The sequence below is a fragment of the Cerasicoccus sp. TK19100 genome (assembly GCF_027257155.1).
Lineage (GTDB): Bacteria > Verrucomicrobiota > Verrucomicrobiia > Opitutales > Cerasicoccaceae > Cerasicoccus > Cerasicoccus fimbriatus.
In genome coordinates, this window is the sequence record NZ_JAPWDU010000002.1 from 284,912 (window position 1) to 341,201 (window position 56,290).

Annotated in this window: 57 protein-coding genes (2 of these 57 cut by a window edge); 21 read left to right on the plus strand and 36 right to left on the minus strand. The window is 57.7% G+C overall.

Features of this window, described 5'->3' with window-relative positions; all coding sequences use genetic code 11:
* Window positions 1–403, minus strand: partial view of an iron-sulfur cluster assembly protein gene (locus tag O3S85_RS04675; RefSeq protein WP_269538190.1) — the 5' portion only. Its footprint begins 161 nt before the window's first position; 403 of the gene's 564 nt are visible here — the first part of the coding sequence; its start codon is at window positions 401–403; its stop codon lies beyond the left edge, outside the window.
* A gap of 247 nt (window positions 404–650) precedes the next feature.
* Here O3S85_RS04675 and O3S85_RS04680 point away from each other — a divergent pair, with 247 nt between their 5' ends.
* Window positions 651–2,006, plus strand: coding sequence for a hypothetical protein (locus O3S85_RS04680; protein ID WP_269538192.1), 1,356 nt, complete (start codon window positions 651–653; stop codon window positions 2,004–2,006).
* Between the two features lie 46 nt (window positions 2,007–2,052).
* Here O3S85_RS04680 and sppA read toward each other — a convergent pair whose 3' ends face one another.
* The 17 genes from sppA to O3S85_RS04765 all read right to left on the minus strand — a co-directional run bounded on the left by sppA (window position 2,053) and on the right by O3S85_RS04765 (window position 17,796).
* On the minus strand, window positions 2,053–3,882 hold the full coding sequence (gene sppA / locus O3S85_RS04685) for a signal peptide peptidase SppA (protein ID WP_269538194.1): 1,830 nt from the start codon (window positions 3,880–3,882) through the stop codon (window positions 2,053–2,055).
* 73 nt (window positions 3,883–3,955) lie between these two features.
* A complete protein-coding gene (locus tag O3S85_RS04690; RefSeq protein WP_269538195.1) occupies window positions 3,956–5,725 on the minus strand; it encodes an ABC transporter ATP-binding protein in 1,770 nt (589 codons plus the stop codon).
* Between the two features lie 64 nt (window positions 5,726–5,789).
* Window positions 5,790–6,698, minus strand: coding sequence for a glycosyltransferase family 9 protein (locus tag O3S85_RS04695; RefSeq protein WP_269538197.1), 909 nt, complete (start codon window positions 6,696–6,698; stop codon window positions 5,790–5,792).
* A gap of 16 nt (window positions 6,699–6,714) precedes the next feature.
* Window positions 6,715–7,872: a DNA-processing protein DprA gene (gene dprA / locus O3S85_RS04700; RefSeq protein ID WP_269538198.1), complete on the minus strand. Its 1,158-nt coding sequence runs from the start codon at window positions 7,870–7,872 to the stop codon at window positions 6,715–6,717.
* An 11-nt stretch (window positions 7,873–7,883) separates the two neighbouring features.
* The gene (locus tag O3S85_RS04705) at window positions 7,884–8,276 is read right to left on the minus strand and encodes an META domain-containing protein (RefSeq protein WP_269538200.1); all 393 of its coding nucleotides are present in this window, start codon (window positions 8,274–8,276) and stop codon (window positions 7,884–7,886) included.
* A gap of 28 nt (window positions 8,277–8,304) precedes the next feature.
* Window positions 8,305–9,852 (minus strand): NAD(P)H-hydrate dehydratase, encoded by a 1,548-nt coding sequence (locus O3S85_RS04710; RefSeq protein ID WP_269538201.1) that lies wholly within the window; start codon window positions 9,850–9,852, stop codon window positions 8,305–8,307.
* Window positions 9,849–10,268 (minus strand): holo-ACP synthase, encoded by a 420-nt coding sequence (gene acpS, locus O3S85_RS04715; RefSeq protein ID WP_269538203.1) that lies wholly within the window; start codon window positions 10,266–10,268, stop codon window positions 9,849–9,851. Before acpS ends, O3S85_RS04710 begins: the two co-directional genes overlap by 4 nt.
* A complete protein-coding gene (locus O3S85_RS04720) occupies window positions 10,268–11,032 on the minus strand; it encodes a pyridoxine 5'-phosphate synthase (RefSeq protein ID WP_269538205.1) in 765 nt (254 codons plus the stop codon). The genes acpS and O3S85_RS04720 overlap by 1 nt, the downstream gene beginning before the upstream one ends.
* Window positions 11,033–11,084: 52 nt before the next feature.
* The gene (locus O3S85_RS04725; protein WP_269538208.1) at window positions 11,085–11,840 is read right to left on the minus strand and encodes a ribonuclease HII; all 756 of its coding nucleotides are present in this window, start codon (window positions 11,838–11,840) and stop codon (window positions 11,085–11,087) included.
* A gap of 9 nt (window positions 11,841–11,849) precedes the next feature.
* Window positions 11,850–12,899: a GTP 3',8-cyclase MoaA gene (moaA, locus tag O3S85_RS04730; RefSeq protein WP_269538211.1), complete on the minus strand. Its 1,050-nt coding sequence runs from the start codon at window positions 12,897–12,899 to the stop codon at window positions 11,850–11,852.
* A complete protein-coding gene (locus tag O3S85_RS04735) occupies window positions 12,899–13,354 on the minus strand; it encodes a molybdenum cofactor biosynthesis protein MoaE (RefSeq protein ID WP_269538212.1) in 456 nt (151 codons plus the stop codon). Before O3S85_RS04735 ends, moaA begins: the two co-directional genes overlap by 1 nt.
* A gap of 4 nt (window positions 13,355–13,358) precedes the next feature.
* On the minus strand, window positions 13,359–13,601 hold the full coding sequence (locus O3S85_RS04740) for a MoaD/ThiS family protein (protein WP_269538213.1): 243 nt from the start codon (window positions 13,599–13,601) through the stop codon (window positions 13,359–13,361).
* Window positions 13,598–14,215: a molybdenum cofactor guanylyltransferase gene (mobA, locus tag O3S85_RS04745; RefSeq protein ID WP_269538215.1), complete on the minus strand. Its 618-nt coding sequence runs from the start codon at window positions 14,213–14,215 to the stop codon at window positions 13,598–13,600. The genes O3S85_RS04740 and mobA overlap by 4 nt, the downstream gene beginning before the upstream one ends.
* Window positions 14,208–14,693 carry a cyclic pyranopterin monophosphate synthase MoaC gene (gene moaC / locus O3S85_RS04750; protein ID WP_269538217.1) on the minus strand — a complete coding sequence of 162 codons (486 nt, stop codon included), beginning with the start codon at window positions 14,691–14,693 and terminating at the stop codon, window positions 14,208–14,210. Before moaC ends, mobA begins: the two co-directional genes overlap by 8 nt.
* Complete coding sequence (locus O3S85_RS04755) at window positions 14,690–15,889, minus strand: molybdopterin molybdotransferase MoeA (protein WP_269538609.1); 1,200 nt, start codon at window positions 15,887–15,889, stop codon at window positions 14,690–14,692. Before O3S85_RS04755 ends, moaC begins: the two co-directional genes overlap by 4 nt.
* Window positions 15,886–16,386, minus strand: coding sequence for an MOSC domain-containing protein (locus O3S85_RS04760; protein WP_269538611.1), 501 nt, complete (start codon window positions 16,384–16,386; stop codon window positions 15,886–15,888). Before O3S85_RS04760 ends, O3S85_RS04755 begins: the two co-directional genes overlap by 4 nt.
* A gap of 99 nt (window positions 16,387–16,485) precedes the next feature.
* Window positions 16,486–17,796, minus strand: a complete 1,311-nt coding sequence (locus O3S85_RS04765; protein ID WP_269538612.1) for an alginate export family protein — start codon at window positions 17,794–17,796, stop codon at window positions 16,486–16,488.
* Window positions 17,797–18,123: 327 nt separating this feature from the next.
* Here O3S85_RS04765 and O3S85_RS04770 point away from each other — a divergent pair, with 327 nt between their 5' ends.
* Window positions 18,124–18,891, plus strand: coding sequence for an exodeoxyribonuclease III (locus O3S85_RS04770; protein ID WP_269538613.1), 768 nt, complete (start codon window positions 18,124–18,126; stop codon window positions 18,889–18,891).
* Window positions 18,892–18,897: 6 nt separating this feature from the next.
* Here O3S85_RS04770 and O3S85_RS04775 read toward each other — a convergent pair whose 3' ends face one another.
* Genes O3S85_RS04775 through O3S85_RS04785 form a run of 3 tightly spaced genes read right to left on the minus strand, consistent with a single transcriptional unit; the run spans window position 18,898 to window position 21,397 of the window.
* On the minus strand, window positions 18,898–19,539 hold the full coding sequence (locus O3S85_RS04775) for a PqiC family protein (protein WP_269538614.1): 642 nt from the start codon (window positions 19,537–19,539) through the stop codon (window positions 18,898–18,900).
* 9 nt (window positions 19,540–19,548) lie between these two features.
* Window positions 19,549–20,553: an MlaD family protein gene (locus tag O3S85_RS04780; RefSeq protein WP_269538616.1), complete on the minus strand. Its 1,005-nt coding sequence runs from the start codon at window positions 20,551–20,553 to the stop codon at window positions 19,549–19,551.
* Window positions 20,554–20,611: 58 nt separating this feature from the next.
* The gene (locus O3S85_RS04785) at window positions 20,612–21,397 is read right to left on the minus strand and encodes an ABC transporter ATP-binding protein (RefSeq protein WP_269538618.1); all 786 of its coding nucleotides are present in this window, start codon (window positions 21,395–21,397) and stop codon (window positions 20,612–20,614) included.
* Window positions 21,398–21,476: 79 nt separating this feature from the next.
* Here O3S85_RS04785 and O3S85_RS04790 point away from each other — a divergent pair, with 79 nt between their 5' ends.
* The 6 genes from O3S85_RS04790 to lipA all read left to right on the plus strand — a co-directional run bounded on the left by O3S85_RS04790 (window position 21,477) and on the right by lipA (window position 26,640).
* Window positions 21,477–21,839 carry a lycopene cyclase domain-containing protein gene (locus tag O3S85_RS04790; protein WP_269538619.1) on the plus strand — a complete coding sequence of 121 codons (363 nt, stop codon included), beginning with the start codon at window positions 21,477–21,479 and terminating at the stop codon, window positions 21,837–21,839.
* A gap of 137 nt (window positions 21,840–21,976) precedes the next feature.
* On the plus strand, window positions 21,977–23,305 hold the full coding sequence (locus tag O3S85_RS04795) for a hypothetical protein (RefSeq protein ID WP_269538621.1): 1,329 nt from the start codon (window positions 21,977–21,979) through the stop codon (window positions 23,303–23,305).
* Window positions 23,302–24,111: a type II secretion system protein gene (locus tag O3S85_RS04800; protein WP_269538623.1), complete on the plus strand. Its 810-nt coding sequence runs from the start codon at window positions 23,302–23,304 to the stop codon at window positions 24,109–24,111. Before O3S85_RS04795 ends, O3S85_RS04800 begins: the two co-directional genes overlap by 4 nt.
* A gap of 203 nt (window positions 24,112–24,314) precedes the next feature.
* Window positions 24,315–24,734, plus strand: coding sequence for a DUF5069 domain-containing protein (locus tag O3S85_RS04805; protein ID WP_269538624.1), 420 nt, complete (start codon window positions 24,315–24,317; stop codon window positions 24,732–24,734).
* A complete protein-coding gene (lipB, locus tag O3S85_RS04810; protein ID WP_269538626.1) occupies window positions 24,731–25,372 on the plus strand; it encodes a lipoyl(octanoyl) transferase LipB in 642 nt (213 codons plus the stop codon). Before O3S85_RS04805 ends, lipB begins: the two co-directional genes overlap by 4 nt.
* A 368-nt stretch (window positions 25,373–25,740) precedes the next feature.
* Window positions 25,741–26,640, plus strand: a complete 900-nt coding sequence (gene lipA / locus O3S85_RS04815; protein ID WP_269538627.1) for a lipoyl synthase — start codon at window positions 25,741–25,743, stop codon at window positions 26,638–26,640.
* Window positions 26,641–26,772: 132 nt separating this feature from the next.
* Here lipA and O3S85_RS04820 read toward each other — a convergent pair whose 3' ends face one another.
* Both O3S85_RS04820 and O3S85_RS04825 read right to left on the minus strand, forming a co-directional pair.
* The gene (locus tag O3S85_RS04820) at window positions 26,773–27,615 is read right to left on the minus strand and encodes an aldo/keto reductase (RefSeq protein WP_269538628.1); all 843 of its coding nucleotides are present in this window, start codon (window positions 27,613–27,615) and stop codon (window positions 26,773–26,775) included.
* 54 nt (window positions 27,616–27,669) lie between these two features.
* Complete coding sequence (locus O3S85_RS04825; protein WP_269538629.1) at window positions 27,670–27,966, minus strand: ArsR/SmtB family transcription factor; 297 nt, start codon at window positions 27,964–27,966, stop codon at window positions 27,670–27,672.
* A gap of 100 nt (window positions 27,967–28,066) precedes the next feature.
* Here O3S85_RS04825 and O3S85_RS04830 point away from each other — a divergent pair, with 100 nt between their 5' ends.
* Both O3S85_RS04830 and argS read left to right on the plus strand, forming a co-directional pair.
* Entirely contained in the window at window positions 28,067–29,143 is a 1,077-nt protein-coding gene (locus tag O3S85_RS04830) for an alkene reductase (protein WP_269538630.1), read from the plus strand.
* Window positions 29,144–29,364: 221 nt separating this feature from the next.
* Window positions 29,365–31,197, plus strand: coding sequence for an arginine--tRNA ligase (gene argS / locus O3S85_RS04835; RefSeq protein WP_269538632.1), 1,833 nt, complete (start codon window positions 29,365–29,367; stop codon window positions 31,195–31,197).
* A 140-nt stretch (window positions 31,198–31,337) separates the two neighbouring features.
* Here argS and O3S85_RS04840 read toward each other — a convergent pair whose 3' ends face one another.
* Window positions 31,338–31,760 carry a diacylglycerol kinase gene (locus tag O3S85_RS04840; RefSeq protein ID WP_269538633.1) on the minus strand — a complete coding sequence of 141 codons (423 nt, stop codon included), beginning with the start codon at window positions 31,758–31,760 and terminating at the stop codon, window positions 31,338–31,340.
* A 150-nt stretch (window positions 31,761–31,910) separates the two neighbouring features.
* Between O3S85_RS04840 and O3S85_RS04845 the strand changes: the two genes are divergently transcribed.
* Window positions 31,911–33,059: a type IV pilus twitching motility protein PilT gene (locus O3S85_RS04845; RefSeq protein ID WP_269538634.1), complete on the plus strand. Its 1,149-nt coding sequence runs from the start codon at window positions 31,911–31,913 to the stop codon at window positions 33,057–33,059.
* Window positions 33,060–33,175: 116 nt separating this feature from the next.
* On the opposite strand, the gene O3S85_RS04850 is transcribed toward O3S85_RS04845, so the two are convergent.
* Complete coding sequence (locus O3S85_RS04850) at window positions 33,176–33,781, minus strand: hypothetical protein (RefSeq protein ID WP_269538635.1); 606 nt, start codon at window positions 33,779–33,781, stop codon at window positions 33,176–33,178.
* Between the two features lie 94 nt (window positions 33,782–33,875).
* On the opposite strand from O3S85_RS04850, the gene O3S85_RS04855 reads away from it, so the two are divergent.
* A complete protein-coding gene (locus tag O3S85_RS04855; RefSeq protein WP_269538636.1) occupies window positions 33,876–34,178 on the plus strand; it encodes a Dabb family protein in 303 nt (100 codons plus the stop codon).
* A 50-nt stretch (window positions 34,179–34,228) separates the two neighbouring features.
* A complete protein-coding gene (locus O3S85_RS04860; protein ID WP_269538638.1) occupies window positions 34,229–35,452 on the plus strand; it encodes a hypothetical protein in 1,224 nt (407 codons plus the stop codon).
* Window positions 35,453–35,455: 3 nt separating this feature from the next.
* Here O3S85_RS04860 and O3S85_RS04865 read toward each other — a convergent pair whose 3' ends face one another.
* The 8 genes from O3S85_RS04865 to O3S85_RS04900 all read right to left on the minus strand — a co-directional run bounded on the left by O3S85_RS04865 (window position 35,456) and on the right by O3S85_RS04900 (window position 42,638).
* A complete protein-coding gene (locus O3S85_RS04865; RefSeq protein ID WP_269538639.1) occupies window positions 35,456–35,794 on the minus strand; it encodes a P-II family nitrogen regulator in 339 nt (112 codons plus the stop codon).
* Window positions 35,795–35,930: 136 nt separating this feature from the next.
* Entirely contained in the window at window positions 35,931–37,373 is a 1,443-nt protein-coding gene (locus O3S85_RS04870) for an ammonium transporter (RefSeq protein ID WP_425499849.1), read from the minus strand.
* 35 nt (window positions 37,374–37,408) lie between these two features.
* Window positions 37,409–38,659 (minus strand): response regulator, encoded by a 1,251-nt coding sequence (locus O3S85_RS04875; protein WP_269538641.1) that lies wholly within the window; start codon window positions 38,657–38,659, stop codon window positions 37,409–37,411.
* 57 nt (window positions 38,660–38,716) lie between these two features.
* Window positions 38,717–39,247, minus strand: coding sequence for a hypothetical protein (locus O3S85_RS04880; RefSeq protein ID WP_269538642.1), 531 nt, complete (start codon window positions 39,245–39,247; stop codon window positions 38,717–38,719).
* Window positions 39,248–39,278: 31 nt separating this feature from the next.
* A complete protein-coding gene (locus O3S85_RS04885) occupies window positions 39,279–39,593 on the minus strand; it encodes a hypothetical protein (RefSeq protein WP_269538643.1) in 315 nt (104 codons plus the stop codon).
* A gap of 84 nt (window positions 39,594–39,677) precedes the next feature.
* Window positions 39,678–40,679 (minus strand): PIN/TRAM domain-containing protein, encoded by a 1,002-nt coding sequence (locus O3S85_RS04890; RefSeq protein ID WP_269538644.1) that lies wholly within the window; start codon window positions 40,677–40,679, stop codon window positions 39,678–39,680.
* An 83-nt stretch (window positions 40,680–40,762) separates the two neighbouring features.
* Window positions 40,763–40,903: a hypothetical protein gene (locus O3S85_RS04895; protein ID WP_269538645.1), complete on the minus strand. Its 141-nt coding sequence runs from the start codon at window positions 40,901–40,903 to the stop codon at window positions 40,763–40,765.
* Complete coding sequence (locus O3S85_RS04900; protein ID WP_269538646.1) at window positions 40,893–42,638, minus strand: formylglycine-generating enzyme family protein; 1,746 nt, start codon at window positions 42,636–42,638, stop codon at window positions 40,893–40,895. The genes O3S85_RS04895 and O3S85_RS04900 overlap by 11 nt, the downstream gene beginning before the upstream one ends.
* A 109-nt stretch (window positions 42,639–42,747) precedes the next feature.
* Between O3S85_RS04900 and O3S85_RS04905 the strand changes: the two genes are divergently transcribed.
* Entirely contained in the window at window positions 42,748–43,596 is an 849-nt protein-coding gene (locus O3S85_RS04905; protein ID WP_269538647.1) for a prephenate dehydrogenase, read from the plus strand.
* A gap of 89 nt (window positions 43,597–43,685) precedes the next feature.
* Here O3S85_RS04905 and aat read toward each other — a convergent pair whose 3' ends face one another.
* From aat to O3S85_RS04920, 3 genes are read right to left on the minus strand one after another with little or no spacing between them, the layout of a single operon-like run.
* Entirely contained in the window at window positions 43,686–44,351 is a 666-nt protein-coding gene (gene aat, locus O3S85_RS04910) for a leucyl/phenylalanyl-tRNA--protein transferase (RefSeq protein WP_269538648.1), read from the minus strand.
* Window positions 44,352–44,399: 48 nt separating this feature from the next.
* Window positions 44,400–45,128, minus strand: a complete 729-nt coding sequence (locus tag O3S85_RS04915) for a hypothetical protein (RefSeq protein ID WP_269538649.1) — start codon at window positions 45,126–45,128, stop codon at window positions 44,400–44,402.
* The gene (locus tag O3S85_RS04920; RefSeq protein ID WP_269538650.1) at window positions 45,125–45,937 is read right to left on the minus strand and encodes a hypothetical protein; all 813 of its coding nucleotides are present in this window, start codon (window positions 45,935–45,937) and stop codon (window positions 45,125–45,127) included. The genes O3S85_RS04915 and O3S85_RS04920 overlap by 4 nt, the downstream gene beginning before the upstream one ends.
* A 180-nt stretch (window positions 45,938–46,117) precedes the next feature.
* Between O3S85_RS04920 and O3S85_RS04925 the strand changes: the two genes are divergently transcribed.
* From O3S85_RS04925 to O3S85_RS04955, 7 genes are all read left to right on the plus strand, one after another.
* On the plus strand, window positions 46,118–46,540 hold the full coding sequence (locus O3S85_RS04925; protein ID WP_269538652.1) for a hypothetical protein: 423 nt from the start codon (window positions 46,118–46,120) through the stop codon (window positions 46,538–46,540).
* Window positions 46,541–46,599: 59 nt separating this feature from the next.
* Window positions 46,600–46,965: a tetratricopeptide repeat protein gene (locus tag O3S85_RS04930; protein WP_269538654.1), complete on the plus strand. Its 366-nt coding sequence runs from the start codon at window positions 46,600–46,602 to the stop codon at window positions 46,963–46,965.
* Between the two features lie 146 nt (window positions 46,966–47,111).
* Window positions 47,112–48,092 carry a type II secretion system F family protein gene (locus O3S85_RS04935; RefSeq protein ID WP_269538655.1) on the plus strand — a complete coding sequence of 327 codons (981 nt, stop codon included), beginning with the start codon at window positions 47,112–47,114 and terminating at the stop codon, window positions 48,090–48,092.
* 206 nt (window positions 48,093–48,298) lie between these two features.
* Window positions 48,299–49,126, plus strand: a complete 828-nt coding sequence (locus tag O3S85_RS04940; RefSeq protein ID WP_269538656.1) for a hypothetical protein — start codon at window positions 48,299–48,301, stop codon at window positions 49,124–49,126.
* Window positions 49,127–49,380: 254 nt separating this feature from the next.
* Complete coding sequence (gltB, locus tag O3S85_RS04945) at window positions 49,381–54,048, plus strand: glutamate synthase large subunit (protein ID WP_269538657.1); 4,668 nt, start codon at window positions 49,381–49,383, stop codon at window positions 54,046–54,048.
* A 96-nt stretch (window positions 54,049–54,144) separates the two neighbouring features.
* Window positions 54,145–55,635: a glutamate synthase subunit beta gene (locus O3S85_RS04950; RefSeq protein WP_269538658.1), complete on the plus strand. Its 1,491-nt coding sequence runs from the start codon at window positions 54,145–54,147 to the stop codon at window positions 55,633–55,635.
* A 232-nt stretch (window positions 55,636–55,867) separates the two neighbouring features.
* Window positions 55,868–56,290 carry the 5' portion of a nucleotidyltransferase family protein gene (locus O3S85_RS04955; protein WP_269538659.1) on the plus strand. It continues 456 nt past the right edge of the window, so 423 of the gene's 879 nt are visible here — the first part of the coding sequence; its start codon is at window positions 55,868–55,870; the stop codon falls past the right edge of the window.

Genomic DNA, 56,290 nt, shown 5'->3' on the forward strand with positions numbered 1-56,290 from the left:
CCGTAAGGGTCATTTGCGCGGATACCTGGTATTTGCCGGCATCGCCCTCTTCAATCTTGAGGTCGTAAATGAGGCCCAGATCCACGATATTGACTGGGATTTCCGGGTCGAAACAGTTGCGCAAAACGGCCCAGACGTGGTCCTCGCTAAAGGGGCCGTCGAGCTCTTCGTTGGCCGACTCACCGGTCAACTCTTTCGCCAGCCACTCTTGCGCTTCTTCGCCGAGTGCCGAGAAGTTTTCCCGGGCGATTCGGAACATGCCGTTAGGCGCGGAGACGGTCACCGAGCCGCCGAGGGCCTGGTTGACGTTTACGGGGCTGCCCTTGGCCAGCGTAACGGCATCACCCGCAGGAATGAGCGTGGCGGGGCAATCGCGGACCAGATAAAGAGTTTCGTTAACCATGCCGCCAGATTCTCGCCACACGGGGCAAATGTCAAACCTCCGACGAGTCAGATTTGCAACTAGGGCCATTGCCCGGGTTTATTTCTGAGACAAAAGGTGATACTGTTCTAAAAGTCTTGGCGCCATAGCCTTCTGGCATATATTGGACGCTTTAGTATTGAATGTAACACCGCTCGTTATGCCCATATCCAACGCTCCGTTGCGCAGTTTGGCAACCCTATCAATCTGTGCGATTTCCACCCTAAGTTTGAGCCTGGCCCCTGCCCTGCAGGCCGCTAAAAAAAATGATGAACCCGCCGCGGTAACGGATATTCCCGATGAAACGCTGGTTCGCTACCTGAGCTCCGAAGAGCTCCGGCAATGGCGCGAGCTGGAACGAGCGATTTCCCAGGCCAAAGCCGACATCGAAACTGGCAATTGGCTCGCTGAAAAAAAGGATAGCCCATTCGTCGAAAAGTCCCGCACCGAAGCCGATCGCAAACGGGGTAAAGACATGGTAAAAGATGGCGAGGCACGGCTTGCCGAGCTGGAAAAACAGCTCAACGTAATGCGCGCCGCGGCCGCTGCATCCGTCGAGAAATATCAGGCGCAGTTTGAGTCGCAGTCCGTCAGCCTGGAGGTCAAGGCGCTGCCATTGATGAAGGCGATTGAGGACCCCACCGAGGCCCTGCTCTACAAACTTTGGAACGACAACTACACCAAGATTTACTTTGGTGGTGCTTACGTGCTCAAAAATGGTGCCTACGCCAAGGCCGTCGATCTGAGCGATCAAGTTAAGAGTACCATTGCACGCTATGACGGCAATCGATACACCTTCGTCGAGGATGTTTCCGATTTCACACTGGGCGTCGAAAACGGAAAGCCGGTCATTAATTTTGAAGGTCGTGAAGATGCGGTGAAGCGCTTCAAGCCGGCCATGGTGATCATTGAGGTTATCTTCGACCCAGAGGCCGAGCACGGTATTTATGCGCTGCGTGGCATCGACCTGAAAACCGGCAAGCCCGCATCCCAGACCCTGCTCCGTTTCCCCGTGGGTCCGAACACTGCGGAACAGCTGGGCTATAAAATGGAAGAGATTCTGACCCCCGTCGAATCCGCTCCTACCGCAGAGGCGCAAACCGAAGCGCCTGCTGCCGAAGCCGCTGAAGCCACTGAAAAGCCAGCGGTGGCCAAGCAAAGCGACGTCGAGCCGACCGGCCTGACGCTAACGCTCGTTGACAACACCAACGTCCTTGGCCGACTGGGTAACGCCAAGGCGAGCTACGTATTTGACGTCATGTATGTCGGGCAAATCGACGGCTATGACGAGCGCGCTGCAATCGTGCTCAACAACGCCTTGATGCGCGCGCAAGACCTGAAAATCGATGACTTCGAATTCCTCACGCTGGCCCTGGCACCGACCGACGAAGCCGTCACACTGGAGAGCAGCGCCAACGCGACTTGGAAAGTGTCACCGACTTCCCCGGTAGATTTCGCCATCGGCGATTATGGCGTGCAAGCCATTGCGAACAACAATGGCCAGGAGGTCGCTGTGGAAATCGGTTCGCTGACGATCGAACCCGGCACCTCGGGCAAGATTCCGCCGCAAGCGGCGAAGAACTAAAACTACCCGCTTCTCGCGATAGTCGTGAACGAATCACTCTCGCCGCCTACTGAATCTCGAGTGAGAACGGTAGGCGGGCGTAGACATTGCGTGGGTCGTTGAACGAGCGCAGGGTTGCCATTTCTTCGTGCAAACGGCGCAGCGTTGCGGTAATCAAGTCCTGCTTAGGCGCTTTAACCACTGGCGGCGCGCCGGGGGCTTGGCTAAGCAGTTCGCTGATGGTCTGCGCTAGCGTGTGAGGCTCGGGGACTTGAGTCACCACCCAATCATCGCCAACGTCGGCGGCTTCAACTGCAAAGTGAATCGCATCCGTTAGTCCGCCAATCTGGTCCACCAGCCCGATCTCCAGCGCATCTTCGCCGCTCCAAACACGGCCTTGGGCGATCTCGCGCACATTCTCGATGGGCAGGTCGCGGCCCTCAGATACTTTGGAAATGAACTCGTCGTAAAGGTGATCGGTGAACTGCTGGATGAGCGCCATTTCCTCCGGTGTTTTGGGGCGGGAAACGGTAAATAGATCCGCGTAAGTGCTAGTCTTAACGCCGTCGAAAGTGATGCCGTGATCGTTGGCCAGCTCCTTGAAATTGGGCACGAGGCCAAAAACGCCAATGGACCCGGTGATCGTCGAGGAATCGGCAAAAATCTGGTCGGCATAGGCTGATATCCAGTAGCCGCCACTGGCCGCCATTGAGCCCATGGAAATGACCACTGGCTTCACCTTACGCGCCTCGCGGACCTCTCGCTGGATCAGCTCTGAGGCCACCGCACTGCCGCCCGGGCTGTTGACGCGCAACACGATTGCGGCGACTTCGTCGTCGTTGCGCAACTGGCGAATCCAGCGCGACAGGCTGTCGCCGCCAACTTGGTCCGGATACCCCTCGCCATCGACGATCTCGCCCTCGGCATACACCACGGCAATCTGCGGACTGCTGGTCCACATGGGAGCGCCCTCGGCGCGGAATCCGTGGCGCAGGATGTAGTCGCTCATTGCAATCTGGCGGAAGGTATCATTTTCGCGATCCTTGGCGTGTTTTTCGGCCAACGCGGTGATGACTTCATCGAAATAAGCGACACGGTCAATCAGGCCGATTTCCTTGGCCTGCTCCGCAATGAAAAATCCTTGTGAGTCTGTTTTTGCGGCAATATTTGCTGCATCGACGCCTCGCGTTTCCGAAATATCCGACAAGATGACGTCCCAGAGGTCATCGATCAGCACCGTTAGCTGCTCGCGGTCGGCAGCGCTCATTTTGTTGCCGGTAAAGGGCTCCACGGCCGATTTGTACTTGCCCACCTTGGTCGCCTGCACGCCGATGCCGTATTTTTTAAATGCGTCTCCCAGATACACGCCTTCCGCCGCCAGACCGTTCAGGCTGATCAACCCAAAGGGGTTCATGTAAATCTCATTGGCGACCGACATCAGGTAAAAATCCTTCATCGTCGGGTCGACCACATAGGCATAGACCGGCTTCCCCGTTGCCTTAAAGGCCTCCAGCGCCTCACGCACTTCGGAAAGCACGCCGAGGCCCGAGCCGTATCCCACCGGCAACAAGCTGCCATGTAGGAAGATGGCGTCGATCTTGTTGTCGTCCGCAGCGGCCTCGATGGCGTCGATCAGCTCCAGCAAATAGTAGTTCGGAATGTAGCTGCCGTCGATGGCCTGGCTAATGGCCTCGTTGAGCGTTTCCGTTTGCGGGGCGTCACTGATATTGGCCCACAAATCGATGACCAGGACGGATTCGTTGCTGATTTCGACCGGCTTGGTGGAGCCGCTCATCAAAATGAGGAACAAAAACGCCACCGAGCCGAAAAGCATCATGGCAACGACGATTGCCTGCGCCGCGAGGTTGCCGAGAAGGATCTTGAAAAAGTCTTTCATAAAGAAACTGCAGAATTTGTATTACCTGAAATCAGCTTTGGCAATACCATCCCCGGCCCGAATTGGCCTGCTGCTATGGGCGGCTACGCGCGAATTCCTCGTCCTCATATTCCTGAATGACGTCGACCTGGTGTAGCCAGAGATTCGCGTAGCGGCCGTCGTTGAGTAACAGTTCGTCGTGCGTGCCCTTTTCCAGGATGCCGCCGTTTTCGAGGACGACGATCTGGTCGGCCTTGCGAATGGTCGACAGGCGGTGCGCGATCACGAGCACCGTGCGCTCGCTCATCAAGTTCTCCAGCGCCTGCTGGATTTGGCGCTCTGTAATGGTGTCCACGCTGGCCGTCGCCTCATCGAGAATCACCAGCGGCGGGTTCTTGAGCAGCACGCGCGCAATGGTCAGGCGTTGCTTTTCGCCCTGGGACAGGCGGATGCCTTTTTCGCCGATGTTGGTGTCGATCTTGTCCGGCATTTTTTGGACGAATTCCCATGCCGACGAGCCCCGCAGCGCGTGCTCGATTTCCTCATCGGTGGCGTTCTCCTTGGCGAGCAGCAGGTTCTCGCGAACCGTGCCCTCGAACAAAAACGGATCCTGCGCGACGTGTCCGATTTGCTGGTGCAGGTCGTTCAGTGAAAACTCCCGAATGTCCGTGCCGTTGATCGTCACGACGCCTTCGGTGGCGTCGTAGGCGCGCATGGCCAGGTTGGCAATCGTGCTCTTGCCCGCGCCGGTGTGGCCCACGAGCGCGGTGACTTTGCCCGGCTCGATGGTCAGCTGGAAGTCCTTGAGCACCGGCGGACGCTCCGGGTATTGGAAGGTCACGTTGCGGAAATCGATCTCCAGCAGACCGCCGGGGAATGGCTTGGGCTGCTCGGGGTCTTCGACATCGATCGGCGCATCGAGTATCTCGAACACGCGCTCGCCGCTGGCCTTACCCGCGACCATCAGGTGGTTGAGCTGGTGCAGCTGGCCGATGGGCATGTAGATCATATTCGCCCACATGAGGAAGGCCACCATCGTCGGAAAGCCGAACTCGCTGTTGCCTGAGAGGATTAAATAGCCCCCTACCCCGATGACGCTCACGGAGCCCAAGTTGGTAATGAAATTCGTGCCAGGATTGTAGGCGGCCCAGCGGAACATTGCCGCCAGCAGACGGGTGCGCAGCGTTTCGGCGCGTTGGTCAAAGCGTTTGCCCTCGCGCTCTTGGAGGCCGAAAGTCTGGATCAGGCGGTTGCCCTGAATGTCTTCCACCAGCAGCGAATTCAGATCACCCGAGGCCTCGCGGACTGGTTTCCAGAATTTGCGCCCTTGCTTGGCGTAGAAGTAGCCAAGGATCAGCAACGTCGGCACCGGCAAGAATACAAACCACGCCAAAAAGGAGTTCTCCATGAACAGAAAAATCGTCACGCCGACGAGCATCACCAGCGCGCGGGTGCCGATTTCCGTGCCGTCGAGCAGCGCGCGTTCGACGTTGTTAACGTCTTCAATCACGCGTGAGGAAATTTCGCCGCTCTTGCGCTGGTCGTAGAAGGAAACCGGCAGGCTCAGCAGCTTGCGGTGGATTTCCATGCGCATGTCCTTCAGCACGCGTTGCTCAAGGATGTTGTTTACGGTGATGCGCAGGCCGTTGGCGAGCTCACTGCCAAAGTAAAGCAGCGCAATGATCCCCACCCCAACCCAGAGTTGGTTCAGGGTGCCTTCGGACTCCACATCCTGCAAAATGTTCTGGATTTGCTTGGGAATCCAGATTTGCAGCCCGGTCATGGCCACCGCGAGCCCGAGGGTCACGGCGAAGAGCACCGGGTAGCGGAACAGGTATTGGGAAACGCGCCAAATAACATTCATTCCGCACAACTTGAGTCCCCCGCGCCGAAAGTTCAAGCGAGGAGGTGAAATTACTCTCACCGGCTCAGCGGGCCAATTGCGCAAAAACGGCTGCCGCGTCCAGCTTCGCCAGTTCGCCACCCGGGGCCTCGATGACTTGATTCGTCGTTGCCTCCAGCGGATACGGCCCGTAGCGGCGCGGCGAGGTTGGCCCAAAAAGCCCAAGCACGGGCTTGCCCATCGCGGCGGCCAGGTGCATCGGTCCGCTGTCGTTGCAAACGCTCACCTTGGCACCCGCAATGAGCTGCGGCAGGGCGTCCAACGCAGTCTTGGCGGTCAGGTTGAGGAAACGCTGCTGCGGCCATTGTTCGCGGCCCACCGTCTCAACATCGCCAGCCCAGACGACGGCGGCATCGGTGTGCTCAAGTATCTGCTCCGTCAAATCGGCAAAGCCCGGCCACTCCTTTTCTGCACGGCGACTGCCGGGAAATAGCAAGTAGTAGCGCTCGGGCAAGCTCGGCAACGGCTTCTCCGGCTCCGCGAATTCCAACTGGCCAAGTAGCTCATTTTTCAGGCCCATGGCGGGCATGAATTCGCGCAAAATATCGACCGCATGCGGTTCCGCACCGGCTGGCGTTTTCGCCCATTTACCACAGGCCCAGCGGCTGCCTTCACGGGCGTCAGCACGCCCCACCCGGCGATTGCGGGGCGTCTTGGAGAACAGCGCCATGATGCCGCTGCGCGCCAGCCCCTGCATGTCGAGCACCCAGTCGTAAGGTTCGTCGCGGATATCCGCCACCAGTTGCCCAAACGCGCCCAAACCAGCCCCTCGGTGAAACGGCAGCACGGTATCCACCGTTTTGCAGGCGCGGACCATCGGCGCGAAAATGTCGCGCGCGACCCAGTCGATTCGTGCGCCGGGCAGTTGCAGGCGGATCGACTCGGCGACCAGCAAGCCGTGAATGATGTCGCCCAGTGAGGACGGTTTCAGCACCAGTATCCTCATCCGTTTAGCTCCGCCATTCGTAGGCACCATCGGCGCGCTTACCCACCTTGCGTTTCAACTCCAGCATAAGCAGTGTCGCGGAAACTGACGCCACCGGCAGCCCGGTTTTCCCGGCTAGCGCATCACGGGTCAACGCATCGCCGTCGAGTAGCTGCTCCAAAATCGAGCGCTCGTCGTTGTTTAAATCTTTCAATGCATCAGCACGTTTTTCCGCCGTGGCCGAGGCGCTGGGCTTAGCCGCATCGGGCAGCTCCAGTTCCGTTTGGCGGGCACCGCCGTAGGCGAGCTCATCGATCAAATCATCGACCGAGGTCAGCAAAACAGCCCCGTCGCGTATCAATTGATGGCAGCCCGCGCTGCTGGGCTGGTCGATGCGCCCGGGCACGGCAAAGACCGGCCGGTTCTGCTCCATGGCGAAGCGCGCGGTGATCATGCTGCCGCCGCTTTTATCTGACTCAACCACGATGGTCGCGGCGGACATGCCTGCGATTAGCCGGTTCCGCATGGGGAACGTTGTCTTGCTCGCCCGCGTGCCAAACGGCAGTTCGCTGATCAAGACACCACGCTCGCCAATGCTTTTGTAGAGCTCGATGTTTTCCGGCGGGTAAACGATGTCCACCCCGCAGCCAAGAACGGCCGCGGTGTCGCCCTTGACATCCACTGAGGCCTGGTGTGCCTCGGTGTCGATGCCGCGCGCGAGCCCACTGACCACGCAAAAGCCGAGCTTGTTCAAGTCTTCCGCCAGGCGTTTGGCAACGCCGCGCCCGTAGAGCGTAGTGCGGCGGCTGCCAACGATAGCCACCGATTTTACTGACGGGCGCAGCGGCCCGATCATGTAAAGGCCTAGCGGCGGATCGTAGATTTTCTTGAGCGGCTTCGGGTAGTCCGGGTCCGTGATCGCCACGAAGGCCGCGCCCGCGCGCGCCAACCGTTTTTCCTCACGGGCGAGGTCGAAATGTTTCTCCCAATTGCGGATGATCTCCGCCGTCTCGTCGCCAATACGCTCCACCCGAAGCAGCGCGGATTTACTCGCGGACAGGATGGCAATCGGGTCGTCGCGAAACTCGTTGAGCAGGCGGCGCAGCGTCACCGGGCCCAGGCGTGGCAGCCCGTTGAGCGCCAGCATGGCCTGGGTTTTCGTTAACGAGGCGGACAGGCTCATCGGTGGCAAATCTAGTCGAGCTCAGTGAACACCACGCGGGTGTCATCCTTGGCGAAAATTAACTGCGCGCCATCCAGCGTCATGGTCGCGCCGTCCATCGCGGAGTTGAGCTCGTGCTCCATTTGCATGGCCTCCGGCGGGCCGGCGCGGCGAGTGCTGATCATCGGCCCCAGCTTGCCATCGGTCACGGTGCCGCGCCAAAGATTGACGGGGCCATCGCCGCTAATCTCGTTGCCCTTAACGGTCATCGAAACGCCGTCCACGGTGGGCTTTTCGCCGTTGATCGAGGTCAGCACGTAGTTGCCGCTGGGGTCCGGTTGATTCATCGAACTACAGCCACAGGTAAACAGCGCGAAGACGGCGCTGAGGAGAAAAGCAAGGCATTGAAGGTTGTTGCGCATCATGACTGTGTATCATTTCGAGATTTGCCGTCTATGCCAAACGTAAAACCGTGGATAAATACGGCAGCAAATCCGTGGTCGCCACCGAAACGGCACCACGCTCGCGGGCCAACAAATCCGCCGCCATACCGTGCCAAACGACGCCTGCGCTCGCCGCATGAAACGCCTCTTTGGGCATTTGCGCGAGCAGGCCGCCAATGAGGCCGCTTAAAATATCGCCACTACCCCCACGCGCCAACACCGGTCCACCAAATGGCGAGGCGTGGACGAAACGACCGTCGGTGACCCGTGTCATGGGCCCCTTGTAAACCGCAATCAAGTCGTGCTTGTGTGCATACCAGGTGAGCGCCTCGCGATCGTAATTCGCACTGTCGCTTTCGCTGAGACGCTTGAACTCGCCTGCGTGCGGCGTGATGATCGAGGCACCTTTATTAGGCCCACGTTCGGCGACAATATCGAGCACCGAGGGAAACAGCGCATCGGCATCCAGCACGATCGGCGTTTGTGCCTCCGCGACAATTTCCTCGATAAGTTTGCGGGTTTCCAGCTCGTGCCCCAGGCCGGAGCCAATGAGCAAGGCGTTGGCGCGGGGCAACTTTTCCCGTAGCAAATGCCAGCCCTCCAGCGCGAGTCCGCCGTCCGGCGTTTCCGGCCACGGCACCCACATGACCTCTGGCAGTTGCGCGGCCAATTGCGCCGCCACGCTTTCCGGAGCAAATGCTGTAACCAACCCTGCTCCACTACGCAGCGCCGCCATGGCGTTCATCAGCAAGGCCCCGGGCATCGAACGCGAACCGGCCACGATAAACAAATGCCCGTAGCTGCGCTTGTCGGAAACCGCGGGCCGCCAGTTGCGAAGCCTCGCCAGCACGTCCGGGGTCAGTACCTCTTCGCCGCTTTGCTGCGGGCCAGCGTAGAGTTCGTCAAAAAAGCCAATATCGAGATAGCGCAAGCGGCCGACTTTGTTCGCGTGCTGTGGCTCGATGGCCGGTGTTTTCAAAATGCCGGTTGCGTAGGTGAAGTCAGCCTGAAACGCATCGGGGTCGCCGAGGCCACTGGGCAGATCGACCGCCACACGAAACCGAATCGTCGGGTGCGCATTGACCGCCGAAAGCAGTTGCTTGGCGCTGTCTCGCAGTGGCGGTTTGAACTGCATGCCGAGCAGTCCATCGATGCAGATTTCGAAATCCAGATTGGCAATTTTGAGCTGGGTGACGACTTGCGCCTTACCGCCAGACTCCAGCGCATCCCAGGCGCGGCGCGTCAGCGTGCGACAGTCCTTCTTTTCCACCAGCGGTAAAATGTGAATTTCCGCTTCGGGCCGGAGGTGCTTAATTTCATCTGCCGCCAGGAGTGCGTCGCCCCCGTTGTGCCCCTTGCCGACCAACACGAGAATGCGCGGCTTGCGGTGCGCCCGCGAATGCATGTGCGCGACTTCGCAAAAATCGTCCAACGCGGCGCGCCCCAGCGAACGGCCGGCTTTGTTCATCGCGGTCCACTCCGCCTCGCGACCAGTCAGTAGGCGCTTCTCGAAGTCCACCGATTCCTGGCAGGTTAAAATGGGATGGGCGTAAATCATAAATGCTTGGTGCCGCCAACGATCACGGCGAAGGCCATGGCCTGCGTGCTGGTATGCGTCAACGAGAGTAAGACCTCGGCCCCGCCAACTTTGCGAAGCAAAGTAAGACCTAGTTCATCAAGCACGGCGATCGGCTGCCCTTGCGGGCCTTTCTCGACGCTCAGGGACAGCAGGCCAAAGTCTTTGCCTATGCCGCAGCCGAAGGCTTTCGATACCGCCTCCTTTGCGGCAAAGCGCGCTGAGAGCGAGGGATATGGATTGCGCATGGCCATGCAGTATTCCTGCTCGGCCGCGCTGAAGATTTTCTCCAGGCAACGCTCACCGTGGCGCTCATGCATGTCGCGCATGCGCTCGATATCGACTAAATCACAGCCGATGCCGATCACGGGGCCACGTATGCGCGAGGGGTCAACCATTAGCGATAGACCCCGTTCATCAGCGCCTTCATCTCGCGCACGGCTTCATCGACGCCCACAAACAGCGAACGGCTGACGATGCTATGGCCGATGTTCATCTCGTGCACCCACGGAATTTCGCGCGCGTGCTTGATGTTGGCGTAGTTAATGCCGTGGCCGGCGTTGACCTTTAAACCTGCCTCATGAGCGCGGACAGCACCATGCTTGAGCTTGTCCAGCTCTTGCTCCATGTCCGGGCCATAATAGGCGTTCGCGAATGCACCGGTGTGCAGCTCCACGTATTCCGCACCGAGCTCGGCGGAGGCGTCGATCTGGGCAAAATCCGGGTCAATGAAAAGACTGGTCGCAATGCCGTTTTCCTTCATCGCGGAGATTACGGATGCCACTCGGCTACGATGGGTAACGATGTCCAGCCCGCCTTCGGTGGTGACTTCTTCGCGGCTCTCCGGCACGAGCAAAACCGTGGCCGGCTTGACCTCCAGAGCGACTTTCACCATCTCATCCGTGGCGGCCATTTCCAGGTTCATCGGAACCTGAATCATCTCGATCATGCGGTAAACATCGCTGTCTTGAATGTGGCGGCGGTCTTCGCGCAAATGCAGGGTAATGGCGTCCGCGCCAGCGCGTTGTGCAGCCAGGGCGTAGTCGACGGGATCGGGCTCGACCATGCGGCCGCGGTCGAGTGGATTCTCGCGGTAGCGGGCTTGGCGCACCGTGGCGCTGTGGTCGATATTGACGCCCAGAAGGATGTGTTGGGAACTCATGTAAAATCGGGTTTAGGCGATGTTTTACGGCATCACCCAAGCTGAGCAAAGACTAAAACAACTCGGTCTGCGTCGCGTTGTTTTTTGGCAATTCCAACTTGCGCAGAAAAAGCGAACGATGATGCGGGGACGGCCCATGCTCACGCAGCGCAGCCAAGTGCCTCGGCGCGCCGTAGCCCTTGTGCTGATCAAAGCCGTAACGCGAATCCTCTTGATGCAGGTCAACGATCATACGATCCCGCGTAACTTTGGCAAAGATCGACGCCATGGCAATTGCCAGGCTTTTACCGTCGCCCCCGACCACTGCTTCGTGCCGCCAGCGAAAGGGCTTCAGCGGTTTGCCGTCGACCAAGACTTGCGGCAAGCGTTGCATACTCGCCGCGCCGTTGAGTAGTTCGCCATGCTCGTCGTCGAAAGTCTGTAGCTCCATTTGCAGAGCCTCCAACGCACGGCCCATCGCCAAGCGCGTTGCCCCCAGGATGTTCAATTCCTCGATCTCGGCGACGCTGCCAATGCCGGGAAACACGCGCACCCACCCCTGCTCCATCCAATCGGCGATGAGGGCAAACTGCTCGTCGCGCTGCGCGGCCTTGAGCTGCTTGGAGTCGTTGATCGCCTTGCTCTGTCGCTTGAAGGCAGCGTTCTCGTAAGTGTCCGTGGATATCAACGCAACGGCGGCGACCACCGGTCCGGCCAAGGCACCGCGCCCGGCCTCATCGACGCCAATGATCGCAGGGCGCTGGCTCGTACGCAACTGCTGACGGTCGAACCGCCACAAGGGGTGCCCTTTGCGAACCGTGTTTGCCATTGCCAATCGTTAACCGCCCAGGCGCCACATTTCTTCGGGCACGTCCTGAGCGTTGGTGCGTGGCGTGAGCTGCCGTGTTTCGGAGTAGTTGTCCTTGCGATGTAGCCAGATGTCGCGCAGCAGTGCGGGGAAATCCTCGCGCTGAATGGCCGCCCGGAGCGGAATGCCCTTGGTCGCGAACAGGCACGTGAAAAGCTCGCCCTCCGCCGATACCCGGGCACGCGTGCAATCGCCGCAAAACGGACGGCTGATCGACTCGATAAAACCGACTTCCAGGCCATTGTCTGCGTAGCGGTAGCGACGCGCCACTTCGCCGTAGGTCACCGGTTTTTCTGGCGTGAGTTCGCTGATCGTGCCAAGCCTTTCACGGATTTCCTGGCCGGTAATCACGTCGTCTCGGCTCCATCCGTTACTCGAACCGACGTCCATGTATTCGATGTAGCGCAGGACCATGCCGCGATCGCGGGCCGCTTGGGCCAGCGGTAAAATTTCCCCATCGTTGACCCCGCGCTTGATCACGGCATTGAGCTTTACGCCGAGCCCTACTTCGCGCGCCGTCTCCGCGGCATCGAGCACATCCTGCGGCGAGAAAGGTCGGCCAGCCATGCGCTCGGCAGCATCAGGGTTGATCGCATCGAGGCTGATGTTTACGCGGTCGAGGCCCGCGTCATGCAGCTCTTTGGCCATTCGCTTTAAGCGCAACGCATTGGTCGTTAAGGCCAGATCGACGTCGGGATTCTGCTCGCGCAAGCGCGCCACGAAATCCGCAATTCCCGGACGCAACAGCGGCTCGCCGCCCGTGAGGCGAATCTTCTCCACGCCCAGCCCGATGAAGGCATTGGCGACGCGCTCCAGCTCGTCAAACGAGAGCAATTCGTTCAGCGACTTGAAACGGAAGTTTTCGCCAAACAACGACTCCGGCAGGCAATACTGGCAGCGCAAGTTACAGCGGTCGATGACCGACAAGCGCAGGTCGCGCAACAGGCGTCCCCGGGCGTCAGCGGTGTTTTTCCGCGAGGCCTGGGCTTTCCCTGCAAACTGTTGGGCTGTGGCCAGCATTAGTGATGATGCGCTTTCTCCGGATGGCGGTGGTCGCAATGGCAGGCGGTGGGGTCCACCCATTCGTCCCTGCCGTCAGTGTAAAATTCATGCTTCCATACGGGCACCGTCGCCTTGATTTCATCGATGATAAACCGGCACGCCTCGAAAGCCTGATCGCGGTGGACCGAGCAAACACCGACCCACACCGCCATGTCGCCCGGGCTCAAATTGCCAATGCGATGTTCCGCGCGGGCATCAAGCAGGTCGTATTGCTTGCAGGCTGCGGCCAGCACCTCCGCGCCTTGCTTGGTGGCTAAATTCGCGTAGGCCTGATACTCCAAGCGAATCACACCGCGGCCCAAATGATGGTCGCGCACCCAACCTTCAAAACAGCAGAAACCACCGGCGTCCACGCGTAAAAGCGAGGCCCGCAGTTGCTGTTCATTGATTGGGTTTTCGGTTAGCGTAAACATCGAATTAACCTCCGGACATGGGCGGCATTATTGCGAGAACATCGCCATCGTCAAACGGTTCGTCCACCCCGCAAAATGAGTCGTTGCGCGCAAAACGGACCTTCTCCTGAGGGAGCGCCCAGCCGTAGCGGTGCTTCAGCTCTGCGAACAAACTGCCCACCGAAGCAGCGTCCGAAGTAAGGCGTTCCTCACTGCGTCCGGCCTGCGCGCCTAATTGGGCAAAGTATAGCAGAGTGATTTGTTTCACGTGGTTTGCAGATGTTGGTCGAGGGTTTGTAGGCGCTCAAATTCCTCGGGTGTATTGGCGTTTTCCAAGGCGTGCGGATTGGGTAATTGAATGAGCTTCGCCATCTCTCCGGCCTGGATTAAAATCTTGCGCGGGCAGCGTCGGTCATCGGCAAATGCCTGCTCGAAATGCGCCTTGGCGGCGGGCTCGTAAATCGCGCACATCGGCTCGGGCAAACTATCATTCGCGCTGTGAAAAGCAGTGGCAATGCGCGTGGGATCGCGCTGTTCCACCAGGCATTGCAGCGTCGCCAAATCGAGCAAAGGCAGGTCGCAGGCAACGACCAGTAATGCGCTGTCCGGATGCTTAGTCCAAGCGCTGAGCCAGCCTGCCAACGGCCCGGCGTCGGTTAGCGCGTCCGGGACACTCGTGAATTGACCGGCATCGAATTTGGGCAGCGATTGTTCGGCCCGATGCGAAACGAGTACGGGCATACCTGCCTGTTGCAGGAGCTTGGCCTGCCGCAGCCAGAGCGGTCGACCGCGCCAAGCGAGGCTGGCCTTATCGCGCCCCATGCGGCGACTTTGGCCCCCGGCCAGAACGAGGCCGAGCAATGTTGGCATCGCGTCAGGCATTGGCTTGGAAATCCTGTTTGCCGCCGGTTTTGGAAAGCAGTCGTGTTTGGCGAATTTCGATGCCGTGCCCAAGCGCCTTGGACATGTCGTAAATCGTGAGCGCGGCGGCTGAGGCCCCGGTCAGCGCCTCCATCTCCACGCCCGTGCGCGCCGTGGTCTTGACGCGGCATTGCACGATCAGCTGTGGCTCGGTGTCGCTGGGCTCGATGTTAATCTTGCAGCCGTCGATCGGCAGCGGATGGCAAAACGGAATCCACTGGCTGGTCTGCTTGACCCCCATGACGCCGGCTACGCGCGCTACGTCGAGCAGCGCGCCCTTCTTGGTGGTGTAGCCGTTTTCGCGCAGGTGCGCCCAGGCGTCCGGCGGGAACACGACAATGGCTTCCGCCAACGCTTCGCGCACGGTCACGGCTTTTTCGCTTACGTCGACCATCGTCGGACGGGCGGACTCATCAATGTGGGTTAGGCTTTTGCTCATTTGGACCAAGAATAGAATGGCGCGACGTGGCCCGCTGTCCACCGCGAAGACGCCGCATCGAGTTCAACAAAACCATCCGCCGCGCAGAGTCTAGCGTAGTCGCCGGAATTATTGACGGGCGTGGGCTGAGCCGTTCCATCGGCAAGAATTTTGACGGGCAGAAACCACGTCAACGGCGGGTTGAAATGCACGTCCTCGCTCAGCGCGGCTTCGGCAACTGGCAACACCTGCCCCTCGCGTCGCTTGAGAAATGGGATGACATAGCGATGCAGCCCAACGAGCGCCGAGACCGGGTTACCCGGCAGCGCGAAAATCGTTTTGCCGTCGGCCGTGCGCCACATGCCCATGGGCTTGCCGGGGCGCTGCTTGACGCCATGAAAAATGCACTCGCCCTCTTCATCGAGCGCTTCGGGTATCCAGTCGCGCTGCCCCTTGGAGACAGCACCCGCGATCACGATAACGTCGTTTTGATCAAGCAACTCACGCAGCCGGGCCATACCCGCTTCGGCATCATCAGCCCAGTGGTCGATCTGCCCCACGTGAAACCGCGCCATACCGAGTGCCGACTCCATAGCCACGGCGTTCGAGGCACGAATCTGGTGCGGCAAGGGCTTCGCATCCACTGGCACAAGCTCATCACCCGTGCCAACCACCGCAATGCGCGGCCGGACGGAGACCAAGACTTCGGCATAACCGCAGGAGGCGGCGACACCGAGCTCCGCCGGACCGAGGATGCAACCTTGCCCGACGAGCACACTGCCCTCGCAATAGTCCGAGCCAAAGCGGTGTATGTATTGGCCCAACTCGACATCGCTCGGATCCACGATGATAAAGGCATCGTCCGTGCGCTCGGTTGCCTCGTAAGGAATAACCGTATCGGCACCCTCTGGCAGGACGGCACCGGTCATGATCTCGACCGCAGAGCCAGGCGCATCGGACAGCGCATCTGGTGCATCGCCGGCCATCATTTGAGCGGTTACGGTGAATTGCGCGCCGCTACTGGCGAGGTCTGCAAAACGGATCGCATAGCCGTCCATCATCACGCGATCAAAGGGCGGCAATGGACGGTCGGCGTACAGGTCTTCCCGTAAAATGCGACCGGCGGCCTTGCCCAGCGGACATTTAATCGCAGGCACGTCATCCCGGATGTGAGCGATCAGGCGGTCGGCTTCGTGGACTGATATCAGCGGCTTCAATCGAGCACCTCCAACTGGCAATCACCGACTGAAAGCAGGCCGGACTCAACGATACGGCAGCGCAGGCCGCCCCGCCCTTTCAACCATTCGTGAGCACCCGGCGCAATGGCTTCATCCATCCAATAGCACGGGCTGCACTCCTCACTGCCGGTCAGGATGACTTCGCCCAGTCGGAATTTGCGGCCGATCAGTTCGTTTAAATCAATGCCGCTGGTAACGACGTTGCGGCGAAAAAGCGAGTGGTCTATTTCGGCCAAATTGAGCGCCTCACGGAGCCCGCTGGCAACGGTGTCGTCAAAGAGTGTCATCTGGCCTTTGTAGTCAGGTTTGTGGTCGTAAAAACGGTCGTCCACGATGCCGCGGCCCGCATCGCATTGCACGGACTCCATCGGCACGAGTCCATTATGTTCTCTGCCCTTGCCATGGCGTCCGTAGAAGTCGTGCCCGGGAGAAATCCAGATGCCGAGTATGCGAACCGTTGTTCGATCAACAATCATTGGTTAATTATCAAAGCGCGCTTGGATTGAATCAATCAAAGAAAAGCTGCCGGGGCAATCGTCCACCGGCAGCCTTATCTAACCTTAACAAACGATATCCTATAGCTTGAAATCGAGTTGAACCCAGACCTTGGTGGTGTCGTTGCCAAACGGGTTCGTGGGAGACAGACCGCCATGGCCGTCATAGTAAGCAAACTTGACCATTGCTGAGAGGTTCTCGGTGATCGGGCGCTTCAGGCCGATGTCAATTTCCTTACCCAGCGTGTTGCTGTTGTCTTCGTTGGTGAAGTAGTGAAAGGCACCGAATAGGCCGACCTTGTAGGGCAACTTGGCATTGTAATAGAGGTAGAAGTCGCGCAGACCGGCATTGGGGGTCGTGAGGAAGCGGTCAGCCCAACCATTGAACTTGTGCAGCGTCGCGAGCGGAGTTTGGAAACCGCGGGTCGTGCCGTTGCCGCCGAGGCTTTCAAAACCAAAGCCTGCTTCGTAGCCGTCGTAGTCGAGGCCGAGCTTCATGTGCCAGTAATTCAGGAAGAAATCAATGCCGGTAACGGAAGCCTGATTCTCAGTCTGGAAGGCGTATTCGGCGCGGAACGGCATGGACAGCTCGTCAGTCAGCTTCGGCTTGCCCGTGTAGTAAAGGCCGAAGGTATTACCGGATGCCGCCGCGGCTCCATCGAGGTCCACGTAGTAGAAATATGCGGCGAGCTTACCGTAAGGCAGGCCATCGTAGTGGACGTTGACAAAGTGGTTATTAGCGTCGAAACGCTCCTGGTTGGCCACCGGCGCATACACACCGAAAATGCGGTTAACGCGCCAGTCCCAGGCATAGGACAACCAGGTGTCTTTGATGATTTCCGTTTCAAATCGGATTGCGTCGAAGGTCTGCTCGTTTTGGCGCCAGGCAACCGCACCGACATAGCGTTGGTTGTCCAGATTGATCTCTTGGCGACCAACTTTGAAGCCGCTGTTCCAGCCTTCGTAGCCGAAGAAGAGTTGATTGAGCTCGTTGTTGCGCGGATCGGGGATCAGAGACTTGTTAGCGGTTGCTGATGGAAAGGCCTGGTAGTCCGAGTAGTTGATCGCCCAGGTGTTTTCATACTCACCGAGCAAATACATGCCGTAAAGTTTCGGCGTCTCGTAGCCGATGCGGGTGCGCAGGGTCAGTGCATTGGAGGACTGCAGACCGCCTTGGAAATCCGCGTATTCATACCGCAGGCGTTGATTAAAGAGAATGCGGCCCTGTGTCGCCGGTTCGCCCAGGTAGCCGAGCACTTCCTGGCCGAGCTCGGTGTTGGGCTTTGCGTTTTCCCACTTGGCCGGAGCTTCGCCGAAGTCGATGATATCAGCCGGGAGAAGGCTTGCACTGACCATGGTCAACGCAGAGAGATGTTTCAGTATGTGTTTCATGTTAGTTAGCAATAAACCAATTGTTCAAAATTGAGTTTCGCATGCCATTTTAGCGCACAGTATGCCAACGACATCCAATGTTCTATTTATGGCAGTGATTAATTATAATCGCTTTCATGAACACGATTCATACTTAGCCCATTACTATGCAGCCCTCGAATTAACCGGATTTGGACGCATTTTACGCAGCCGTTTCTGACGTTTAGTCGGATAAATGAGTCTGGCTCATCCTGTAAATGAATGCCTTCACTCAAATTTTACCGCCTTTATCTTTTGCATTTACGCGCGAATGTGAGATTGCTTGGTCAACTTTGATCATTCCCCGACATGAGTAATACCATCGAAATCATCTCCTGGAACGTAAACGGACTGCGGGCCGTGTTGAAGAAAGGCTTCCTCGACTTTGTCGAACAGCAGCAGCCGGACATCATCTGCTTGCAGGAAATCAAGGCCAGCGAGCACCAGATCCCCAAACTGGAGATGCCCTTCGCACAGCAGTGCTACCACAGCGCCGACAAGGCCGGCTACTCCGGGACGGCCACGTTTTCCAAGTTTCCGATCCTGAATAACACCACCGGCCTGCCCGAACACCCGGCCGAGGGGCGCATCCTGACCACCGAACACGAGTCATTTTACCTGATCAATGTGTACGTGCCCAATTCGCAGGATGAGCTGCGCCGTCTGCCCTATCGTACGATGGAGTTCGACCCCGATTTTCGCGCGTACATCCAAGAGCTCGACGCAAAAAAGCCCGTTATCGTGTGCGGTGATTTCAATGTGGCCCACGAAGAGATCGACATCGCACGCCCGAAAGCCAACCGCCGCACCGCTGGCTTTACCGATGAAGAGCGCGAGCAATTTACACAGCACCTCGGTATCGGGCTGGTGGATATCTTCCGTGAGCAGCACCCGGATGAGCCCGACCACTACACTTGGTGGAGCTATCGCGGCGGAGCCCGTGGACGCAATGTCGGCTGGAGAATTGACTACTTCCTCGTCTCGGAGCGCCTCGTGCCCAAGGTGAAGAAGACCGAAATCCTCAGCAGCGTCATGGGCAGCGACCACTGCCCAATCTCGATGACGCTAGAGGTCTAGAGAACGCTACTCAGCCTGCTTCGAGCCGTATTCCTGGTCAACCTTGGCGAGGCTTTCGGCGGCCTCCTTGGAAAATTGCTCAAGCGTATTGCTGAGCGCATTTACCGCGCTACTTGTCGTAAGGCGCTGGCCGGTGGAATCTGTAAAGGTGGCTTCGTTGATCAGGTAGGTCTCCTGGTTTTTGCGGTCGGCAATACGGTAGATCACACTGAGCACCGCGACGCCTTGCTCATTGGCAGCGAAATCCGTCACCACCGTGCTCAGCATGTATTTGCGGGGAAATGGCTGCATCCACGGGAACGCTGCAACCTTGCCCGGCCCCATGAGCTGGGTGAGATTTTGGCGGGTTACGCGGGTAATGCCAGCACCGATCGGCTCGGCCCAGCGCGCAAATTCATTGAACTCGACTTCGTTCGCATTGACGCGATAGGCCATTTGCGGACGGTCGATGTATTGCGGGATTTCAATCTGCGCCACCCCGACGTCTGGTGGGTTGCCGTTAAAAATGGGCAGCGGCTCAGTCGACTGCGGCAAGGCGGTCAGCACGTAGAATTTGGAGGGCGTTGATGTCTTGCCCAGGCTGCAACCGGTCAAGAGCGCAACGAGGCAAATGCTCACGGCGGAAAAAAGGATCTTAGCAAGTTTCATAGTCATCGATTAATTTTCCTGCTTACCAGTGAGGATGGAGCTCGGGTTTTGCTCCAAATAATCCAGCAAGACCCGCAGCGAGCGCATGGCACCGCCAAACTCAGACAACGCAGCATTGATCTCGTATCTGAGCTGAGAATCCGGGGCGAGCATGCTGTCCGCATCATTGGCCAGCACACTGATATCGTTGAGCGTTTTGCGGGCGCTATCGAGCGTGACGCGGATATCCTTCACCAATTCGGACATATCGCCGTCCAGGTTATTGATCAAGGTCTGCATGTCCGTCAGCGTCTTGTCCAGGCTGGCAAATGCCTTCTTCAGGTCCTTGTTTTCAGCCAGTTCTTCGATGGACTTCAGAGTCGCCTTCGTCTGATCACTGATGCCCTTGAAGTCGACTTGGCCAATGCCGCGATCCAGCTTAGCCAGCGTATCGTTCAGCTTAATGCCCAGTCCGCGGAAATCGATTTGGGAAATCTGATTCACCATCGAAGACACCTTCTTGATGATTTCCGTGAGGCCGGATTGCAGCGTGGGGATTTCGAGGTATTCGTTCTCCAGGCCCGGCTGTTGGCGGAACACGGGCGGCGGTGCCGGATTTACGTAGTTCAATTCGACAAAGAGTAGGCCCGTCACAAAGCTCGCCTGCTGGAGACTGCCGCGCAGCCCCTGGTCAATTTGCTCTTTTAAAATATCCGGGTTACCCAGATCGACATCCACGCCCAGGCTCGTGCGCAAGCGGCTGACATCGATATCGATGATCACCGGAATGCTATCCGAGTCTTCCTTTTGGTTAAAGCGGATCAGGATGTCCTTCACCTGACCGATGGGCACGCCTTTGAACTTGACCGGTGCGCCAATCGCGAGGCCGTTCACCGAGTCGTCGAAATACAGCACGAACTCCGCCTGCTGCTTGAAGAAGTTACCCGAGCCAAACACCACGATCGCCGCGACTGCGAGCACGATGGCGGTGACTACGAATCCTCCGATTAGGGCCGGGTTGGCTTTCTTACTCATAGAAAGATAGATATGTAATTAACAGTCAGGCTTAGGTTGGCAAAGTTTTTCCTAATAATTATCCAATGTCAGTGGCGGCGCTCGCATCGAGCAGCTCACCGCGCATCAGGAAGTTGCGGACGGTTTCGTGCTCGCTGTGCTCACGCATTTGCACGGGGTTACCAACCTCCAGTTGGTAGCGGGTCTTGGCGTCGAGGAAGATCGCGCGGTCAGCAATCGCAAAGATGCTCGCCAGCTCGTGGGTAACCACGACAAAGGTCGCCCCCAGCGAGTCGCGCAGCTCCAGGATCAAGTCATCCAGCAAGCGCGAGCTAATCGGGTCGAGCCCGGCGGATGGCTCGTCAAAAAACAGGACATCCGGGTCCAGCGCCATTGCGCGGGCCAGTCCAGCGCGCTTACACATGCCGCCGGAGATTTCCGCCGGGTAAAAGTCTTCAAAGCCGCGCAGCCCGACCAGAGATAGCTTGTAGCTGGCGACTTCACGAATTTCCTTCGGCTTCAGGTTCGTGTATTCGCCCAGTGGCAGGCCGACGTTTTCGGCGAGCGTCATCGAGCTCCACAGCGCCCCACCCTGGTAAGTCACGCCAAAGCCCTTGAGCATCTCTTTTTTTACGTCGTCGTCTGCGGAGGTGAAGTTATTTCCGTCGTAGAAAATCTCTCCCCGCGCCGGCTCCTTGATCCCGATCAGGTGCTTCAGCAGCGTACTTTTACCACAGCCCGAACCGCCCATAATGATGAACACCTCGCCCTTATTGACCTCAAAATTGAGATCATTCATCACGGTAAAGCTTCCGTAAGCCATATCGAGATGTTCGACGCGTATCTTTGGTTCTTGGCTAGCCATAGCAACAGGTGGCGCAAAACATCGCGTTTAAACCCTTGCAAGGCAAGGTTTTTGATGAAGGAATTAGCACTGTAATTGCATGACCTACTGGGGCTACCACCTAATTTTCACCTTGCCGCTGATGTTCGCACTCATCGTGTGGAACCGCCACCTGCTGCGTCCAGCGCATTGGGTGTGTATGGCCGTAGTCTGCGGGGTGGCCTTTATCTTCACTACCCCGTGGGACAATTATGCGGTTTGGCTTGGCGTGTGGGGCTTCGGTGAGGGCGTAAGCCTGGGCTACCCGGCCGCAAGCATGGCCCAGAGCGAGGCGAACCCCGACGGCCTGACTTGGCTTGGCCACATACCCTTTGAGGAGTATTCGTTTTTCCTGATCGAATCCATCCTCGTCTGCCTCATTGCGGTGCGCTTCCTGCCGAAGCCCGACGATAAGCAGTCCTAATCGCGGCAATGCCCGAACTTGCAATCTAATGCGCGCTTCAGCCGCGCCAACGTTTCCCATTGACTCACCACCATGGAATGACGGATGCTCACTTAATGGCAAAACACTGCCAACTGGTCAAACGGCACACCGCTCCGATGCAGGCACGCTTCGCGCTGGCCGTGCTTTGCGCGGGCTTGGCGTCAGCAAAGGCTCAGCCCTACTCGGCACCGATGGCGGACAACGACAACCCCTACGATGCGCCGATCCCGGGCTTCGTCGGGCCCGGCGGCGAAGGGAAAGTCAACCTCGAGGGCTACGAGAACCCTAATGGCGAAACCTACGTCAATCCGATCTTCACTGCCTGGGCCAATCAGGTCATCGACTACTCCCCGGCGCTCGGCACCCACACCAATGGCGAAACCGTCGTCGATCCCTACTGGCAATACTCGGGCGAAATGCTGGGGCCGGTGACGGGTGATTTTATTTCCGTGGCGTCCTTGGGCGACCTCGACACCGCCGCGATTGAGGCCGATCTCGCTCCAGGCTCGGTGACGCTGCAGTTTGCCGAGCCGATCAGCGACTACACCGGCGCGGATTTCGTCGTCTTCGAAAACGGATACCTCCTGGCCAGCAGCACTGGCGGCAACATCTGGGCCGAATTGGCTTACGTGGAGGTCTCCAGCAACGGCATCGACTATGCGCGTTTCCCCAGCATTTCACTGACGGAAAATCCGGTCGGCCCGTATGGGGCGATCGATGCGACCAAGGTTTACAACCTCGCCGGCAAGCACGTTAATATTTACGGCGACTGCTGGGGCACACCTTTTGATCTCTCCGATCTTACCGACCACCCCCTGGTGCTCGTGGGCAAGGTCGACCTCGACGAGATTCTCCGCATCCGCTTGGTCGACATCCCCGGCAGCGGCGACTTTCTCGATAGCCTGGGCAATCCGATTTACGACGGCTGGGTCACCTGGGGTAGCGGGGGCGCGGACATCGAAGCCGTTGGTGCCATTGGCCAACCGGTCACGTATGAAATGTGGGACGCCGGCCGCGGCCTTGATCCCGATGCAGACCCCGACGGCGATGGCTGGAACAACGCGGCCGAGTACGCCTTTTTGCTCGATCCGGAAAAGGCTGACGGTGGCGACGTCACCCGCCTGGATATTGTCGATGGCGAGCTGGTGTTCTCCTTCCCACGCGACCAGCGTAACGCCAACACCAACATCAATTACCACATCTACGTGCAGGATGTGGCCGACGGCGAATCCTTTTCTCCGACCGGTTGGCGGTCCGCCGCGCAATTCGCGATGCTCAACTATGCCTCGCTGAACCCGGAATTTTGCGAGGGCTACACCACGGTTAATTTATCACCGCAGGCCAGCCTTGGCGTGCGCCAGCGGGTCCGCCTGACGCTCAAGCCAACGGAGGACAGCAGTATCCGCCGCTTCGTCCGTCTCAACGTGGAGTTCACTAACCCATGACCGACCGCCGCGCATTCACCCTTGTGGAACTGCTCGTCACGGTTGCCATCGTTGGCGTGCTGGCTGCGTTGTTAATCCCTGCCGTGGGCAAGGTTCGCTTTGCGGCGGACAAGTCTCAATCGACCAGTAACATTCGCCAACTCGCGGCGGCCAACCTGCTCTACGCCAACGACCACGGCAGCTTTTCGCCCAACGCCGACATCCGCGACACCACCCATTGGCACGGCAAGCGATCAGGGGGTAAGTTTGACGGAACCGGCGGATATTTAAGCCCATATCTTGATGGTGGCGCGGTCCGCGTTTGCCCGATTTTTGCAGACATGATGGCCCAAAACGGCGGCGACAGCTTCGACCTGGGCACCGGGGGCTACGGCTACAACGCCACCTACTACGGCGCGCGCCCGGACCAATGGGACGCAGCGATCCCCGCCGGGGCCTCGCGCGACTACACACCGCCGGGCAACCTCCCCGCCCGCATCACCGACCCGGCTAACACGGTCATGTTTACCTCGTCCGCTATCGTGCGCGGCGGTGGTGTCGTGGAGACGGGCACTTCCGCTCCCTATCATCATTTGCGCAATGGACGCCTCGGCGAACGCGCCACCCCCACCTGCCACTTCCGCTTCAACGGCGAGGCCCTCGTTGCCTGGGGCGACGGCCATGTTACCTTCGAGCTCCCCAACGACGCTTCGACCGACCAAAACGTTTACGGCGACAACAACACCCCGCACCAGGTTGGCTGGTTCGGCGACACCGATTGGAACGGCCCCTGGAACCCCCGCTCAGCCGAGCAGCTACCGTATTAATGGCGGATCGCGAATTTCCACATTCGCCTACTATCCAACTCAAACAGATTCGCCACCGATATCCCTGCGCGCATATATTTAGATCGATTATAAGCAAATGTGGAAATTTGCGATCCTCCACTCCACTGTGCTGACCAATCCGCAACACCGCTACTCCGTCACAAAAGATTGCCACGCGGTCGGCACGCGCCACAGTACCCACCATGAAACTTCCCGCTCCACGCGACGAACAATATGGCTGCATCTGGCTACCGCGCCTGCGCGAAAAGGCCCGCCTGTTTCTGGCAGAAGAATTACCCGCAGAATACTTGCGCGCCTTCTGTCTTCCACCCGCCGTCGACGGGCTGTTCCTCACTCATTTCAACACCAGCAAGGAAGCCTTTCTCACCGCCTGCACCTTGCCCGAAGATGCCTTCGAGGCGTGGTTCCTCACCCTGCAGGACAACAGCCCAGAGCACATCGCTGCGTGGAACGAAAGTGTCGTCAATTTCGGTCGCCCCGGCTACCCGATGGCCGAGCGCTTCCCTTGGGCTAAGGAAAATTTCTACCCGAACCTGGCCCACCTCGACCTGCAAACCGTCTTCGAAGCACTCGAATACGACGAAGGCATCCGGACGGAATGAGCATCGAAATCGAAGACTGGGGTCGCACGCGTTACGACGACGCCACCCAGCGCCAACTGGACCGCGTGCAGCAGCGCCGCAATGGTGAAATCGCCGACACGCTCATCTTCACCGAGCACGAGCCGGTATACACCATCGGCCGCCGCAAAGATGCGCGCCAAAACCTCCTCCTCGACGAAGCAGCCCTCGCCGAACGCGGCTTCGATCTTGCCGAAACCACCCGCGGCGGCGACATCACCTACCACGGCCCGGGCCAGCTCGTCGGCTACGCGATTTTATCGCTCGATGACCGCAAAGACCTCCACCGCTACCTGCGCGACATTGAGCAAGTCCTGATCAACGCCCTCGGCGTGCTAGGCCTTGCCGCCGCCCGCCGCGAAGGCAAGACGGGCATTTGGCTGGAAGACCGCAAAATCGCCGCCATCGGCATCGCCGTCACCCGCTGGATCAGCTACCACGGCTTCGCGCTCAATGTTGCGCCCGATCTCTCCCACTTCGCCGGCATCGTCCCCTGCGGTATCGCCACGACCGATGGCAGTGTCACGAGCCTACAAAAGGAACTTGGCGACCTCTGCCCCCCGATGGACGAAGTCAAAGCCGTCGTAGCTCGGGAGTTCGAGACGGTGTTTGGCGGGTAGGGACGGTTGCTTGGCGGAACGCGAACCTCAGGGTTCGCCTACAATCCAACCACTTCCCTTCGCCTCGCCACTTGCTCACCCAACGTGATGCGAACACAGAGGTTCGCGTTCCGCCACTCCAATTGATCGCGCAACTTTCGTGCTTCCCCAAAAGCCCCATTAGGCTTTTCCAAAACAACACTACTGTTGTTGCCACAACACCTAAGGCTTTGTTGCATCAACAACAGTGGTTGTGTTGAGCAAACAACAGTAGTGGCTTTTTAGAAAAAAAGCATAGGGCTTTTTTGAGCGAGACGGCGGCGATACGGTAAAAGGCCAGAAAACGGTTGAAATGCGGCGGGTTCTCTACGATTGTCTGACGATTCGATATGCAAGATTTATCGCGCAAACCTGATTGGCTCCGCGCCAAGCTCCCGAATGGCCCTGGTTACATGGCCACGCGCAAGAACGTGGACGAGCACGCGCTCCACACCGTATGCGAGTCCGCCAAATGCCCGAACATGGGCGAGTGCTGGAGCCGCGGCACCGCCACCGTTATGATTTTGGGCAACGTCTGCACGCGGGCCTGCACCTTCTGCAATATCCAGACCGGCCGTCCGCCCGAGCTCGACCTCGGCGAACCCGCCCGCGTGGCTGACAGCATCAAGAAGATGAACCTCAAGCACGTGGTCATCACCTCCGTGGCGCGCGACGACCTCAAGGACGGCGGTGCCAGCGTTTGGGCGGCCACGGTGCGCGCGGTGCACTATAAGTGCCCCGAGACCACGGTGGAAATTCTCCCCGCCGACTTCCGCGGCAAGGCCGAATACCTGGACATCGTTCTCGACGCCAAGCCCGACATTTTCAACCACAACATGGAGACCGTCGAACGCCTCCAGCGCCCGATCCGCAAGACCGCGCGCTACGACCGTTCGCTGTGGGTGCTGGAGCACGCCAAGAGCCGTAACTTCGTCACCAAAAGCGGCATCATGCTCGGCATTGGCGAGAAGGAGCACGAGGTGGAGCAGCTCCTGCGCGACCTCCGCGCGATCGACTGCAACATCCTGACCATCGGCCAGTACCTCCAGCCCACCAAAAAGCACGAGCCCATGGACCGCTGGGTCACCCCGGAGGAGTTTGCCCACTGGAAGCAATGGGCGCTGGACCTCGGCTTCGACGTCGTCGAAAGCGGCCCGCTGGTCCGCTCCAGCTACCACGCCGATGAGCAGGTGGATTTGTTTGGCCTGCTGGAAAAGCGTAAGGCGGAAAAAGCCGCTGCCAGCGCTTAAAGCTGCATAGCGGTATTTTTCTTAACCTCGGAGAGCACGGAGGAACGGAGATAATATTTATCCCGTGAAATCGGAACTCCGTCCCTCCGTGTCCTCCGTGGTTAAGAAAAATCTGAATGGCAGAGATGGTGACTAGTCGTCCCACTCCCAACTGACCCAATCCGGGTTGCCGACTCGACCGTCCTTGGGCAAATTCTCGATGGCGGCGCAGTCAATATCGTCGAGGGCGAAGTCCCAGATGTCGAAGTTCTCCGCGATGCGATTGGCGTTGCTGGAGCGCGGGAACGTGGCGACGTGGTCCTGCTCGATCAACCAACGCAGGGCAACCTGGCCGGTAGACTTTCCATACTTTTCAGCGATGGCTTGCACGGCTGGCTCGTCAAACATACGGCCTTTGGCTAGCGGACTCCAGGCGGTCAGCAGAATGTCGTTTTTGCGGCAAAGCTCGAGTAACGTATTCTGGCTGAGATACAGGTGATACTCCACTTGGTTGCAGAAAATGGGCGTTACTTGAAGCGCCTCCTTCATCATGGCAGCAGTATGGTTGCTTAGGCCAATGTGCTTAATGCGGCCTCTTTCCTTTTCCTTGGCCAACGCTTCTAGGGTCACCGCAAGGTCATATTCGGGGTTCGGCCAGTGGATGAGATACAGGTCCATGTAATCGAGCTTCAGCGCATCCAGACTATCAGCGACGGATTGCTCGACGGCGGCCGGAGACAGGTCATCCATCCACATTTTACTGGTCACGAAAAGGTCTTCACGCGGCAGTCCGGCGGCAGCAATCCCCTGCCCGACCTCGGCTTCGTTTTCATACATCCGCGCAGTGTCGAGGTGGCGGTAGCCGGTCTCGAGCGCCGTTTCCACGCACCGCTGGCACTCGTTACCAGTTAGCTGCCACGTGCCAAAACCGAGCGTTGGCACCGAGGTTCCTTGGATTACTTTTGTCTTCAGATTAGGGGCTATGCTTTCGCTCATGTGATTAACTTTAGCACACGATCCGAAGGTTTCCAGTAAATCCCTGGATTCGCCTTAATCGCGTTCCACGAGTGCGAGAATGCCAGGAAATTGATTGTCGACTTCTACTTGGCGCACTGAGCTCAGGCACTTAGCGCCAACGACACGGGTTTCGATCAACCCGGCACCGCGCAGGACTTCCATATGGTGTGAAAGCGTGGCCTTGGACACGTCGGAAGGCAGCTCATTGCAGGCCAAGTTCGGTTTTTCCAGCAGTGCGCGCACGATCGCGATCCGGCAGGGATCGGACAGTGCATGCATCACGGCGGACAGCTCAACTTGCTCCAAGGCAGGGTGTTCGTAAGTCTTCATTGTTAAACAATGTAACTAATGTTCGAAAAAATGCGAACAACAATTTGACGAAAGCTAATCGTACACCTATTGTTCGATCAAATTAGAACAACAAACTGCAATGAGTAACACTATCGCCGAAAAATCCGTCCTTCAATCGCCACTCAAAGTCGGTGCCTGGGAACTACCTAACCGGATCATCATGGCCCCGCTGACCCGCACCCGCGCCAGCGAAGGTCGCGTGCCCAACGCCATGATGGCCGAGTATTACGCTCAGCGCGCCAGCGCCGGCCTAATCATTTCCGAAGCAACTTCGGTCGACCCCATGGGCGTCGGCTACCCGAACACACCCGGCATTTGGAGCGAGGAACAGGTCGAGGGCTGGAAACTCATTACCGACGCCGTCCATGCCAAGGGTGGCCGCATTTTGCTGCAACTTTGGCACGTGGGCCGCATCTCCGACCCAGTCTATTTGAATGGCGCGCTGCCCATCGCTCCCAGCGCAATCAAGCCTGCGGGACACGTGAGCCTCGTCCGCCCAATGAAAGACTTTGAGACGCCACGCGCTTTGGAGCTGGAGGAAATTCCGGCCATCGTCGAAGCGTTTCGCAAAGGGGCCGAAAACGCCAAGCGTGCCGGCTTTGACGGCGTGGAGCTCCATGGCGCGAATGGCTACTTACTCGACCAGTTTTTGCAGGATTCCGCCAACCACCGCACGGATGCATACGGCGGCTCGATTGAAAACCGCGCCCGCCTGATGCTGGAAGCCGTCGACGCGGCGATCTCTGTCTGGGGTCCTGATCGCGTCGGCCTGCACCTGGCCCCCAAGGGCGATATCCACGACATGGGCGACAGCGATCTCGCGGCGACCTTTGGTTATGTGGCCGAGCAGATGAAGCAGCGCGGCATCGCATTTCTTTTCACCCGCGAATCTCAGGATGAGCCTCGCATTTTCCCCGAATTGAAAAAGAAGTTTGGCGGCGTCCTCATCGCGAACCAACAGCTCGACAAGGACACGGCCGAATCGTTGATCAACCGTGGCGACGCCGACGCCGTATCGTGGGGCCAGCAGTTCATTGCCAACCCGGACCTGGTCGAGCGTTTGGCCGAGAATCTGCCGCTCAATGAGCCCGACCCGAGCACGTTTTATTCAGACGGCCCCAAAGGCTATATCGATTATCCATTTGCGAAAAAGTAGGAAGCAACCAGGTGGCGGCCGATGTCCTCATCGGCCAGAGGCGAAATAGATTGATTAGATGGTTCGTGCTTCGTGTTTGATGCCGTTAGCACTTTAAAGTCTATCCTTTCGTAGTGTTTGCTCTGGCCGATGAGGACATCGGCCGCCACCTTTTTACAAGACAGTTAGCCCAATCAAGCGCTAAGGCTTGACCTCACCGCGCAATCCCTAGTCTTGGCGGGATGACGCTTTCTTTTGATCTCGGTCGCCAACTTGATGCGCTGCTGCGCAAAGCCGCCCAAGGGCTCGACGCCTTTGGGGATGACTTCGATCCCGGCATTCGCCCGGCGGACCCCCGTTTCGGCGACTACCAGGCCAACGGCGTGCTGCCCTACGCCAAGCAAGCCAAGGTGAACCCGCGTCAACTCGCGACCCAACTGGTCGACGCCCTGCTGGCGTCTGACGACTTTAAAGGGGCCCTAATCCAGCCCAAGAAAGGCGAAACGCCAACCGTGCCGGAGGGTGTCGACTACGCACTCGAAATTGCCGGGCCGGGCTTTATTAATTTCCGCGTCGCGCCGGGCGTGCTGCAGCAGTGGCTCAAGGAATACCGCGACGAAGCGTCGTTTAAGGCCGGTGCCGCAAGCCGGTTCAATGGCCGCAAGATCATCGTCGACTACCCGAGCCCAAACACCGCCAAGCAAATGCACATTGGGCACCTACGCCCCATGGTCATCGGTGAGGCCGTCTCGCGCATTCTGGAGTTTTGCGGCGCGGACGTCACCCGCGACAACCACATCGGCGATTGGGGCACTAACTTCGGCACACTCATCATGGCGATCAAGCGTGAAGGCGTGGACCTGAGCACGCTTGGAGCGGACGCGCTGCCCGAGATCGAGCGCCTCTACAAACTGGGCACCTCTCTCGAAAAAGAAGACCCAGCCATCCGCGACATTTCACGCAATGAACTGGTCAAACTTCAGCAAGGCGACGCCGAAAACACCGCTATCTGGGAGCAGATTGTGGCCGTGTCGAACAGCGCCTTTGAGCGCAATTATGACCGACTCGGTGTGAAGCCCGACTTGACGCTCGGTGAGTCCTTTTACCGCGATAAGGTCGACCGCGTTTATGACGAACTGATCGCCTGCAATATCGCCGAGGAAAGCGACGGCGCCCTGGTAGTCTGGCACGATGAGGTCAAGAAATTCGCCCGCGACAACGAGCGCCCCTACCCGTTTAACATCCGCAAGCAGGACGGTGCCAGCAACTACGCCTCGACCGACCTCGCCACCGTGCTTTACCGCGTGGAAGAGCTTAAGGCCGACGAGGTAATCTACGTAACCGATGGTCGCCAGCAGGACCATTTCGAGCAGCTTTTCCTGACCGTGGACAAATGGTTCGCGCGCAAGGAGTATCCCAAGCCGCAGTTGGAGCACGTGTGGTTTGGCACGATCCTCGGCGAGGACGGCAAGGCGATCAAAACCCGCAGCGGCGAGCCGATCCGTTTGAACGAACTACTCGACGAAGCCGCCAAGCGCGCCGCCGACACCGCCGCGGATAAGATGAAGTCGCCCGACCTGACCGACGCCGAGAAAGCCGCCATCGCGGAGGCCGTCGGCATTGGGGCCGTGCGCTACGCCGACTTGTCCTCCAACCGCACGCAGGACTACGTGTTCTCGTGGGAAAAGATGCTCGCCTTCGAGGGCAACACCGCGCCCTACCTGCAAATGCAGGGCGCGCGCATCCACGGCATTTTCCGCAAAATGGGCCTCCAGCCCGGCGAAGGCGAAGACGGCGCCTCGGGCCTCGAAACGCCGGAAGAGCTCTCCCTCGCCCGCAAATTGCTCAACCTGCCTGTCGCCCTCGAAATGGCGATCAGCGACCTGCGCCCGCATCACATTTGCACGTATCTCTTCGAGTTGGCGGGCGAGTTTTCAAGCTTTTACAGCGCCAACCACGTCATGGTGGATGAGGCCGACGTCAAAGCTCGCCGCGTGATGCTCTGCGCCCGCACGCTCGCCGTCCTCGAAACCGGCATGCACCTGCTGGGCATCCAGACGCTCGAAAAAATGTAGCCGCTGGCTTTGCCAGCGGAGATTAAAGGAAAAAGATTAAAGATTAAAGTTTGAGACAGGGCTGATGCAGACTTGGCCCAACAAAAAAAGGGAAAGCCCGCGCCTTCCCTTTTTCCTTTAATCTTTTTCCTTTTTCCTCACTAAAAACTCAACCGCCCGTCGCGGATGGCTTCGGTGATGACCAGGCCCCACATCACGGCTACGTTCAACAGGGCGAAAAAGACCGCGCCGCTGCCCATGTCTTTGGCGCGCTTGGCAAATGGGTGCGTTTCCTGGGAAATGTAGTCGACGGTCCACTCCAGGGCGGAGTTCATGAGCTCGACGACGAGCACCAGGAAAATGGAACCAATCATGAGCGCCTTGCCCAGCAGACCCACCGGCAGCATGATTGCCGTGGGGATCAGAATGCAGGCCAGCAGCATCTCCTGCCGAAACGCCGATTCGTGCTTGAGGCTGGAGCCGATACCCTCGAAAGAGTAAAACATGGCGTTCCAGATGCGCTTAAGCCCACCGCGTGATTTGTCTTCGCGGACTTCGGTATAGTCGTGGTTTTGCTGCAACATGATTAATAAGGGGAAAAATTCAGTGATAACTTGTGCCGTGAAAAACGCAATTCTAATGCTCGGATTATTAATCTGAATGTTAAGCAACGCAAATAAGCTTGAGACGTGATAGTTACGGGACAGCTTAGACTTTTCCCTAACGCATTAAGCATGGAACATTTACGCGACCCCCACACCAAAGTTTACAACGCCGGCGGACACCTGTTTAGCATCAGCGACCTGCTCCACAGCATCACCGACCCGGAATACATGGTCGATGGCCTGCCCCGCATCTCCGACTACCACTTCAAGGTCGGCGAGCCGATTCGCTATCGTCTAGACTCCGGCCTGGTGCCCATTCCCGGCGGCGAGGCCCTGACCCGCGAAGTATTTGAATCATTGATTTTCCCCCTGCTCCTACCAGAGCGCGTGGAGGAAATTCAGGCGGGTGGCCCGATCGATATCGACTGCGGCTACGAGTTTGTGGGCGACGAAGAAACGTATAATTTCCGCCTCAACGTGTTTCAGGACCGCCACGGCCCGGCCGCCACAATGCGCATGCTCCCGCCTAAGCCGCCGAGCATCGACCGTGTGGGCTTCCCTTATGACGATATTTGGGAAGACCTGGTCAACCTGCGCCAGGGCCTCGTGCTAATCTCCGGCGTCACCGGCAGTGGTAAGTCCACGACGATGGCCAGCTTGATCAACTACATTAATAACACGCGCGCGGACCGCATCATCACGCTGGAAGACCCGATTGAATACCTTTTCGAGAGTAAGGAAGGCATGATTTCGCAGCGCGAAGTCGGCGTGCATGTGTCGTCCTTTGCCCGTGGCTTGCGCAGCGCCCTGCGCGAGGACCCGGACATGATTTTCGTGGGGGAAATCCGCGATGCAGAAACCGCAGGCCTCGCCGTGACGGCGGCAGAAACCGGCCACTTGGTGTTCTCCACTGTGCACACGCGCGACGCAATTGGCTCGATTACCCGCCTAATCGACATGTTTGCCAGCGACCGCTCGCGCGAAATGACGACCCAGATTTCGATGAACCTGAAGACGGTCATCAGCCAAAAGCTGGTTCCGTTAGCCAGTGGCAAGGGCCGCATTGTCGCCATGGAGGTTATGCGCAACACCGGCGTGGTTGGCAACCTGATCCGCTCCGGCAAGATCCACCAGATTTACTCCATGATGGAAACGCGCGGCTCCGAAGGCATGATCACCATGGAGCAGTGCCTCATCGAGATGGTCGAGGAAGGCAAGATCACGAAAGAAATGGCCATTGCCTACGCCAACCGCGAAGAGATCATTGACCGCTTGTAGGGCTCGTTACGGGTCGCGTTTATGATGAGCCCATTTGCCGTAGCATAGGCGTCTCGCCTGTGCTCTATCCATCTGTGTTTTAAGTCGTCGATTATGGCACAAGCGAGACGCCTATGCTACGAGTGCGCCTTGAGACGTTTTTTCTCCTGCCAGAAAAGCGCGGTGGTCGGGATCACCTGAAGCAAGATAATCATGACCGACAGCCACATCAGGGCATTGGCGTTGCTTTCATAAAACAACCAAATCGAGCCAAGCCACCAACCGATGGCGGCGGTTCGCAGGTATGGCTTGGGGTCGATCATCCCTTGGATAAAGAAACCCACGCCCATCAGCACGGCAAAGATTGCGGGCAGCAGATACGGGCTCATTTCACCGAGGCCGACAGCCACCACGCCAAAGATCGCCATCGCGGCGATGCAGGCGGCCCAAATCCCGCGCACCAGTCGGCTCGTCATCGGGGTGCGGTGAAATTCCTCCAGCGTCACCTTGCCATAAACAAAGCTACAAACTGCGCCGAAGATAAACGACGGCAACCAGATATACAGACCGCCATCGATGGGCACATCATGCTTGAGGATCGCCCACTGTAGAAGCGTGCATTTGGCGATGATCAGCCCCCAGAACACCAGCAACAACATACGCGAAGCCGTCATCTGCGCAGAGCGCTCCAACGCAATTTCCAGCTCGGCATTGGTGGACGATTTGGGCGCAGCTGAGATCATTAAGATAACCTACTCCTTTTAATGAATAATTTCAATCCTCCACCGCAGTGTTTAAATCGATTGCGTTCGCCCGTAAATGGCGCATCTTCGCGGCATGATTACCCACGTTGTTATTTTCTGGCTGGATAAGCCCTACGGCGAAAACCGCGATCTCGTGCTCGAGGCCGCCCGCAAGCTTGGCGACATCCCCGGCTGCGAAAACTTCCGCACCGGTGGCCCGGTTCCCAGCATCCGCGGCGTAGTCGATGACAGCTTTGCCGTTGCCATTTCCATCGACTTTGCGGACCAAGCCGCAGCCGACGCCTACCAAGTACACCCCGATCACCAAAAATTCATTAACGATGCGGTGAAGCCCTACGTGAAGCGATTTGTGGTCTATGACTTTGGCGAGGCGTAGGCTTTGCTATCCCATTGACCCTGCATTGGCGTGTGTTAACTTAAAAATAGATGAGCGATCAGCCGGATTCACAACCAGAGAAAAAACACCAGCTCAGTGACCGGCGCACCGTCGCCTCTAAATTCCAAAAGCCCGAGGATACCGACGAGCCACCGGCACAGCCGCCCCGACCGGCCCCCTACCCGCACATGCCGGGGCCCGGCCATGGTGAAGGCTTTTCGATAGGCAACACCCAGCCCAAGCGCCGCCCGGACGCAAGCGCTGAACAAGAGCCCGCGATCAAGCGAAAAGAACCCACCGCCCCGAAGCACGGGCGCGACCTCTTGCGGGATACATCATCCCAAGCAGCGCCAATCGGGCCTGCGCCATCGACTAACATCCTGGAAGGCGACTCGGCTTGGGACCGTGGGCGCCCGCTCCTCATTGGTGGCATTTTGCTGCTACTCATCGCTGCTTTGGTTATCTATCTGGTTACCAACCGCGATTGGAGCAAGCAGGTTGCAACGGATGAGAGCACGCAAAGCAACTCACTCAATAGTCGGCCGACGGCCAGCCGGGCCGCCACTACGACGAATCCGGCAGTGGCCCTCATCGAAGATAACACGGCAGCGCTGGGCGGCTACGAACTGCTGAAAAAGCTATCCAGCATACGCATTCGTGGCGAAGTCGAAAGCGCGGGCAAAGTGATCCCTTTCAGCCTTTATGGCCGGCGTCCGAATGATTATCGTTTGGTGTTCGAAATTTCTGGCCGTGATGAGCTGATTATCGGCTTTAATGGCCAGACGGCATGGAGCCAAGTTAAGCGGGACGGGCAAAACGTCAGCATAAGGCCATTTTCGGAAGCGGAGTTGCCCCAATTAATTCAACATGCTGATTTCGATTTGGCACCGCAGAAATACTTGCTCGTAGGCGAGTATTCAAAGGATCGGCAAGCCACGGTGATGCAGGCCAAGTCAATGAGCCCTGAGCTCCTGGATGGCGAAATGTATGACGTGTATCGTATCGAAGAGTCCGGACGTCCGACGATTATTTGCTATCAGGATATGAGTAGCAATTTGCTGCGACAAACCGAGACAAAGATTGGTAATGATCGATACCGCGAGGTTTACGAGGATTACCGAAAAGTGGAAGGCGTGTATTTCCCCTTTTTGCAAACAAGCTATGTGAATGGCAAATTGGAGTCTGTTTCTCGGATCAAGCAGGTGCAGTATAACACGGGCCTGATCATGAGTCTCTTCGATCCACCCGAAGAGATTACAGCAGAGGTCGAATAGCGGTTAAACAACCGAGTCCCCGCCCTCGCCAGTGCGGATGCGGGTAGCGGATTCCAGCGGCGATACGAAGATTTTGCCGTCGCCGATTTTACCCGTTTTCGCGGATTCGGAAATGGCCTCAATGGCGGCTGCTACTTTGGCGTCAGTTACCCCGATGTAAAGTATCAGCTTGGGAAGAAAATCAACGCGGTACTCGTTGCCGCGGTATATTTCGGTATGTCCTTTTTGTCGGCCAAAGCCTTTCACTTCGGCAATAGACATGCCTTCGATGCCTGCTTTTTGCAGGGCGTTTTTAACGTCATCCAGACGGAATGGTTTTATGATTGCGGTGACTAGTTTCATGATGGTTTTGGGGACCGGTAACCACGGGGGAATTAGCCCCCGTGGCACCAGATTGATCATCTCTATTTTTAGTCAGCAAGCGTAGCAATGTTGCCTGGTCAGCAGAGGTGGCTTACGCCACTAAGATTAAATCAGCTTAAAGCGGCTCATCCGCATATTGCTGGAAGTCAGCGTAGGCTTCGTTGCCGTGCTCGCCAAGGTCGAGGCCTTCGAGCTCTTCTTCAGCACTGACGCGCAGACCGACCATTTTGTCGATTGCCCAGAACATGCCGTAGGAGCAGATGAAGGTGAATGCAAAGACTGCGGCCACGCCGAGGAGCTGAATGCCCAACTGCGATACACCACCGCCGTAGAAGAGTCCGTCTTTAATTGCAGTATCGGCATCCCAGAAAACGGTGTCGATCGCGGCGCTACCAAAGAAGCCGATGGACAGAGTGCCCCAGGCACCGCAGACGCCGTGCACCGATACAGCACCAACCGGATCATCGATTTTGAGCGTGCGCTCTACGAAGAGAACGGAGAACACCACGATGACACCACCCACGAGGCCGATGATCACGGCGGACAGCGGTGAAACACTGGCGCAAGGAGCGGTAATCGATACCAGACCAGCCAGACAGCCATTAATCGTCATGGACAAGTCGGGCTTACCAAACTTTACCCAAGTGGTGATGGCGGCAGCGCAAGTGCCAGCAGCAGCAGCCAGCAGCGTGGTCATCGCGACGTAAGCCAAGCCATCAACGGCAGCCAGCGTGGAGCCGGCGTTAAAGCCGAACCAACCGAAGAAGAGGATGAAGCCACCCAGGGTTGCCATGGGCAAATTGTGTCCGGGAATCGGTAATGCTTTGCCGTCTGCGCTGTATTTGCCTTTACGGGCACCCAGGATCATAGCACCCGCCAGACCAGCCCAGGCCCCGACTGAGTGCACCACCGTGGACCCGGCAAAATCTCGCATCCCCATGCCGCCGAGCCAACCGTCGCCGGACCAGATCCAGTGACCGGTGATCGGGTAAAGAATCGCGGTAATCGCAACTGAATACATCACGTATCCGATGAACTTCGTGCGCTCAGCCATGGCACCGGAAGCAATCGTGGCTGCGGTTGCGGCGAACACCACCTGGAAGACCCAGCCCGCTGCTTCCACCGAAGCGGCCTCAGCATTTTCCGGCGAGACGATCGCGGCTTCCATGAAGAAATATTCGGGCGACCAACCGATGAAACCATCCCCCGAGCCATACATCAGCGAGTAGCCAACCGCAAGGAACGCAATGGCACCAAAGCCAAAGTCGAGGAAGTTCTTCATCATAATGTTACACGCGTTTTTGGCGCGGGTCAGACCGGACTCGACCATGGCGAATCCTGCCTGCATGAAGAACACCAGCACCGCAGCCAGCGTAAGCCAAAGAATGTCGCCCGTCACCTGCGGCAGCATTGCCGGAGCCTCGGCGGCTTCTTCCACGACTGCTTCAATCACGGCAGGCTGTTCCGTGATCTCTTGGCCGTGGGCGGTTAGCGAAAACATTGAAACAGCTAACAGGCCAAACAGGCACAGCCAGCGCTTCCAATTCAGGAGATTCATTTTGTTCATGGTCATTTGCTTTGGTTAGAGAGAAATTAGTCGTTCGGGAGCAGGTTTTCGTCGGCTACTGATTCCAGCAGGTGCAGTGCGGCCAAGTCGTTGTGCAGGAGCGACTGCACTTGATGCAGAGAGAGCGAGCGATACGGGCAACTGGAGATCGCACTGCGCAGCACGGTAACGAGCTGCTCGTAGTTGCCCTTCCAGACATACTGTGAAAGATAATCCAGAGCGGCCGTTTCCACCTCGCGTGCACGGACAAACGAGTGCAGCGAAGTCAGGTCGTAGAGAATTTTCCGGATCATCAACGGGATGTCCATTTTGCGGTCACGCAGTGGAGCAATCTCCAACTTTGCATCGCAAAGTTCCTCCAGCTCTTCGCGGTATTTCTGGATCAACGGCGTCGAAAGATCGGAATTGATCACGCTTCCGGCAACGATGCGCACATGGCGCTTGGTGCGACCGCGGTTTTTCGCGATAAAGTTGAGTAAGTGCCCCCGCTGCTCATCCGTCAGCACTTCGATGTGCGGGATGTATACGATGCGCGGCGGGCCGTCGCTGAGTAGCGCGGCGGCATTCAGTGACTCCAGTGTTTCGAGGGTCACCTCGTGATCCTGAATCACGGCCGGATAAACATCCGCAGTGCCTGCAGCCTGGTTCAGTTCGCGGACCACGAGCTCGAATTCCGAGCCTTCCTCACCCGCTAGCAAAATTGCGTTCTTGAACTTACGGGCGTTCCAAAGATTTCCCAGCAGGCGACGCGAATTGCTGCTTTTGGTGACGATGAAGCTGGGGCTGTAGTTGAGCGACTGATAAGACTGTGAAGGCGTAGTCCGAGCGGCAGCCCCCAGCTTATTTCCACTGTTGCCCACGCCGAAAGGCGCACGGGTCAGCCCGGGCTGGACCATGGGCTTGGCCTTCATGCCGGCGTCGTTACAAAGCCCCTCAATCTTCGACATCAATCGCGAAGGATTGAACGGACGATAGATGATATCAGATACACCCAGTTGGCCACGCGGCGGAGTGTGCTTGGCGTCGGCTTCGTCACTGAGGAGCACGACATGCGTTTTCTGGCAGTTCTTGGCCACCTGACGCACGAACTCCAAGCCGTTTACCCCTGGCAGATCACGGTCAATAATAGCAACCGGAAACTCCTGCTCCATGGCTTGACGCATCGCGTCATCCGGGTCTGAACAAGAGACGACCCGGCGACCTAATTCACGCAAAATCAATGACAGTTGGCTGCGCGAGCGACCGTCCGGTAAAACTAAAAGTAAAGAATCGTTCATGTAAGCAATCCAGGGCTCCAGGTAGTTTTGGTTAGTGGAGTGATTGCGAGATGGCGTTTAGTAATTGGACCCACGGTAAGAGCGCTGTGGGCGCGGGCGTGCGACGCGTTTTCGGCCCTCTGGCGCGTCATCCGGCGTTGGCTCGGGCTCCACGGAAGGCGTGGCGGGCGCAACCGGCGTTTGCGGAGCCGGCGCTGGCGTCGCGGGAGCGGCTGGCGTTGGCTTGCCGATGGCAGCAGGGCCGCCGAGTTTGCTGGTCGCTTTGACGTTCTTGACCGCCATGTTGGTGATCATCTTTAGCGACACACGATTCACCATCGGCTCGGCGAATGTCAGGATAAAGATACCGTTACCACGGCGTAGAAAGATCCAACGCTCACTGTATTTCAGTAAATACTCGTCGCATGGGAGAAAGTTTTCATCGACGGTTTCATACAGCGAGATGACGCGCCGGGCGAGGTCATCAAAGAGTTCTTCGACGAAGTAAGCGGGTAGTAAGTTCTCAATTAATCCGCCGTCCTTGTCGAAAACACAGACGCCCTCGACCCCGGGAACATCGAGAATATTTTTAATGAATTTATCGCTCATGGCTCTGTCCTCGGGTTGACATGCTGGTTGATTATGACTCGAGCAATTGTGGGAGAGTCGAAGTGATGTTCGCCTTGTTATCGAACATTACGCCGAGGTCACTGCCTCCGCGCGGCACGATGACCGAAGTCATGCTTTTCCCGATAATGTGGCCCTCTTCGAGGCCCTCCATTCCGAAAGATTCGCCGATCAGATCCGCTAATTGGTGTACAAACACCATAACGTGCCCCAACGCTTCCGGGTCTTCGCCCTCAGCGTGTAGCACCTGACCGGTCTCATCGCACTCGATCAATCCTAAGACGCCGGGAAATTGCGGCGTGCCGTATGCATCTTCAGTGATTCCCATAATGTGTCCCTTTCGGACACTAACCTAGCACCTCTGATGCCAGTTGGGCTCACTGGGGGATTTTTTACTGGATTACTCAATCTATTAAGCAATCAGGCGGGCGAACACCATCTTGCCACCAGCCGACGGCAACACACTGGTCACCTCGACTTTCGCATCCTGGCCAATCATATGTGCGGCCTCATTCACGACGACCATCGAGCCGTCACCCAGGTAACCTACAGCTTGCCCGGACTCACGGCCGGTCTTAACCAAAGATAATCGAAGTGTCTCACCAACATCGACTTCCGGATTCAAAGCTTTTGCCAATGCCGTGATATTCAGCCAATCGACCCCTTGAAACTCTGCCAGTCGGGCCAAGTTATAATCCGTCGTCAGCAATTTCGCCTTCAACGACTCGGCGACAAAAATCAATTTTGCGTCCACTTGCTGCCCACGCCCGATCTCACTTTCATGAATCGTGAAGTGGATATGGGGTATAGTACGCAGTTCATTGAGCACTTCGAGCCCCTTGCGCCCCTTGGCCTGACGGGCAGGATCGGACGAATCTGCGATGTTCTGCAACTCATCCAGCACGAATCGCGGCACCACTAATTCGGCAATGAGAAAGCGGCTTTGGCAGATGCCAATGATGCGGCCATCGATGAGCGCACTGGTGTCGACCACCACGATGGCGGAGTCCACTTTTTGCGGCACAAAGCGCACGTAAGGGATCACCAGGTTGAAGTCGTCGCGACCACGCAGGGCAATCACCGACCCCAAATACATGCAGATGACAAAGAGGCTAAGTCGGACCAGGTGAATGACTTCCTCATCTCCGTATTCCAGAAGCGGCGATGATGAAATTAAAAATGAAACCAGCGCCCCCATCCCGAGGCCAAAGGTGATCGCCGTCAGCCCGCGCAAGGAGAAGCCCTTGAGCAGAAGGTCCACGAGGATGGTGAGCATCCCAATCAACCCGCCAATGACCAGGTACAAGCCAAGGCGCTGCGTTGCCTCGTAGCCTACCGCATACCACAGGAGATATGCCCCCGCAATGCACAACAGGAAGAAGAGAATTCGGATGACTGTAAGCGTTTTATTCAATCGTATCTGCGCCTAGGGGTTATAGCTCATGCAACGAATCTCACCATAAACAGACTTTCATTCGCTGGCAAGCAGGCAAACCATTAACTGATCAACCATGCCGTGACAAATGGCGCGATGATAAAAACGGCCATCACGCCATATAATATCCATGTGGCACGCTCAGCCTTGGCCAGTTCTTCAGGCGTAAACTCCTGTTGAGGATCTTCGGAATCAGTTTTCATTCGATTCTGCTAAGTATACCACAAATCTGAATCCGGCAAAGCGGTTTCGCATGCGGCGGTTGCTGATTTCGATTGGCACGTCGACCATGGCGTCGATGGAGGTCTCCACTGAACCGCCGGCAATGTAGGCTTCGCCGTCACCCGGCAGCGATCCGCTGTCGAGCCATTCGGCGACGTTGCCCAGCAAATCATGAAAGCCCTGGCCATTCGGTTTGAGCGTAGCGATCTCGTGAGTCACGCCATCGGCGTTTTCCAGGCACCAGGCCGTTTCGCGTAGATTCACGTAGCGCAGGCTGCCCAAGGCGGCATGGTATTCGGCTTCGGTGGGCAGGCGCACCGGGCGGCCAAGCAGCCAGGAAATGCGCTGGCAAAAGTTGCGGGCGTCATCCCAGTTACCGGAATCTACCGGCAGCAAATCACCGACATGGCGGCTCGGGTTCGCCTTGAGCATGACGCTCATGTATAAAGCTTGGGAAACCTCTGTCCGCAGCATACGCCAGTCAGCAACGCCTTCGACGGGAAGCAGCTGGCCGTAGATACGCTCTTGCAAGAAGTTGATATCGTCCTCGATGGCGGCGAGGTACTGCATTTTCAAGAGCGCGTCGTCGCCAAGAATCGTGCTGCGGGGAAACTGCTCCGTGAACTGCTGCACCTTCGGATACAGCGAGCGGATAATCTCGATGGCACGCCAGGTGGTGCGTTCGCGAAGCGCGGTGTCGAGTCGGGTCATTTCATCTTTAATGCCGTCGCCGAGATTGCGGCTGAGGGAATTTTCGCGCAGACTCTGCAACTCCTCGGCTTGTGTGACGCCGGCAAAACGGCTCTGCGGAAACTCCTTATTCAGCTGTCTTTGCAAGCGGTAGGCATTCTGAAAAGACTCGGCAGCCGCAGCGTAATTGCCCTGCCCTTCGGCCGCAATGGCCGCTTCGCGAAATTCCTCAATGCGCATGTGCAAGTCACTGGATTCCAGGCTGGAGAGTTCCTGTTCCAACCGGGAGACGCGCTGTACGTTGGCAAACTGAAGCCCGCGAAAGCGCATATTCAGGTCCTTCTGAATATCGATAGCCTTGCGGTAGTAGAGCTTCGCGCGGCTGTAATTCTCTTCCTTAATCGCCTGAGCGGCATCTTCTTCGGCCTGGACGGAGTCTTCGTAAAGAGGTTTCGCCGTCAACATATCCACCTTGCGTTGAAGGCGGGTCAGGCGACGGGTGTCATTGTTTTCGGAAAGATCGTAGGTTTCGTTGAGCTTCCGTTGCAGAAATGCCGAGCGCTCCATGGCCTTCAGCGCATTTTCGAATTCGCCAGCCTCTTCGTGCTCGATCGCCATGTCTTCCAGCATCACGCTCTCATCATAGAGCACCTTGCCGCGCAAGTTGTCCCGCAGTTCGTAAAGTTCCTCGCGACGCTCTGCCGTAGCCGTGTGGTAGCCGCCACGCATTGTAATGTAGTCTGACAACGCAGTGATGGCCTCATCCAGGATCACGAAGTCGTCCTCCGTGGCCGGACGCTGGTCCACCAGTTGACGAAAGCGCTCTTCTTTCTGCTGGCTGAGCTCCAGCAGCTGGTTGCCCTCGACCTCGTTGAATTCGACGTTCACCTTGCTGTGGTCGATCTTGCCGGGGCCGAGCTTCGTCAAGAAATAGGCACCAGTCAGGACTACCCCGAGTAGCAGCAAGATGCCGATGATACGGAAGGGGATGCGGAAACGGTAAAAAAAGCTACGATTTCTGGACATGAAAAACAGTCTTATTTGTGGCACTTGGCGGGCCATGGCCAGCAAATTCCCGATGCAGTAAGGCAATTCGGGCTCGCCATCCGCCATTAGGGACAAATGCTCGGACGGCATGTTTCAACAAGCGACCATTTTAGCCCCCGGCCTGCTTGGCGCATCACTACTCATGGCGCTCAAGGAGCGCGGCTTGGCGAAAAAAACCGTCGCCTGGGCGCGGCGGGCGGAAACCCGCCTGCAATGCCAGGAGCAGCCGTGGTGCGACGCCGTGTTCCCCACCGCCAACGAAGCCGTCCGCGGCTCGGACCTTATCGTCCTCTGCCCGCCTGTTGAATACATAGTGCCCATGCTCCAAGATATCGCGCCCGACATTGCCCCCGGCGCGCTCGTAACCGATGTCGGCAGCACCAAGAGCCTGATTTGCCGTCAGGCCCGTGCCATTGGCGGTGACTGGACTTTCGTCGGCTCGCATCCGATGACCGGCTCTGAGAAGACTGGCCTGGAGAACGGCTGCCCCGACCTTTTCCCCGGTCGCGCCTGCTTCGTAACGCCTCTCACTGACACGCCGGAAAACATGGTCGAAAAAGCGGTTCGTTTGTGGCGTGAGCTCGGCATGGAAGTCGCCACGACCTCCCCGGAAAAGCACGACGAAATCGTTGCCCACATCAGCCACCTGCCCCACCTGCTCGCCTCCACCCTTTGCAGCTACCTGACCACGCAGGACGAAAATTGGCGCAACTACGGCGGCGGCGGCCTCCGCGACACGACCCGCGTCGCCTCGGGCGATCCCGGCATGTGGAAAGCCATCGCCATGCACAACAAAGAGGAAATCATTCGCTCACTGGATGGCTTCGACCGCGAGCTGCAACGCCTCCGCAGCGCCCTGCACAATGACCAATTTTTCGAAGTGCTCAACTTCCTCGAACGAGCCAAAGACTACCGCGATCGACTGAGGATCAAGTGATTCGAGTGCGGAATGAGAAGTGCGGAATGCGGAATGTATTTCAAGTGAAACCGATACTTATTCCGCACTCCGCGTTCCCCACTCCACACTCAGACCGGCCAGCGGTCCGGCTCCTCAACGGCGAGGGCCAGCTCATCAAGGAAGTCGTCGCGGTTCCACTCAGTCGCTCCGAAACGGGCCAGGTGCGCTGTGGGCTGCTGACAATCAATGAAGCGGAAACCATGCTCATGCAGGCGCAGGGCCAGGTTCGCAAAGGCGACCTTTGAGGCATCCGGGCGGTGAAAAAACATGGATTCGCCCGCAAACATCGAGCCGATGGCAATGCCGTAACACCCGCCGACCAGCTCTCCGTCGCGCCAGCATTCGGCGCTGTGGGCCATGCCCTCGTCGTGCAGCGCTTCGTAGCCGGCAATGATGTCTTCCGTGATCCAGGTGCCGTCCTGACCAGGGCGTGGCTGCTCCGCGCAGGCCCGAATGACCTCACCAAAGGCGCAATCGTAGGTGATTTCCCAATACGGCTTACGCATTTCTTTAGCCAAGCTGCGCTGAATTTTCAGTTCGCTCGTTCGCAGCACAAAACGCGGGTCCGGGCTCCACCAGAGGATTGGCTGGCCCGGTGAATACCAGGGGAAAATTCCATGCCGGTAGGCATCGCGCAGCATGTGCGGCGTCAATTCTCCGCCCATGGCCAGTGGCGCATCCCCCGGCGCATAGCGAGGGTCCGGGAAAATCGATCTGGGCGGCGATTCCGACATAGCCTTAGTTTGCACGAGCGAATGTAAAAACGCCAGCCCGCATAGCCCTCAATTTCGAGTTTTTGTATCCTCTTTCAGGGAGTCGATCCAGTGCTGCACGAAGAAAACTTTTTCCGTGGTGAACTGCTCGTCGGCGGTGCCAATAATGGGCCGCAGCGAGGTCGACATCTGCATCAATACAAGCACGAACACGCCGACCCACACTTTCAGGTATCCAGCCTCACGGGCCCCCATGATCATCGCGCCACGCATGATCAGCCCGATACCGAACCACAGCGCAATCACCCACACGAGCAGATTAAGCGGCCCCACGAAAGCCAGGTGCGTCGTCGATTGCGAAAAAAGCCAGACCACCGGCGCAAAGCTCATCAGCAAGAGCGAGACCATACACACCGCGCAAAGCAGCATACCGGCGACCGCGCGAAAGCTCACCTGGAGCCCACTCAAATTGCTGAAAATGTATAAGCTCGGAAAGCACAGCAGTGTCGCGACGAGCAGACCAATGACGATCTTCAGCGGGGCGGCCCAGAGCTGCTCGCCCATGGAAAAGGTTCCCACGAAGAAGCCAAAGGCACCCAGGCACACCACCGTCGCCAGCAGCATTCGGCCAACGACTTTCGAGCCGTCATCGCTGTTAAAGTGCTCGATCAATTGCAGCGGGCTGCGCAGCAGGCACTCCAGCACCTGAACGATGGTGGGATTCTTTGGCAGCGGTTTATGGCTCGCCACATGCTTTGGTTGTAGCGGCGGCGGTGTCGGTTGGTCATCGGTGTTCATAGTCTGTCATCAGTTAATAATTCACGGATAATACGGCGCAGTTGAACCACGGCGAAGAGCCCGGCCAGCAGCGCCAAAAAGATTAAAACCGGCGCACCAAGCCCAGTCGCGGCTTCCGCCGAGCCGAGCACGCCGTAGTAAAAATTGCCCGACAAGGCATCGCGGCGGAAGAATTCCACCTCCAGGTCTGGGTCCCCGAAGAACGGCCGGCACACGTAAAACACCTGTGCGCCAACCAGCAAATTGCCCAGCGTCCATCCGACAAACGTCTGAACCGCGCTGCGCCTATTGGGCACGTATTGCAGCATCAGGCGGAGGAGTTTCAGATTGCAGATCAGCCCGGCAAAGGCGATCACGCCCGTGTGAAACACCAGGACCATGCCATGCCATTGCCCGGCGTCCGCCGCCTCTGCGCCGGGTAAATTCAGTGAGGCGAAAAAGCTGACGGGCGCGACTGACCCGACGATCAGCGCAAAAAGCGCGAAGCTGGCGAGGATCATCATTAACGTTTGCCGGAAGCCTAGCCCAGTCCCCAGTAGCTGCGCCAACACGCCATTGAGCATGCCATTGATTCCAACTACGCCAAAAATCGCCAGTGGCAGTTTGATGGACACATAGGCACCCATCAGCGGCGATCGCCACATCCCCAGCGTGAATCCATACAAGCCGCATCCCACACAAATGGCCACCACGCTGCTCCACACCAAGTTGGCGTCACGGCGGGTAATCCACTCGGCGAGTAAATCAAATTCACCCCGGCAAACCTGCAGCAGCCACCGCCATCGTTGAGCTATTGTTGTGCTATCCATCGCGTTCGCCCATTGAAGACCAACGACCGGAACCTTAGTTCCCACCTTGGCTTAAAAACTTTGCAATGCAAAGTAAGTAGCTTTTAATTAGCACTTCCAGAGGGACATTTCACGGTCAGCCATAAATGGCTTTTTGATTTCTGATGTGATATTACATACGCACAGCAGCGAGTTATCTTTATGGTTACATTTATCGCGATTCTCATTTTATTCGTTTCAGGCTATGCCATTTACTGGTCCGCAAAACGCCACCTATACGGCCTCCAAGCCTTGATCACTTTGCTTCTTCTCATTGCCTTCAGTATAGGAGGTGCCCAATTTGGAATGGCATTTGAGCGAGTTCTTTCTAGAAGTCAGACTCGCGGTGCCCAATACCAAATGCAACTTGGGTTCGACGCTTTAGTGGAAGACGCTGAAGCGGGCCAATATGAACTCTTGGCGGAGAAGGTCATCTACTTGAGCAAACACTGGATGGGCGTCGATTTACTCCTGGAGGGCAATAGCCTGGACGAGCTAGTCAGAACACTTGAATCCTCCGACAATATTCCGCTGCAAAGCCATGACGGCGAACCAAAAGCTGAAGGAGTAAACTTAGAAAATTGAGCGTCTTCGCCCCGCCCTTCCCTGTTGCCTTCAACGGCAAATCTGCTTTGCTCCCCACTATGCCTGAAGAATCCAACTCGCCCAAGACTGACGTGACGCAACTCGTCGAAGACGCCACCTTCGACTACACGATGGGAGACAACGACGCCGCGCTGGCCAAGCTACGTGAAGCCGTCGAGCAGGACCGCGATTCTTTCGACGCCTGGCACGCCATGACCGAGGTCTATTTCTCAATGCGCGAGTTCCGCGAAGCCCTCAAGGCCGCCGAGCAGGCTTTCCGCGTCGACGGCAACGACATCCACATCAACACCTCCCTGTCGCGCATCCATATGGAACTGGGTGACAAACCCACCGCCGAGCACTTCGGCGCTCAGGCCCGCATGCTCGGCTGGAAACAGCAGCTCCAGGAACCGGACGAAGATTAATTCGGTGTCTTGGTGCGTGGTTCTTCGTGCTTGGTTTCCAAGCATGCCACATTAGCCTCATTCTTCTAGAAAGCTCGAATTGCTCAGCATCAACTGTCTCAACGACCCAAGCACCAAGAACCAAGCACGAGCGCACCAATAACGCCATGGCCCTGTCCCACAAGAAGATTGCCAAATGGTATCTACAGGTCGCACAAACGCTGGAGAGCGGCGTTTCGCTGCCCGCGGCGTTGGACACCTGCCTCGGTGCACCCGCACCCGGTCGGCGACTGATGTCCAACAACCTGCAATCCGGCATGGACGTCGACGAAATGCTCAAACGCGCGCCTGCGTGGTTTCCCAAAAAGGACCGCTTTTTCTGGTCGGCCGCAGTCCACAGCGGCCGCCTGCCCCAGACCCTGCGCACGCTCAGCGACCAACACGAGCGCATGGGCGCTGCCAAGATGAAGCTGGCTTTTGGCGCATTGTATCCAGTGGGCATGCTGACCTTTGCCGGGTTCGTGTTGCCCATCATGTGGGGCATCGATTTCGAGAAGGGCGTGAGCAGCTTGAGCGATGTCTTTAACCCGCAATATTTCGCGACGGTTGCCATTATCGAGGGTTCGCTCTGGGGGACTATCGGCTTACTGCTGCTCCTGGCAAAAATCGAGAGCCCGATCCTACCGATGCTGGCCAAGCTGCTGCCCGGCTTTCGCGGCCATAGCCGCAATCAGGCGTTGGCGGATTTTTCTTACGCGCTGGCTGCGTTTCTTGAGGCCGGCACGCCAATTGGCAAAGCCTGGGCGGGTGCCGGCATGGTGACCAACCAGACGAAGTTCAAGCAAGCGGGCACAGCCATGCGCGAGCGCATTGAAGACGGTGCCACGCCCTCCGAGCATCTGACGAAGCACCGCTGCTTTCCGGAAGATTTCCGGTCTTTATATACAACGGGCGAAAAAACCGGCCAATTGGAGAAAAACCTCGTCGTGCTCGGCCAGCAATACCAGCAAAACGCCAACGGCTCGATGACCTTTGCCAGCATCCTTTACCCCTTGCTAATGTTTGGCGCGATCGCGGCGGTGCTCGTCTTCGCCATTATCCGTTTTTACGCCTCCTACCTCGACGGCATTACGGGCCTGATGGAGTAAATTCAGCTCAGCTTGAATTTTGTGGCAATTTGCCACAACCTTGTTTCATGAGCAAATCAGTCCGCCTCAGCGATGAGCTTGTCGAGCGCCGATGAAGATATCCCAACATGGGCCCGCCAATCCCTGTCAGTTTAGTATATTTCAGTGTCTGGCGAACAACTTAGCGGCTTGTCATCTTCTGTGACAGACTGCCATGATCTCTCCCGATGAAATCTTTGCCGACACTAACGCTCATTTCTCTCGCTGCCGGCCTGTTTGTAGCCGGATTCTGGTTCGGACGTTCCGGCAATGAAAACTCTGCGCCAAACGACATGACTCCCCCAAAAAATGAGGCGCGGGCACCCGTTCCAGTAGTGCCTAAAACATCCGTCCGAGAAGACGAAAGTGCGGATACTTTGCAAGAGATACAACTGCTGCGAACTCAATTGGCCGAGGAGATTCAGCTACGTCATCAGCTCGAAGAAGCACTCAAGCAAGCTGACGTCGGCAAGCGCGCCTATGAGTGGTTTCGTCAAGAGATGGAAGCGAGACAGTTCCAAGGTGTGAGCATTAGACCGATCAGCCGCGACGACCTGCAACTCACCGACACGCTGCTTACCGTATCGGGCATCAATGCCGAGGCTTACGAGCAGCTCGAAAGTGATCGCAAGCAGCTGCTCAGCGAGGTGCGCGATTGGGAGCAAGAAAACGCCATCATCACAGAAATGGACAATGGCGGCGTCAGCATCGAAATTCCACCCATGCCAAATGACCTGCCCGATGCATTTCTAGCGAAAACCAGAAACTACTTAGAAAAGGATCAGGCTGATTTTCTCGCCAATTTATACGGGCGACCATTAGGTGAGCTCACACAAACCCGCTTCGTAGAAGTTGAATATCTTCAAGAAAGTGGTATCGATGTAATATCAGTAACCATACAAGGAGCCCCGGGTAGCGGCTTTCTGTCCACTTCGACCCGATCTCAGGCCATTCCGGGATCCCGGCCTGTTTTCGTTAAGCGTTGGGATCACCTAATTGAGCTCAAAGACCAATAAAATCGTGCAAAAATGCGCCAAACTGGCACCCGATATGAGTGAGATTAATTCTCAAAGGGAAAAAGTTTTTGCATTTTAGGTAAAGAAGGCCAAATTTCACCCGCTCCCCTCATGGGATTCTCTGTACAGTGACGTATTCTCCTGCGGTTGACCGACGGTCGTCCGTCGGGCTTCGTTGCCAAATCAGGACTTCGCGGGCACACGCCCTGCTTCATATATAGCTGAACCTTTAACTATACTATACGCATCGCTTTATGTCAGACGCGCCAAAGACACCGCTAGGCTGGCCCGAACCACAGGGCCTCTGGAACCCGCAGCAAGAACATGATTCTTGCGGCGTTGGCTTTATTGCCCACTTAAAGGGCAAACGCTCGCACGACATCATTTTAAAAACGCTCACGATGAATACCCATATGGACCATCGTGGCGGCGCGGGGGCTGAACCGGACACCGGTGACGGCGCGGGCATCTTCATCCAGATGCCGGACAAGTTCCTCCGCAAGGCGATGGCGGAAAAAGGTGTCGACCTGCCGCCCGAAGGCCAATACGGCGCGGGCATCGTGTTCATGTCCCCCAACGCCAGCGAACGCGACTCGGCGATGGAAGTCTTTGAGCAGGTTGTTGCCGAAGAAGGTCAAAAGTTCCTCGGCTGGCGCACCGTGCCCGTCAAGAGCGAGATCCTGGGCAAAATATCCGGCTCCTACGAGCCCTGCATGAAGCAGATTTTCATCGGCCGCGATCCGTCGATCACGGACGACCTCGACTGGGAGCGCAAGCTGTATGTGATCCGCCGCCGCGCGGTCAACGCGATCAAGAACAACGAAATTCTGGAAAACTACGGCAACGTGCACGGCACGAAGTCCAGCACGTTTCCCGGCAGCGAGTATATCTACGTTTGCAGCCTCTCCGGCCGTACCATGGTCTATAAGGGCATGCTCACGCCGTGCCAGCTCTCCGAGTATTTCCCGGATTTCCACGACGAAGATTTCGAATCGGCGCTGGCGCTGATGCACACCCGCTTCTCGACCAACACCTTCCCGAGCTGGCCGCGCGCCCACCCGAACCGTTTCATCGCGCACAACGGTGAGATCAACACGGTCATGGGCAACGTCAACTGGATGAAGGCCCGCCAGAAGCTCTGCAAGTCCAAGAAGTTTAAGGAAATTTCCAAGGTATTCCCCGTCATCAATGAGGACGGCTCGGACTCCGCGCGCTTGGACAACGTGCTCGAATTCATGCACCTGGGCGGCTACGACCTGACCCACGCCATGATGATGATGATTCCTGAGCCATGGGAGCGTCACGAGTCGATGAACGAAGCCAAGAAGGCTTTCTATGAGTTCCACGCCTGCCTGATGGAACCATGGGACGGACCGGCCTCGATCACGTTCTCCGACGGCACCTCCATCGGCGCGTCGCTGGACCGCAATGGCCTGCGCCCAAGCCGTTACTACGTCACCAAGGACGACCTGGTCATCATGGCCTCGGAAGTCGGCGTTATCCCCGACCTCGACCCGCTGACGGTGGTCAAGAAGGGCCGTCTGCAGCCAGGCCGCATGTTCCTCGTAGACATGAAGGAAGGCCGCATCGTCCCTGACGAGGAGGTCAAGGAGCGCGTATACAACGCCCACCCATACGCTGAGTGGCTCAAGGAAAACCGCCTGCAAATCACCGATCTGCCCGAGCCCAAGGCCGCGGCATCCTCGGAAGCAGACGGCATCCTGACCCGCCAGCACGCCTTCGGCTACACCTATGAAGACCTGCGCTTCATCTTGGGGCCGACTGCGAGCTCCGGTGTTCAGCCAATCGGCTCGATGGGCAATGACACGCCGCTGGCTGTGCTCTCGAACAAGTCGAAGCACCTCTATTCGTATTTCAAGCAGATCTTCGCTCAGGTGACCAACCCGGCGTTGGACTGCATCCGCGAAGAACTCGTCACTGCGACGGACACGTTTATCGGCTCCGAAGGCAACCTGCTGGAGCCCGGACCACAGTCCTGCCGCATGGTACGCCTGGCAACGCCGCTCATTGACAACAAGGAGCTGGCCAAGCTGCGCGAGATCGAAGCCGAAGGCTTCAGCTCGACCACCATCGACGCACTCTTCCCAGCCGATAAGGGTGCAGTTGGCCTCGAAAAAGCCATTGCCTCCATCTGCAAGGAAGCGGATGCCGCGATCAAGGATGGCATCAACGTGATCATCATCTCCGACCGTGGTGTCTCCAAGGACATGGCGGCGATCCCGACCCTGCTTATCATGGGCGGCCTGCACCACCACTTGGTCCGCAAGGGCACCCGCACCCGTGCCTCCATCATTCTGGAGACCGGTGAGGCACGCGAAGTCCACCACTTCGCCACTCTGCTTGGTTACGGTGCCGATGCGATCAACCCATACATGGCCTTCGAATCGCTACACAAGATGATCCAGGACGACATGCTCGATATGGAGCTGGATCAGGCGATTTACAACTACCTGAAGGGCTCGATCAAGGGCGTCGTTAAAACCATGGCCAAGATGGGCATCTCCACCGTGGCTTCCTACCGCGGCGCGCAGATCTTCGAAGCCATTGGTCTGACCAGTGAGCTCGTCAGCAAATACTTCACCGGCACCGCGACCCGCATCGAAGGCTCCGACATCGAAGCCATCACCGAGGAAACGCTCCGCCGCCACCGCAAGGCCTTCCCGGCCCGCCACATCGAAGAGGACGAAATCGCCCTCGACCCGGGTGGCGTTTACCAGTGGCGTCGCGACGGTGAATACCACCTCTTCAACCCGAAGACCATTCACACGCTGCAAAAGGCGGTTCGCACCGGCAGTTACGAGACCTTCAAGGAATACTCGCGCCTAGTAAACGACCAGAGTGAGAACATCGCCACCCTGCGCGGCCTGATGAAGTTCAAGGACGGCCGCAAGTCGATCCCGATTGAGGAAGTAGAGCCGATCGAAGCCATCATGAAGCGCTTTAAGACCGGTGCCATGTCCTATGGCTCGATCTCGCAGGAAGCGCACGAAACGCTGGCCATCGGCATGAACCGCGTCGGCGGTAAATCGAACACCGGCGAAGGCGGCGAAGACCCCGAACGCTTCAAGCCGTTGCCCAATGGCGACAGCAAGCGCTCGGCGATCAAGCAGGTAGCTTCGGGCCGTTTCGGCGTCACCAGCGAATACCTGGTCAATTCCGACGAGCTGCAGATCAAGGTCTCCCAAGGCGCGAAGCCGGGTGAAGGCGGTGAGCTGCCGGGCTCCAAGGTTTACCCGTGGGTTGCCAAGGTTCGCCACTCGACTCCGGGCGTGGGCCTCGTGTCCCCGCCTCCGCACCACGACATTTACTCGATTGAGGACCTCGCCGAACTCGTCCACGACCTGAAGAATTCCAACGTCAATGCCCGCGTGAACGTGAAGCTCGTCGCGGAAGTCGGCGTCGGCACGATTGCCTCGGGTGTGGCCAAGGGCCATGCGGACGTCATCCTGATCGCCGGTCACGACGGCGGCACGGGCGCGTCCCCAACCTCCTCGATTTACAACGCCGGTGCCCCGTGGGAACTCGGCCTTGCTGAAACCAATCAGATTCTTCTGCTCAACGACCTGCGCAGCCGCGTGGTGGTCGAGACCGACGGCCAGCTCAAGACCGGCCGCGACGTCGCCATCGCTACCCTGCTCGGTGCCGAAGAGTATGGTTTCGCGACCGCCCCGCTCGTCACCATGGGCTGCCTGATGATGCGCGTTTGCCAAAAGAACACCTGCCCGGTCGGCGTCGCCACGCAAGACCCGCGCCTGCGCAAAAAGTTCACCGGCAAGCCCGAGCACGTTGTCAACTTCATGAAGTTCATCGCGATGGAACTGCGCGAGATCATGGCTGAGCTTGGCTTTAAGACCGTTAACGAAATGGTCGGCCACGTTGAAGCCCTGGACACCGCCAAGGCCATCAACCACTGGAAGGCCAAGGGTGTCGATCTGACCAGCATCTTCCACAAGCCCGACGTCGCCGAATCCGTGGGCACCTACTGCAGCAAGCAGCAGGATCACGGCCTCGACAAAGCTCTGGACAACACGCACCTGCTCAGCCTGTGCAAGCCAGCGCTCGATAAGGGCGAAAAGGTCAAAATCACGCTGCCGATCATCAACATCAATCGCGTGGTAGGCACGATCACCGGCTCCGAGCTGACTCGCCGTTACGGCGCAGCCGGCCTACCGGACGACACCATCCACCTGCACTTCCAAGGCAGCGCAGGTCAGTCACTGGGCGCATTCTGCCCCAAGGGCATGACCTTCGAGCTGGAAGGCGATGCCAATGACTACATCGGCAAGGGTGTCTCGGGTGCCAAGATCATCGTTTATCCGCCGAAGGGCTCCGAGTTCAAGCCGGAGGAAAATATCATCGTCGGTAACGTCGCATTCTACGGTGCCACCGAGGGCAAAGCCTACATCAATGGTATTGCCGGCGAGCGTTTCTGCGTCCGCAACTCCGGCGTCCACACGGTCGTCGAAGGCGTTGGTGACCACGGCTGCGAATACATGACCGGGGGCCAGGTAATCTGCCTGGGCAAGACCGGCCGTAACTTCGCGGCAGGTATGTCTGGCGGCACGGCTTACGTTTACGATATCGACGGCGATTTCCGCACCAACCTCAACGAAAGCATGGTCAACGTTTACGAACTGATCGAATGCGCCGATGAGGAGATCGAGAAGGTTCGCGCCGAGATCGAAGCACACGTCAAGTATACCGACTCACCACGCGGTAAGGAAATCCTCGAGAACTGGACCGAAGTCCGCTCGAAGTTCATTAAGGTATTGCCAGCCGACTACGAGCGCATGCTCAACGCCTTCAAAAAGGTGGAAGAGCAAGGCCTCTCGGGTGATGAAGCAGCCATGGCCGCCTTCGAAGCAAACATGAACGACCTCTCCCGCGTCGGCGGAAACTAATCGGAAAAGCAAAATTATAAATTCAAAATGCTAAAACCTGTCTAATTGATCGTTTGTTTTTGCATTTATCCTTTTGAATTTTGAATTGTATTAATTATGGGTAAACCAACCGGATTCCTGGAAGTCGAACGCAAGACCGTGAGCGAGATCCCGCCGACGGAGCGCATCAAGAACTGGAAAGAGTTCAAAGAACACCCCAGCGATGAGCACCTGAAAAATCAGGGCTCGCGATGCATGGACTGCGGCACCCCGTTCTGCCACACCGGCCACCTGGTATCAGGGATGGCCAGCGGCTGCCCAGTCAATAACCTGATCCCTGAGTGGAACGACCTCGTTTACCGTGGCCGTTGGAAGGAAGCGCTCGACCGCCTGCAGAAGACCAATAACTTCCCGGAGTTCACGGGTCGCGTCTGCCCGGCACCTTGCGAAGGCTCCTGCGTGCTCGGCGTTATCGAGCCGCCCGTCACCATTAAAAACATCGAGTGTGCGATCATCGATACCGGTTGGGAAAAGGGCTGGATGGCCCCCAACCCGCCCGAAGAGCGCACTGGCAAGAGTGTTGCCGTCGTCGGCTCCGGCCCTGCTGGCCTCGCCGCTGCAGACCAGCTCAACCAGGCTGGACACAGCGTCACCGTGTTCGAGCGCGCTGACCGCATTGGCGGCCTCCTCATGTATGGCATTCCCAACATGAAGCTCGATAAGGAAGAAGTCGTGCTGCGCCGCGTGAAGCTGATGACCGAGGAAGGCGTCACCTTCAAGACCAACACCGAGATCGGCAAAGACATCACCGCGACTGACCTGCAAGCTCAGTTCGACGCCGTGCTGTATTGCACCGGTGCTACCAAGCCTCGCGACCTGCCAATCCCAGGCCGCGACCTCAAGGGCGTGCACTTCGCCATGGAGTTCCTGACCGGTAACACCAAGCATCAGCTCGACCATCAGTTTGACGGCTCGCTGCCGGAAATTAACGCCGAAGGCAAAGACGTCGTCGTCATTGGCGGTGGCGACACCGGCACTGACTGCGTGGGCACCTCGATCCGCCATGGCTGCAAGAGCGTCGTCCAGTTGGAAATTATGCCGCGTCCTCCGGAAGAGCGCCAGGACGACAATCCTTGGCCGGAATGGCCCAAGATTTACCGCATGGACTACGGCCAGGAAGAAGCCAAAGCACTTCAGGGCGAAGATCCGCGCGAGTATCTCGTGATGACGGAAAACTTCGTCGACGACGGCAACGGCAACCTCGCCGGCCTGAATATCGTCAACATCAAATGGGGCAAGGACGACCAGGGCCGCTTCGTGCCGATCAAGCAGGAAGACACCCGCCGCACCATCCCCGCACAGCTGGCGACGTTGGCCATGGGCTTCCTTGGGCCGGAGCAGACCGTCATCGAGCAGCTCGGCATGGAAACCGATCCGCGCTCAAACATGAAGGCTGAGCACGGTGTCTACACCACCAATGTCGAGGGCGTATTCGCCGCTGGTGACTGCCGCCGCGGCCAGAGCCTCGTCGTCTGGGCCATCAACGAAGGCCGTGGTGCCGCCCGCGAAGTGGACCGCTTCCTCATGGGTGTCACCACCCTGCCCTAAGCTGGCGAACAAAAGTTTTTCAAACGGCGTTGTCCTCGGGCAGCGCCGTTTTTGTTTATCCCGTTTGTCATGTTGGGCTCGCGCTTGCTGCGCGATGCCGCATCCGCTCAAGAGCGCCACCTAATGCGGCGTCGCGCAAGCGCGGGCCCTACATTCCGACGCGATAACTTCACGAATAGCTCACTAGAAAGGCGTTGCGTTAAGACCGTCATCCGCTTGAGTCGTAAGCACCATGAAACCCACTCTACTTGTTCTGGCTGCCGGTATGGGCAGTCGTTATGGCGGCCTCAAGCAGCTCGACCCAATGGGTCCAAACGGCGAGACGCTGCTGGATTTTTCCATCACCGATGCCATCAAGGCCGGCTTCAAAAAAGTCGTATTTGTGATTCGCCGTGACTTTGCCGATGAGTTTAAAGCGAATGTTGGGGCCCGCCACGCGGATAAGATCGAAGTCGAATATGCCTTCCAGGAGCTGACGGATTTACCCGCTGGTTTCTCCGTTCCGGATGGCCGCGTGAAGCCCTGGGGCACTGCGCACGCCATTCGCGCCGCACGAGATGTCGTTAGCGATCCCTTCGTCGCGATCAATGCCGACGACTACTATGGCCGCGACGCCTACCAGCGCATCGTTGATTTTCTTACGGCAAATCCAGAT

What these genes read in the sequence shown, in the direction of transcription:
- sppA (WP_269538194.1), bottom strand. Translation starts at nt 3,882, where the DNA reads ATGAAAGACTTTTTCAAGATCCTTCTCGGCAACCTCGCGGCGCAGGCA.
- O3S85_RS04690 (WP_269538195.1), bottom strand. Translation starts at nt 5,725, where the DNA reads ATGAATGTTATTTGGCGCGTTTCCCAATACCTGTTCCGCTACCCGGTG.
- dprA (WP_269538198.1), bottom strand. Translation starts at nt 7,872, where the DNA reads ATGAGCCTGTCCGCCTCGTTAACGAAAACCCAGGCCATGCTGGCGCTC.
- O3S85_RS04705 (WP_269538200.1), bottom strand. Translation starts at nt 8,276, where the DNA reads ATGATGCGCAACAACCTTCAATGCCTTGCTTTTCTCCTCAGCGCCGTC.
- O3S85_RS04710 (WP_269538201.1), bottom strand. Translation starts at nt 9,852, where the DNA reads ATGATTTACGCCCATCCCATTTTAACCTGCCAGGAATCGGTGGACTTC.
- acpS (WP_269538203.1), bottom strand. Translation starts at nt 10,268, where the DNA reads ATGGTTGACCCCTCGCGCATACGTGGCCCCGTGATCGGCATCGGCTGT.
- O3S85_RS04720 (WP_269538205.1), bottom strand. Translation starts at nt 11,032, where the DNA reads ATGAGTTCCCAACACATCCTTCTGGGCGTCAATATCGACCACAGCGCC.
- O3S85_RS04725 (WP_269538208.1), bottom strand. Translation starts at nt 11,840, where the DNA reads ATGGCAAACACGGTTCGCAAAGGGCACCCCTTGTGGCGGTTCGACCGT.
- moaA (WP_269538211.1), bottom strand. Translation starts at nt 12,899, where the DNA reads ATGCTGGCCACAGCCCAACAGTTTGCAGGGAAAGCCCAGGCCTCGCGG.
- O3S85_RS04735 (WP_269538212.1), bottom strand. Translation starts at nt 13,354, where the DNA reads ATGTTTACGCTAACCGAAAACCCAATCAATGAACAGCAACTGCGGGCC.
- mobA (WP_269538215.1), bottom strand. Translation starts at nt 14,215, where the DNA reads ATGCCTGACGCGATGCCAACATTGCTCGGCCTCGTTCTGGCCGGGGGC.
- moaC (WP_269538217.1), bottom strand. Translation starts at nt 14,693, where the DNA reads ATGAGCAAAAGCCTAACCCACATTGATGAGTCCGCCCGTCCGACGATG.
- O3S85_RS04760 (WP_269538611.1), bottom strand. Translation starts at nt 16,386, where the DNA reads ATGATTGTTGATCGAACAACGGTTCGCATACTCGGCATCTGGATTTCT.
- O3S85_RS04765 (WP_269538612.1), bottom strand. Translation starts at nt 17,796, where the DNA reads ATGAAACACATACTGAAACATCTCTCTGCGTTGACCATGGTCAGTGCA.
- O3S85_RS04770 (WP_269538613.1), top strand. Translation starts at nt 18,124, where the DNA reads ATGAGTAATACCATCGAAATCATCTCCTGGAACGTAAACGGACTGCGG.
- O3S85_RS04775 (WP_269538614.1), bottom strand. Translation starts at nt 19,539, where the DNA reads ATGAAACTTGCTAAGATCCTTTTTTCCGCCGTGAGCATTTGCCTCGTT.
- O3S85_RS04780 (WP_269538616.1), bottom strand. Translation starts at nt 20,553, where the DNA reads ATGAGTAAGAAAGCCAACCCGGCCCTAATCGGAGGATTCGTAGTCACC.
- O3S85_RS04785 (WP_269538618.1), bottom strand. Translation starts at nt 21,397, where the DNA reads ATGGCTAGCCAAGAACCAAAGATACGCGTCGAACATCTCGATATGGCT.
- O3S85_RS04790 (WP_269538619.1), top strand. Translation starts at nt 21,477, where the DNA reads ATGACCTACTGGGGCTACCACCTAATTTTCACCTTGCCGCTGATGTTC.
- O3S85_RS04795 (WP_269538621.1), top strand. Translation starts at nt 21,977, where the DNA reads ATGCAGGCACGCTTCGCGCTGGCCGTGCTTTGCGCGGGCTTGGCGTCA.
- O3S85_RS04800 (WP_269538623.1), top strand. Translation starts at nt 23,302, where the DNA reads ATGACCGACCGCCGCGCATTCACCCTTGTGGAACTGCTCGTCACGGTT.
- O3S85_RS04805 (WP_269538624.1), top strand. Translation starts at nt 24,315, where the DNA reads ATGAAACTTCCCGCTCCACGCGACGAACAATATGGCTGCATCTGGCTA.
- lipB (WP_269538626.1), top strand. Translation starts at nt 24,731, where the DNA reads ATGAGCATCGAAATCGAAGACTGGGGTCGCACGCGTTACGACGACGCC.
- lipA (WP_269538627.1), top strand. Translation starts at nt 25,741, where the DNA reads ATGCAAGATTTATCGCGCAAACCTGATTGGCTCCGCGCCAAGCTCCCG.
- O3S85_RS04820 (WP_269538628.1), bottom strand. Translation starts at nt 27,615, where the DNA reads ATGAGCGAAAGCATAGCCCCTAATCTGAAGACAAAAGTAATCCAAGGA.
- O3S85_RS04825 (WP_269538629.1), bottom strand. Translation starts at nt 27,966, where the DNA reads ATGAAGACTTACGAACACCCTGCCTTGGAGCAAGTTGAGCTGTCCGCC.
- O3S85_RS04830 (WP_269538630.1), top strand. Translation starts at nt 28,067, where the DNA reads ATGAGTAACACTATCGCCGAAAAATCCGTCCTTCAATCGCCACTCAAA.
- argS (WP_269538632.1), top strand. Translation starts at nt 29,365, where the DNA reads ATGACGCTTTCTTTTGATCTCGGTCGCCAACTTGATGCGCTGCTGCGC.
- O3S85_RS04840 (WP_269538633.1), bottom strand. Translation starts at nt 31,760, where the DNA reads ATGTTGCAGCAAAACCACGACTATACCGAAGTCCGCGAAGACAAATCA.
- O3S85_RS04845 (WP_269538634.1), top strand. Translation starts at nt 31,911, where the DNA reads ATGGAACATTTACGCGACCCCCACACCAAAGTTTACAACGCCGGCGGA.
- O3S85_RS04850 (WP_269538635.1), bottom strand. Translation starts at nt 33,781, where the DNA reads ATGATCTCAGCTGCGCCCAAATCGTCCACCAATGCCGAGCTGGAAATT.
- O3S85_RS04855 (WP_269538636.1), top strand. Translation starts at nt 33,876, where the DNA reads ATGATTACCCACGTTGTTATTTTCTGGCTGGATAAGCCCTACGGCGAA.
- O3S85_RS04860 (WP_269538638.1), top strand. Translation starts at nt 34,229, where the DNA reads ATGAGCGATCAGCCGGATTCACAACCAGAGAAAAAACACCAGCTCAGT.
- O3S85_RS04865 (WP_269538639.1), bottom strand. Translation starts at nt 35,794, where the DNA reads ATGAAACTAGTCACCGCAATCATAAAACCATTCCGTCTGGATGACGTT.
- O3S85_RS04870 (WP_425499849.1), bottom strand. Translation starts at nt 37,373, where the DNA reads ATGAATCTCCTGAATTGGAAGCGCTGGCTGTGCCTGTTTGGCCTGTTA.
- O3S85_RS04875 (WP_269538641.1), bottom strand. Translation starts at nt 38,659, where the DNA reads ATGAACGATTCTTTACTTTTAGTTTTACCGGACGGTCGCTCGCGCAGC.
- O3S85_RS04880 (WP_269538642.1), bottom strand. Translation starts at nt 39,247, where the DNA reads ATGAGCGATAAATTCATTAAAAATATTCTCGATGTTCCCGGGGTCGAG.
- O3S85_RS04885 (WP_269538643.1), bottom strand. Translation starts at nt 39,593, where the DNA reads ATGGGAATCACTGAAGATGCATACGGCACGCCGCAATTTCCCGGCGTC.
- O3S85_RS04895 (WP_269538645.1), bottom strand. Translation starts at nt 40,903, where the DNA reads ATGAAAACTGATTCCGAAGATCCTCAACAGGAGTTTACGCCTGAAGAA.
- O3S85_RS04900 (WP_269538646.1), bottom strand. Translation starts at nt 42,638, where the DNA reads ATGTCCAGAAATCGTAGCTTTTTTTACCGTTTCCGCATCCCCTTCCGT.
- O3S85_RS04905 (WP_269538647.1), top strand. Translation starts at nt 42,748, where the DNA reads ATGTTTCAACAAGCGACCATTTTAGCCCCCGGCCTGCTTGGCGCATCA.
- aat (WP_269538648.1), bottom strand. Translation starts at nt 44,351, where the DNA reads ATGTCGGAATCGCCGCCCAGATCGATTTTCCCGGACCCTCGCTATGCG.
- O3S85_RS04915 (WP_269538649.1), bottom strand. Translation starts at nt 45,128, where the DNA reads ATGAACACCGATGACCAACCGACACCGCCGCCGCTACAACCAAAGCAT.
- O3S85_RS04920 (WP_269538650.1), bottom strand. Translation starts at nt 45,937, where the DNA reads ATGGATAGCACAACAATAGCTCAACGATGGCGGTGGCTGCTGCAGGTT.
- O3S85_RS04925 (WP_269538652.1), top strand. Translation starts at nt 46,118, where the DNA reads ATGGTTACATTTATCGCGATTCTCATTTTATTCGTTTCAGGCTATGCC.
- O3S85_RS04930 (WP_269538654.1), top strand. Translation starts at nt 46,600, where the DNA reads ATGCCTGAAGAATCCAACTCGCCCAAGACTGACGTGACGCAACTCGTC.
- O3S85_RS04935 (WP_269538655.1), top strand. Translation starts at nt 47,112, where the DNA reads ATGGCCCTGTCCCACAAGAAGATTGCCAAATGGTATCTACAGGTCGCA.
- O3S85_RS04940 (WP_269538656.1), top strand. Translation starts at nt 48,299, where the DNA reads ATGAAATCTTTGCCGACACTAACGCTCATTTCTCTCGCTGCCGGCCTG.
- gltB (WP_269538657.1), top strand. Translation starts at nt 49,381, where the DNA reads ATGTCAGACGCGCCAAAGACACCGCTAGGCTGGCCCGAACCACAGGGC.
- O3S85_RS04950 (WP_269538658.1), top strand. Translation starts at nt 54,145, where the DNA reads ATGGGTAAACCAACCGGATTCCTGGAAGTCGAACGCAAGACCGTGAGC.